The organism is Tychonema sp. LEGE 07196, assembly GCF_963890365.1.
GTDB lineage: Bacteria > Cyanobacteriota > Cyanobacteriia > Cyanobacteriales > Microcoleaceae > Microcoleus.
This window is the reverse complement of record NZ_CAWPRX010000122.1, coordinates 1-57,671: the sequence shown is the minus strand read 5'-3', so window position 1 is coordinate 57,671 and position 57,671 is coordinate 1. Positions and strand designations below refer to the sequence as shown.

The window sequence follows — 57,671 nt, the reverse complement described above, 5'->3', positions numbered from 1 at the left end:
AGAATTATAACACGAAGAACGTTAAATCTAGAATAAAATTTTTAACGCTATGGTGCGCGCCGATCGCCATACAATACTGTTCAATGTATGAAATGTCAAGAGTTGCTGCTAGAATTCATCAAAAACAAAGAATGTATAGCCGATAATTGCCTTATTTGCTGATATATGCCCTTGTCAATCCGTAACGATAATAAGCTGTTTCTAAATCAACTATTTCATCCTGAACTTGAGGTGCTAATTCAAACAAACTTAACTGAATTGGCAGATCGTGGTTTTTTGCTTGGTTAAACTTGCTCAAAAGTCTTGCTTCTAAATCCTGGTGCAATTCTAAAGTTCCATCTGACAGAATGTGCTTAATTTGCAAATTAAATGCTTTGAGTTTGTGGCAAACTAAAATAGTCCGATGACAAGTTATCGGGTCTTTTTCGGCACACATTAAACTGATTTTATAATTGGCTGCGCCTTTGAGCAAGCGCTGAATTCCGGCAGAAAATAGAGGAGTTGCTGCTATGCGATCGTACAAAGCTTTACCCTCAGTATCGTAACAGCTTAAATCTTCCGGTCTCGCGCCCAATTCTTTGCCTAAAAAAACATATTGAATGCCCGCTGCTGACAAAAAAGCGGTAATTTCTGATTTATTGAAATGAGGTAAATAGCGGCTGAAAGGATGCGACCGCACGTCCGCAACCGCTGTTATTCCGTGTTTTTTAAGCAGCAAAAGAAACGATTCAATACTCTGATTGGAGTGTCCGATCGTAAATAATTCCATTGCTTCTATAGCGGTTCGAGATCGTTGTGAGGTATGCCCAATGCCCGGTTTTGCCTATACCCTTCGACTTTGCTAAGGGGACGAGAGTTTGTTTTGCCCGATTTTCAACCTGTAGACTTCAAACTGTGGGTTTTTTCCCCAATTTTTGAATCCAAATTTGCAAACCCAGCAGCATCAAACCGACAGCCGCCAGCCCAAATACGCCCATACCCAAAGCCGTCATTCCCACTACCAAAGTTCGCACGGCGACACTAATTTTAAGCACAGCAATATTGGTGGACTGCACCGGCTTGCTAGCAAAACTTAGAGCGATCGACATAGTTAGCGAATACAAAGCAAAAGTTAACGCGCTGGCGATTAGGGAACCCGTTATGCACCGCAAAACTGTAGGCTGTCGCCCAGATGCGGGCGCTGCATCCCCAGCAGAATTTAGAGGTTCAGAAGTAGAATTTGGATTAGTTAAATCAGTCATGGCGATTTTAGATTTTAGATTTTTCGACTTTACTCAGAACAAGTATGAGATTTTAGATTTTTGATGAATTAACCAAACTAAAATCCGTGTTTGATGCCATTTTATCAGTTCTTCTATCTCAAGAGACTCTACGCAAAGTTAGATAGATCGGACTCGATCGCCCTAATTGGCCTTTAACGGGCGATCGCACCACCTGCGAGTTATACCCTCGCAATCGGCGGTTTTGTATCGTTTCCCTCCGAACAAATCCGAATCCCAGTATTGCTAAAATTTGCTACCCAAAAATCCAAATCGGGAGAAGCGATCGCACTTTTCACCCGTTCCACAATCTGCTGAGCCTGCTCTTGAGACTCGCAGAGTGCAAACACCGTCGGCCCGGAACCCGACATCATCGTTCCCAAAACCCCCGCCGACTCAAATGCTTCCCGCAACTGCAACACCTGCGGGTACACGGGTAAAGCCACTTTTTCTAAATCGTTGTGCAGCAATTGACCAATTTTCGATCGATCTTTTTGGGCGATCGCCCCCACCATCGGCCCCGAATGCAACCGTTCCCGGCGACAGTCCAAATCCTCCGATCCACAATAGGAACTACTGAACTGCTGGCGATAAGTTTGATACGACCATGCCGTAGAAATACTTAGATTGCGGTACTTCGCCAGCACCACAGAAAAACCTCCCAAATCCGGCAGTGGCGACAGTTTATCCCCGCGACCAGTTGCCAAAGCCGTACCTCCACCAATGCAAAAAGGCACATCCGAACCCAAAGTTCCCCCCAACTCTTGCAACTCCGACTGAGTGAGTCCCAATTGCCAAAGCAAATCCATCCCGACTAAAACAGCGGCCGCATTTGCAGAACCGCCGGCGAGCCCCGCCGCCACCGGAATCTGCTTGTGAATCGCAATTTCGACTCCACCGTACATCGCCAAAGCATCGGGGAATTGCTGCGCCAGCAAATCCGCCGCCCGGTAAGCCAAGTTATTTTTGTCAGGAGGAACTTGCGGGTGATCGCAACGCACGCGAATCGTGTCGGTACCGATCGCCCGCAAGTCAATTCGATCGGTCAAATCTATACTTTGAAGTACCATCGCCAGTTCGTGATATCCGTCGGGGCGATCGCCTATTATTTCCAAATACAGATTGATTTTTGCCGAAGCTAAGAGAGAATAGGAACGCATAGGTGATTAAGCCGCAGGTGAAAGAAACACCTGGTTGAAATTAATTGATACGAGTCATAGTCCATTTTCTCACAACTCAAAGGAAATATTATGCAGGATCGGCAGTCATTAGTCATTGGTCATTAGTCAGCAGTCATATCACGTCCAGTCGATCGATCTAAAATTAGTTCGTAGTGCCGAATGCGAGTTTTATCCAAGTTGCGGACTCGCATTCGGCACTACGAACGAAACGTTTTTATTATTAATCTACCAAATATGATATCATTAGTGATTGGTCATTGGTCATCCGAAAACAAATTATTGCTCAAATTTACCCATTGAGCCACGCTCAAATCTTCAGCACGAGATTGAGGATTTATCTGTAAATTTTCTAACAATTGAACGAGCTTATCTAAATCTACAGCCCCTTTCAAATTATTTCGCAGCATCTTGCGCTTGCTGCCAAATCCCAACTTGACTAAATTCTCCAAATAGCGCGGATCGACGGCTGGCGTTTCTATCTGTCTGGGAAGCAGCCGCACCACGGCGGAATCGACTTTTGGCGGCGGATAAAAGTCTTTAGACGGCACATCGCAAATTAACTCGCATTCTGCTAAATATTGTACCCGCACCGACAAAGCGCCAAAAGCTGTAGAACCCGGTTTAGCGTAAAGTCTTTGGGCGACTTCTTTCTGTACTAACAGCACGATCGCATCGAAGGGTTTAGCAGCAGGCGCAGATATCGTTCCCAGCAGTTTTTGCAAGATCGGGCCGGTGATATTATAGGGAATGTTGGCAACAACTTTATTGGGATTTTGGAATTTTGGAAAGGCTGTTAGTTCAGCATCTAAGTTTATTTCCAAAAAATCGCCCTGTAGCAGTAAAAAGTTGTCGGTTTTGCCTAGTTGCTTGGCTAGTTTTAGGCACAAATCTCGATCGATCTCCACAGCAACAACAGACTCAGCCTCCGGCAGCAAGCGCCGAGTCAGAATCCCAGTACCCGGCCCGATTTCCAGGACGCGAGAACCATCCAAATTCGCTGCTTTGACAATCTTATCTAAGGCTTTCTCGCTTTTGAGCCAATGTTGAGCAAACTGTTTCCGGGGTCTGGTCGATCGCATTTTTTGAATTGCTGGAAGAAATCTTAGCCTGCTATTCTATCACAACCTCATATTTTTTCCTCACCTACAGCCATGTTGATTTTTGTTAACATGGGTTGAATTCAGCAAAAAGCTTGGGCACTATAAAAGCAGCAACGATAAAAAATAAATTTATTTCTTCCCAATTACCAGCAGCACGACACGGAAGTCACGGATACACAGATAGCTATTTTTCCAAATAACCCATAACAACTAACCAATAACAAATAACCAAGAACCAATTAGCAATTCCCCAAAAATGAATTTCCAACGAGTATTTGGTACATTACCTAAAACCCAAGCCAGCGCGCCCGGAAGAGTAAACCTGTTGGGCGAACACACAGACTACAACGACGGATTTGTACTGCCGACGGCAATTCCCCAGCGCACAACAGTACAAATTGGCTTCAGCAGCGACGATCGCCACCATTTTTATTCAGCAGAATATGACGAACTCATAAATTTTTCAGACGACGATACTATACCGCAAAAATTCGTCACTTATATCTGTGGCTGCCTCAGACTTTTAGAAAAAGAAGGATACAAAATACCGCCCATAAATCTTTACATTACCTCCAACGTGCCGATCGGCACCGGTTTGTCCAGCAGCGCCGCCTTAGAAATAGCCACCCTCAGAGGAATGCGCGCTTTACTCAACCTCCCCCTAGACGACGTGCGGCTTGCTCAAATCGGACAGCTAGCCGAAATCCGGTACGCCGGTTTGAACTGCGGCATCATGGATCAAATGGCATCGAGTTTAGCAGACACCAACACCATGCTATTTCTCGACACCCGCAGCCTCAAATATCGCCCGATACCTTTTCCTCCAGACACCGAAATTTTAGTAATTGACAGCGGCGAAAGCCACCAACTAGCAGCAGGAAGCAGCTACAACAAGCGGCGTGCTGAGTGCGAGGAATCCGCCCGAATATTGGGAGTTAAAGCTCTCAGGGATATCGCCGATCCCAAAGCAGTCGAAGTATTGCCAGAACCTCTCAAAAGGCGAGCTCGCCATGTCATTACCGAAAACAACCGCGTGCTGCAAGCAGTAAAATCTTTGTCTGCAAAGCGTTTCGGCGAGTTAATGAATGCTTCCCACGCGAGTTTGCGCGACGACTACGAAGTTTCAGTGCCCGCTGCAGACACGCTGGCGGCCATCTTGCAGTCAATCCCCCGAGTCTTCGGTGCAAGGCTGACGGGCGGAGGTTTTGGCGGTGCTTGCGTTGCGCTCGTCCAGACAGGTAAAGCGGATGTTATCGCATCAGAGGCGATCGATCGCTACCAGCGCGCGGGTTATACCGGCCGCGTTTTGGTTCCCGAAGTCAAACTTAATTCTTAATAACCTCTGGCAAAAATAACTAGGGCGGGCTTTCGGGCCCATCCCACAAGAATCATTTTTTATTGTGGGGTGTCTCGCCTGCCCTATAAATTGATGAAAAAAACTTTTGCCAGAAATCTATTGTGGATGTTGTGAATCTTGGATTGTTGGTAAAACCCGCCCCGGAGCGGAATTACAATTAATTTATCCGATGCGATCGCAATTATTAATTGCGGCCCGAAGATTGACCGGCCGTCGTAGCTATTTCCCCAGTTTCCATAAACTGCTTGAACCGGCGCAAATCGTCAGCAATTTGCTGTTCTGGTGCTTCGCCAAATAGTTTAGCCGCTGCACCAGCAATCGCACCGCCCGGAGGATTGTATTCGATCGCAACTTTCACCTCAGTACCGCGTCCTGCAGGTGCCGGTTGAAAGCGCACAAAACCCGAATTCTCAACATCCGCGCCTTCCACAGACACCCACGCAATTAACCGATTTTCTTCTTCGCGGACAATCTCTGCATCCCATTCTACGCTATTGCCGGCCGGCGCGCTGGCAATCCAGTGAGAACGCTTGTCATCTATTACCGCAACGTGTTTGAGATGCTTCATAAACCGAGGCAAATTCTCAAAATCGCGCCAGAAACGGTACAATTCATCAGCCGGTTTGTCGATCGTCACCGTCTTTTCAACTTTAATGCTTTGATTCGCATCTGCAGCCGACTGCAAACCCTCCGCAACCCCCAGCCCGCGCGCAGCCAAACCGCCACCCGCAACGGCCAGCAAAGCACCTCTCAAAGAACGCTGCGACAAACCAAACAGCACCAGCGCCCCGCCACCAATTAACGAAGCCCAGCGTTCGGCCTCGCCAGTGTTAGTTTGGTTTTCTTTGTCAGAATTGGCGATCGAATTAGAATCCATTGTTTTAAACCTCATCTATTAATCGAAAAATAGCAGCTTTCACGCCGCTAGTCGGGCAGTTTTGCCACAAGGTACCCACCGTTGGGCTATCATTGAATAGTTTGAATTGCTTTCGCATTCAACAAATCTTCTTCCCCCAATTCTGGATCGGCGTGGATTGCTTCACTGCTGAAACTCCTACACTCAGGCATTTTGTTTTGACAAAACCCGATTCTTTAAAATCTATCTCTCTTTCCCGCGCTCCTGCGTCTGTCTAAAGTAGTTAAGTAGCTGGACAGAATTAATTCAATAAAATTTCACCTAAAAGTCTGTAAGCGTCCAAAGCCTTTTTGTAATTAATTTTTTCCGAACTTAGAGTATAGTATGGTCTGTCAGGCCCTTACATTTGCTCCGCTATTTCCAGCCAACAATCTGATGCACCATACTGTAGCTCTTGCACTCACGCACAAATTATCTAAAATTATCTGCGTCAATCGATGTTGCATCTGCATTTCATCTGCGGTTTATGTATTGAACGAAAACTTATGAAGAAGTCTACTACTGATTTGAGACAAAGTTTAGATACAAACCTAAAATTAGGGGTGAGTGCATTTCACTAACCCCTACAAACTTTCTGCGGATTTAACACTATCCATTAAAGGAAAAATTCCCCAAAACAGCAGCGCAATTCATCCTAAATATACTTATCGATGCCGATCGTCAAAATCATTAATACTCCCAGAATGTGACCGGCGCTCATTGATGCCAAAAATGCGGGAACACTAACATTGTTAAACAGAGACGGGAAGGGCAAAGGCATTTTAGGGCCGACGTGGGGATGCCAAATTACGCGGCTCAGAACTAGCAATGCTAAAATATTGCAAACAAACATCACTATCGGCTTTTGCCAGTTTCCTGATGCTGTGTCAGTCAGAGCTGATTCTACTACTGCCAGTAAATTTGAGTCGATCATCGTTGATGCTCCTATTTTTCCTATACAATCAGAGGTTATCGATGAAATTTCTTGCCAAAAATACAGCAGGGGCGATCGCATCTCAGGAATAAATATCTGTTTTGCTCTTAATATTCACTGCGCCAGCGATCGCGCCCCAACTGCAATCATCAAATCACAGCAAGAAATCTTTATAATGCCAGTCAAAAGTAACGCAAGCTACAAACGAACTAAATTATACTCGCTGCTATTTGTAACTTTTAGCCGATCTGGCAGTTGTGGCATTTACTCATACTGCCAGACCGGAAACAATGCTCGTTATTAGCGAGCGATATAGGTAGGTAGAAAGTGAAGGATGTCGCGTAGAACGCTATATCCAGCCATGTCCCAGAGCAAATAAGCTAAGAAGCCGATCATCGCTAAGCGGCCGTTCCAAAGTTCTGCTTGCGGGTTGAAGCCAAACAAAAAGGCATTGCGATCTTTGCCGTTGTAAGCATTAGTGGTTGTAGGTACGTTAGTAGGACGAGTTTCCATGTTTTTACATTCCTTAACAATGTTTCGCTTATCATAGTAGCGACCTAATTTTTAGTTGGCTATCTGTCTCTAGGCTCAAGATACACACAAGTCTAAAGGAGGATTCTGAAACACAAAAATATGTGTTAAGTTTTATTAAGCGATATTTTTTTAGCGATCGCCTGTATCAGCAGATACAAAAGACAAGTACAAGTTGAGACTGCTGTTGTCAAAGGAAGCGTCTCATTGTAGAAATGGTAAATTTAAACTTCAAACCACAACACGATCGCCCGGAGTTAAGTAAAATATAAGATTCACAGAGCGCGAGGGAGAAACAGTTATCGAAACCATCTACGGCAATCTTCAAGGTTTAAAGTCCAGCCAGCTCAAGCAACTCGAAAAGCTTTACCACCAGCGACTACCGGGCGATCGCATCACCACGGCAGAATTCGCCCAGCGCGTCGCAGCCATCAGCACCGAAATCGACAAACCAATCTGCACCTACATCAACCGCCGCGGACAAGTAATTCGCGTCGGCGTAGGTACACCCCGCCAAACCCAAATTTCGCCCCTAGAATTGCCCCGATACGGCGGAGGTCGCCTCAGCGGCATTCGCTGCATCGCCACCCACCTGAAGCCAGAAACCCCAAGCGAAGCAGCTCTCACAGCAATGGCAATTCAGCGCCTAGATGCCCTAGTGTGGCTGACGCTGACCGGCGGAGGATTTCAGCGCCGGGGCGGCGGTGCGACAGGTTACATCCAAGAAACTTATCTCGTTCACCTGATACCTCAAGGAGACCGACCAAATTTTGAGTTTTCCGTGTTAAGCGCTCAGTTACAAAAATCTGCAACTGATGAAACTGATGAAATAGAAGAGTCTTCAGTTCAAAACTCACCAATCAAAACTCAACACTTTCCCTGGACAATCTCAGAACCGCTGAATTTGGACGACCTCGCAGACCAAGATTTTCAGGAGTTGGTGGAAGGACTAGAAGCAGAGTTTCAAGCTGAGTTTGTCGCTAAGCAGGTGGATGCAGACCAAGACAAGGTTCTGCTGGTGGGTGTAATGACTCAGCAGATGACTCTGCTGGATTTTGAGGACGGACTCGCAGAAATCACGCGGCTGGTGGAAAGCGCCGGGGGTCAAGTTCTGCAAACAGTGCGCCAAAAACGATCGCGCCCCCATCCTCAGACAGTCGTTGGCGAAGGCAAAGTTCAAGAAATTGCTCTCACCGCTCAGACGGTTAGCGCTAACCTCGTGGTATTCGATCGCGATCTGGCACCCGCACAAATACGTAACCTAGAAACTCTCCTCGGCATTCGCGTAGTCGATCGCACGGAGGTAATTCTGGACATTTTCGCCCAAAGAGCGCGATCGAGCGAAGGTAAATTGCAAGTCGAACTAGCTCAGCTACAATACACCCTGCCCCGGCTCAGAGGGATCGGTCAGGCCATGTCAAAGCAGGGCGGCGGCATCGGTACCAGAGGCCCTGGGGAAACTAAACTAGAAACCGAACGGCGGACGATCGCCAAACGCATTACTCGATTGCAGCAAGAAGTAAATCAACTCCTCGCTCACCGCTTCCGGCTGCGGCAGAACCGGCACCACAATGACGTACCCTCAGTCGCCATCGTCGGCTACACAAACGCCGGTAAATCGACTCTGCTCAACCTGCTCACCAATTCCGAGGTCTACGCCGCCGACCAGTTATTTGCCACCCTCGACCCCACCACCCGCAAGCTGACAATTCCTAGCGCCGAGGGGGGGGGACCTTTGTCGCTCGTCCTCACAGACACAGTGGGCTTTATTCGCGAACTGCCCCCCTCACTGATCGACGCTTTTCGGGCTACCCTCGAAGAAGTCACAGACGCCGACGCTTTGCTGCACCTCGTCGATCTCTCCCATCCCGCATGGCAAAGCCAAATTCGATCGGTGATGAATATTTTGACAGATATGCCCGTAACTCCCGGGCCTGCTCTTGTAGTTTTCAACAAAATCGATGCCGTAGATGAAGATAGACTCGCTCTGGCACGAGAAGAGTTTCCTCAAGCCGTATTTATTTCGGCCGCCAAAGGTCTCGGATTGGAAACTCTGCGCGATCGATTAGCGCAACTCATTGAATACGCCCTCTATCCTCGGTAAATACTTAAATATTCCTTTTAAGTAGTTGACAGTCAGGAATACACGTACATATACTGAGGACAGTTCCTATCGCAGCATGAGACGATAAAAGAGTAGTCAGATTGTGCATTGCCAAGTACGATAAAGCAGAGCTAGTTTGCGAGGAGTTAAATAATTAATTTCAGGAGGTGGCGGTACTCGTAACAACACTCTTTGTTAATGACTGTAACTGCTGGTGGTGGAGATGTTGCCAGAAGATGTTGCTCGATCGCTCCCTGCAAAGCACTAAGTAACCTAGTGCCAACCACGAAGTTCTCGACCTCAAGGTGTAAGAAAATAAGATTATTAAAGTGTTTGGGCGACCTCCTCAAGCGCTATACTATACTATACGGGCGCGACAAAAGCATCCATCTATTGTAATAACTCTAAAATTCTTACCAACCCCGCAACGCTCATCTCTAGCACTATTTCTAATTTCCGATTTTACCACTTTTTAACTAAATAGTTATGTGTACGCCACTGGCAAAACTAGCAATCGGACTCTCTGCCACAATGGCAACAGGGTTCTTCTATTTGGCTGCCGCCCCTCCGGGTGTAGCAGTAGATGTGTGCGGGCCGGGAAACTTTTCAAGCGCCTGTAGCCCTGACAATTCCCCAAGCCCGGAACCACCATCAAGCCCATCCATAGAGTCTCTGCGCTCTGGGACACAAGCATCAGACGAGGTAGAGAAATCGCCAGACCCACCGCCGGCACAATCGCTGAACTTCACAAAAATATACACCAACAACACCACCCCGCAGAGAGCAGCAACATCTATCCCAGAACCGGGCACTGTGGTAGCACTCCTAGTGACAGGCGCAGGAATCATCTGTTCCGCCAGAAAACGAAACAAGCAGGTCGGTCAGTCACGATAGACCGATCGTGCTGCTAATTGTCAAAATCTCTCCGTTTCAAGAAGGGCGGATATTTTGGTATTTTTAGACAAATTTAAAAAAAGTTGTATAAATAATAACATTACAGGTCGCTGGCTACAACTATATAAAAATAAAAATAAGATTGGTTAAGATTACAATAAAAAAAATATTGTTATTGTTTGAGCGCCCGATGACCCCTAAAGTAGAAATTTACACTTGGAGAACCTGCCCGTTTTGCATTCGGGCCAAAGCACTGCTGAAGCGAAAAGGGGTAGATTTTACAGAGTACGCGATCGATGGAGATGCAGCAGCACGGGACAAAATGAGCGATCGAGCCAAGGGAGGCCGCACCCTGCCCCAAATCTTCATTAACGACCAACACATAGGCGGCTGCGACGAACTCCACGCACTCGATGCTCGCGGCCAACTCGACCCGCTGCTGGCAAAATAAACATTAGTCCATCGCTTACCAAATTTTCCTCAAACCAATTCATAAGTGCCAACTGAACAATGAAATTTGCATTCATCATCGATTCCCTCGCGCGACTAATTCCAGGACACGATACCAGCGTAGCGCTGATGGAAGCCGCTCAAGAGTTGGGTCACGAAGTTTGGGCGACTCAAGCCAACGAATTAAGCGTCATCGACGGCAAAACCTGGGCTACCCTCAACCGGGTAGCCCTAACCCCTGTAAAAATCGTAGAGGGACGCTGGGAAGCAGCTCAGGTGTGGTACGAAGTAGAACAGCCTACTTTCGGGCCTCTCGAAGCAATGGACGCAGTATTTATGCGGACAGACCCCCCTGTCAATATTCCTTACCTTTACGCTACTTACCTTCTAGACGGCATCGATCCCGCTAAAACTTTGGTAGTTAACAGCCCCAAAGGATTGCGCGCAGCCAATGAAAAAATGTATGCTTTGCAATTTGAGAACTCGATCCCCGAAACAATTGTTTCTCAAAATAAGAGGGTAATTAGGCAATTTGTTGAGAAAAAAGGAGCGGCAGTTCTTAAACCATTAGGTGGGAAAGCTGGCGAAGGGATTTTGTTATTGGAAGCGGGCGATCGCAATCTCAACTCCCTAGTCGAAATCAGCACTCAACAAGGGCAAATCCCAGTGATGATTCAGACATATCTGCCCGCAGCAAAAGACGGAGATAAACGAATCATCCTCTTAAACGGCAAGCCCATCGGCGCTGTCAACCGCATTCCCACCGGCAACGAATTTCGCGGCAACATGGCCGTCGGCGGCCGAGTCGCACAAACAGAAATTACCGATCGCGAACATCAAATTTGCGCTGAGTTAGCACCGGTACTGCAACGGGACGGACTGTACTTTGTTGGCATTGATATCATTGGCGGTTATCTCACCGAAGTTAATGTCACCAGCCCTACAGGGATCAGAGAAATTGACTTGCTTGACGGTGTTAGTTTGGGCAAACAAGTAATTGAATGGGTGGTTAGTCAGTAGTCAGTGGTCAGTGGTCAGTAGTTATTAGTTATTAGTTATTGGTTATTGGTTATTGGTTATTGGTTATTGGTTATTGGTTATTGGTTATTGGTTATTGATTATTGGTTATTGGTTATTGGTTGCAGCTAATAACAACTAACAACTAACAACTAACAACTAACAACTAACAACTAACAACTAACAACAGTTAACAGTTAACAGTCAACAGTCAACAGCCAACAGTCAACAGTCAACAGTCAACAGCCAACAGCCAACAGTTAACAGTCAACAGTCAACAGTCAACAGTCAACAATTATTAAATCATGTCAAAAATTGGCGTTGCAATAGTCGGTACAGGTTTCGGTCAAAAAGTACACCTTCCCGGATTCCAGGCACACCACCGGACAGAGGTTGTGGCTGTTTACCACCGGAATTTAGACAAAGCTCAGGCGATCGCCAGCACCCACAACATCCCCTATGCTTGTAACTCGATCGCAGATATAGCAGCCATCCCAGAAGTAGCGGGAGTCAGCATTTCCACCCCGCCATTTTTGCATTTTGAAATGGCAAAAACCGTCTTGCAAGCAGGCAAACATTTATTATTAGAAAAACCTACAGCCCTCACAGCTTATGAAGCCAGGGAACTTTACCGATTAACAAACAGCGAATCTCAAACTAATGTTAACAACAGTGGTTCGAGAGCAATTGCCACAATGGACTTTGAGTTTCGCTTCATCCCCGCATGGCAAATGCTAGCAGAATTATTAGCAGCAGGATATGTAGGAGAAAACCGTTTAATTAAGATTGATTGGTTGGTGTCTGGGCGCGCTGATGCTGCTCGCCCTTGGAATTGGTACGCGCAAAAAGAGCTAGGTGGCGGAGTTTTGGGGGCGACAGGTTCCCACGTTTTTGATTATCTTAGCTGGCTGTTCGGGCCCGTGCAGAGGCTTTCTGGGCAATTGATTACAGGAATTTCGGCGCGACCAGATCCGAAGGATTCGGGAAATTTAAAACCTGTTGATGCTGATGATTCTTGCACGTTGATGTTGGAATTGGCCGGGGGAATGCCTTGTCAAGTTTGTTTGAGTTCCGTTACTTATCAAGGGCGGGGACATTGGGTCGAAATTTACGGGAGTAAGGGTACTTTGGTATTGGGAAGCGACAATCAGCAGGATTACGTCCACGGATTTCGTTTGTGGGGTTCCCAAGCTGGAGAACCTTTAGCTGAAATTAAGATTCCTCAAAGATGGGAGTTTCCTCAAGTTTATCCAGACGGGAGAATTGCACCGTTTATTCGAGTAGTGGATAGGTGGGTAGAAGCAATAGATGCGGGGAAATCTTTGATACCGTCGCTCAAAGAAGGAGTTTACTCGCAGTTGTTGATGGATTTGACTCAGGAGTCAAATGCTACGGGAACTTGGGTGGATGTACCGAATTTAGATAAATTTTTGGGCAGTAAGTAAAATTAAAAACTCACAAAGTAATCTCTCCCACTCGATCGCGCCCCAAACCCGATAAACTACGATATAGATAAACTCGATCACCCTTATATCCAGAGTTGTAAGATGGCGCGCCCTGAAAGTCCTTGCCTCAGTATAGCGATCGCTCGCCTGAGAACCGCTGGGGCAAACCATTTTGCCACTTGGGTTCTACAAGCTCCCTATCCCAGCGGGTACGTTCACCACGACTGTATGTGGCCCCATACCCTATCCCAATCCTGGAAAGCTTGGCAGGAAATGTTTTCCCCCTCCGGGACAATTCACGAATTGCCCTTACATCCTGATGGCAGTTTCGTCTCGCCGGAAAACAACCAGAATATACTTGCAGAAACTGAAAAACGAACTCCTAAGTCGCTACAACTACCTCCACCGCTCCCCTCTGTGTCGCTTCAGCTCGGTCAAGGGGGGTGGGGCGACAGGGGCGAGCCGAACCTGCAGCAGCCACCTGCAAGCTACAGCAGCCGCCTGATGCAGCATTTGGGGATCGATCTTTGGCGGTGGCTGTTTGAAGGGCCGATTCAGGGCAGTCTGCAGGAAAGTAAAGGTATCGCGATCGGGCAAAATCTACCCCTGCGGGTTCGCATAGATTTGCGCGAACCCTATTTAATTGCTTTGCCTTGGGAAATTATGCAGCCTCAAGCCGGTCAACCGGCAATTTCTCTGTCGCAGCAATTGCTGTTCAGCCGCACTACCAGCAATGTCGAGCCTTTGCCGCCCCTGCGTCCTGCCGAGTCGCTGAACATTTTGCTAGTTTTGGGACAAGCAGAACCAGGCCGCGGTGCTAATTCTGAATTTTCTACGAGCAATAACCGTCATTTGCAGTTGGAAGCTGAAGCACTCGCCCTCGCTGGGGTTCTCGAAAGTGCTTTTCAAACCGACGACAGCGACAAATATTTCGATATCAGCGTTCCGACTCGCGTTGATACTTTGATCGAACCTACTCCGGCCGAACTAATTTCTCGGCTGGAAACGCAAGCTTATAACATTCTGTTCTACTCGGGCCACGGGATACCGGGGCCTGACGGCGGCTTGCTGTTTTTGGCGCCGGACACGACGATGAACGGTACTGAACTGGCTCAGGTTTTAGTTCGGTGTCGCGTGACTCTGGCGGTGTTTAATGCCTGTTGGGGAGCTCAGCCGGCGGTGGAGAGGCTGCACTCCAATAACGGCCAGCAACAGGCGATCGCCCGCAGCAGTTTGGCTGAGGTACTGATCCATCACGGGGTGCCGGCGGTGTTGGGGATGCGGGACTCGATCGCCGATCGCGAGGCCCTAAGTTTTATCCAAACTTTTGCTCGAGCTTTGGCCGGGCGGATGTCGGTCGATCGGGCCGTCGCCGTCGCCAGACAGCAGCTACTGACGCTTTACAAGTTCAATCAACCGGCTTGGACGCTTCCCGTGCTGTATATGCACCCAGAGTTTGACGGTGAACTGACTGAGCCGGTAGATGACCTGAAAACGGAATTGCCTTTAAATTCTTCTACTTGGCTGGGACGTTTGCCGTCTTGTGCTTACTTGCGGGGGCGCGATCGACCAAATGTCAAATCCACCGAATCAACCAATCAGGTTTGGCAGATTTGCGCCGGGATGGTTCGAGTCGGACGCTGGGAAGAAAACGACGTAGTGATTCGAGAACAGTGGGTTTCTCAGAAACACGCCGAGATTTTCTGCCGCAACAGCATCAGAGATAGCCGGGAAGAACCTAGCTACTTTTTGCGCGATTTTTCTCGTTACGGGACTTTAGTTTTAGGGGGCCAGGGATGGGTGAGAGTTCACCACCAAGAACTGCTGTTGCAATCGGGTACTCAGCTAAAATTTGGCAGTTCTCAAGGTCAGATTTTTGAGTTTACTATTGAGGTTCCAAAAAGTTCGGGCTACAGTGAGACTGATTGCGGAACCAATTAAGGTGCGGGTGTAGTTAATGAATGCGATCGAAACAGCAAACTTCTGAGCGTTAAGTCTCAAGTCTGAAGTTAAAAGAGTTACTCACCGCAGGCCGCTCGCAACTATCACTTAGTAGAATCCACTTTCTGTACTTTCCTTGAAGCACTTAGGTATTACATCATGGCTACCCAATCTCCCGATTCTCAATATTTTCGCGACTCGCTTTCTCAGGCCGAAATGGAACTGCTCGCCACAATTGTTCAGACTGATGTTGCTTATCCCTGGAATCCGGCACAGCTTGAATCAGAATCTTATTTGGCAGATTTAGAGCAGGAATTTTCACTGTCTGACTCTTTCAGCGACAGCGATATTGCCCTGAAGTCGGGAGTTTTATTCGCGCAATTAGAACAAGTTTGGCTTTCTAGCGCCCTGCAAAAGTCTTTGGGCGATAAATTTGCTGGCGTTCCTGAAGATTTTTTGACCCGCATCGCTCAAAGCGTCCAAAATGCAACTGTGAAGTATCAATCTTTAGCTGACCAAATGGTAGAGTGCGTGTTAAATATTTTGCCTCAGTGGGCTGAGGAAGATTTGCAGGTGTTGGCGCGTCCTTTGGCTTATGCCATGCGAGAGGGTGATTCGTCCGGGGTGGAAGCGGCTGTGGAGACTAAAAGACCTTGGGCGCAATTGTCGGAAATAGAACAGGCGAGAGTTGGTTTGACTGTCGCCCGCTATGCAATTTCGCAATTAGAAATTTCTGATTAGTTTTTTCACGGTTGGGTTTTTATGCTGCGATCGCGATAATTTTTCAAATTAATATAAAATTAATCTACCTTGAGTTAGATGTTAAATGTGTCTAGTTGTTAAAACATCTGGATTGCTATAGTTTGATATAGCAATCCTATTCGATTTTTAGACTTGATTAGAACTGACACACGGGCGGTCAGAAACTTGGTTTTTTTTTTACGAAAAATCTGCGTTTTTAGCTACAAATGGCGTAAAAACCGGTCTTCTGGATTGGCAGTGTAAACTGTATATAGCGGTTCTCACAAAAGTGAGAACCGCTATATCTCTGGCTGGGATTGTGAGGGCGACTGCGGTTTCGGAACGGTGGTTGCAATACTATATGTTTATAAAAAACTAGGAACTGTAAAAAGACAAGTAGAAGTGAAATCAAAAAAAAAGGGGGAGCTAACAATTCAATGTGATGAAATGTTGTCATTTGTAGATAATGAGGATAATCAACAGTAGATTGGGCCGGCCATTAATGCCTCAACATTCATAAATTGTAGGAGCATATATTGGCAAAAAAGATCGAGCGGGCGCTCAAGGATTATGGGATTCTTTGTCACCAGTTTATGGTCAATGTGCCGTAGCTTATACCATTTTTCTTTCATATGTGCTATAGATGAACTCTTAGCCCCCCCGAAATCGCGGGGGGGGTTGGGGGGGTAATATCTAACGCTACTTTATGAAATTGGTATTATACAGAATTTTGGAATGCCTAGGTCAGTTTTTTTCTCAGAAAAGATACAAGAAAGTAGGAAATGAGACTAATCTGACAAACCATATAGAAAGATTTAATAATACGATGAGACAAAAAATATCTCGATTGGTGAGAAAAAATATTTCATTCTCTAAAAAACTATCCAATCATATTGGCAGCTCTTTGGCATTTTATTCATGAGTATAACACCAGTTTATGTATCCATGAAAATCCTTAATTTTCCTTGCTATGCAAGATTACCTTTATGCGAATGGCAACGTTTTGAAACTGTACAAAAATGGGATATCACGATTATCCCATTTTAACTGGTATTTTATTTTTCCGCGAGTACCTTAGCATCCAAAGTAAGGAAGAACAATTATTTTTAGTCGATTCTATTGCAACTCATAACATCGGGAAGTGCTGTAATTCCCAATTACCGATTCCCAATTAGTCACGAACAATTAATTTTCGGTAGGAGGAGAAGGCGACACTTCGGCGGGAGCAGGCGCAGCTTCTGGCGACGGCGACGGAGCAGGTTTCGGCGACGCTTCGGCGGGAGAAGGCGCAGCCTCTGGCGACGGCGAGGCTTCGGCGGGAGAAGGCGCAGCTTCTGGCGACGGCGAGGCTTCGGCGGGAGCAGGCGCAGCTTCCGGTGAGGGAGCAGCTTCCGGTGAGGGAGTAGGAGCAGGAGACGGCGACACTTCGGCGGGAGAAGGCGCAGGTTGAGGCGACGGAGCAGGTTGTGGCGACGGCGACACTTCGCCGGATGGTTTCGGTTGAGGCGAGGGCGACGGTTTGGTGGCGGGCGCAGGTGCCGGCGGCGACTGTTTGGCACCCGGCTGCGGTTTGTTTTCGCCGGCGGGCGGCTTCTCAAACTGGGGTTTGACTTCCGCAGGTGCTGGGGATGGCTGGCTTGTCGGACTCGGTTGTGTCGGCGCTAGGGCTGGCGGCTGCTGGCCTGTTGGTCGGGGACTGGCTGGGGCGGTGGATGGCGTTAGAGGAATGCCGCGGCAAATTTTTTCGTCGTATTTAAACGCCACAGCTACCTGGTAAAGCTTGTGCGTGCTGGATGCTGGAAAGGTCAGAGCTGGGTTGATAATCGCAGTTTTAGCCGTGTTGTCTAGAATACTGTAACCCGTGGGGACGATCGCCTGTGGCTCGGCTTTAAGCAAACCTTGAGGGCTGACAACTGCTCCAAAAACTGCGACTCCTTCGAGTTTTTGCGAGCAAGCAGCAGCAGGATAAGCCACATCCACAGGAGTAGGCCCGGTCATTTCCAAGTCGGGATAAGCTTTTTTGAATTTCTCAAACAAAGCAACATAGGTATTTGCAGCAGCAAGCTGTGTCTCTCTGTCGGGGGGCAAGTTTGAACCGGGAACTCCCTGCTGTTCTAGCTGTTGCTGTCCCTGGTCAAATTGTTGCCTCCTGAGCCTTTCTTCGGGAGTTTCTGCAATCAGATTCCTTTTATTCGGATCTTTTTGAGTCAATTTTGGCCCTCCCTCAATTCCCGAATTCCTGCCGGCAATTGGAAATTCCGGCGTGAAGACTGGAGCTCCGTCTGGAAATAGCGGCAGTCCGCCTCTACTAGCTATGATTTTTTTGAGCGTTTCTGCTTCGTCTTCCGAAGGCCCGCCGGGAAGCTGGGGCGTTTCTGTCAGCGATGGTGGCGGTGGGATATTGCGATCGAAATTACCGGGCAATGGTGGAAAAATTACACTGCCCGGAGGCAGTGGCGGCAGGATGGTAGGTGTTGTGGGGGAGGGGATTTTGAGAGTTGGGGCTGGAGTTTTGGGAAGCGGCGGGTCTGTTGGGGCTGTTGGGGCTGTTAAGGGGCCGAGAGAGGGAGGGAGAGGGGAAAAGAACCCTGGAGGGGGCATTCCCGGAGGCATGGCGGGCAAGTTAATGCTTGGAGGTGCGGGGGGTAAAGGCGGGGCTAACTTGGGCGTGAGGGGAACAGGAACAGGGGCGACGAGCGAAAACGGTGTATTGGAGGGCTTTGGTGGTATAGTTTGTGGCAAGCGCCCCGCTTGGGCCGGAGTTAATTGTACGAAGCCGACGGAACCGGGGATATTTTTGTTTGAGGAATTTCCACCATTCATTAAGTTTGAAATCGTCGGGGCACCTACTCCGAGGATTCCGTGAAAGCCGACAGAGGCTAGGGCTGCCCACCAAAAAGGCTGGCGCACCGGTTCAGAAAGGGTGTTGGCTAGGGACGAAGAGTCTGTCATGACCATAGGGAATAAGTAATTGGTAACTGGTAATTTGGGAATTGATAATTTGGAATAGGAGGTTAATAGTTATTAGTTGATATTTTTTTATTTTTACCGATTTAAAAGCGGTTGTTCTGGAATTCAAAGGTATAATTTTAGCACGGTCGGCATTGAAATTGCCCGATCGACTTTGATGACGATTCCGCCGTTTTTAGGCAGGAGGCTGAATGCTGTACCGGGTTTCTCAGTTATTGCTGAGAATCGTATTCGGGGCATCAGGCCATCTGGCGGATTCATAGAACTATTGCTGCTGGAGGTGATGGCACAGACTGCGCTGTTGTCATACCCCTGCTGTGGGCTGAACCAATTAAATACGATCGCTCGCACAGATCGATCGGCGTAACCGAATTGGAAACGCCATCACAAAAACTCACAACTCAAAATTCGGGGCTGTAGCTGGAATCTCAAAACTACTCCCTCGATTCACCAGCGATAGCGGTAAGTTTTAAAAGGAGCTCCCTCAATGCTCAGCAAGTCGATCGGATAAATAGGAGCCCCGCTTGCCAGATACTGAAACATCTCCCGAACTTCCTCTCCCCGCAGCGACAACTGGTCTAATTCTTTGAGAGAATACCAACCAGCACACAAAGTATACTCGTCCGGCTTGCTCTTGGGCGGTGTTTTATCTTCAGGACGAGCCACAAAAATGACTCGGAGGCGCACGTTCCCCCTAGGCATCACCGTATGCTCTACCCTGAGAATTCCTTCCACGATCACAGAAATGCCCGCTTCTTGGACGGTATTGCGAACAGCAGCATCGAGCAAAGTCTCCCCTTTTTCCACCCGCCCTGCTGGGAGATACCACTGTCGATCGTACTTGCGCTCTTGTACCAGTAGAAAACGGTCTTCTAAGTGAACGACAACTAGGGTAAAATACAATGTTGGAATCGGCTCGCGAGCCATAGAAGTAGATATTCCCCAAGCAAAAAGTTTAACCAGCGACAGGTGTTAGCCATCCAAAGAGTGCTTTTTCAAGCGTTTGTGAACTTGAAAAACATATCGTAGCATCCCTGGCCACCAATCCAATCATCTTAAATATCAAATCCTACCACCCCCGCGCCACCAACCGCCAATCTCAAATCTAGAATCGATGAGCCACCAATCCTAAAATCTAAAATCTAAAACTTGTTCGATCGCGAAGTCGAAAAATCTAAAATCGATCGTGCCATTGCCAACTGTGATTTTGCCTGAATATTTTGCTGCTGCTTCGGACTAGCGGGAATTAGAAAAATTTCTAGTCGATCGAGGTTTTTCAACTGTAACAGTACCTCTGAGCAAGCGAGATTGGTTGCCGACTTTTGGCGGGCGGTAGATAGTGCCCATTTTGTGGCCTATCGATCGCGCGGGAACATCTGGTATTTGGAATTTATAGTGCGAGTTCGCGACAGCTCGCACTACAATCAAAAAAATGCTTTTTGCAAAACACCAGATGCTCCCGATCGCGCGGTTAAACAAATATTACAGCAATACGGCTGCCAACAGATATATCTCATCGATGAAACTTCGCGTACAAGTCACAAACCATCTTTAAAAGTATCTGCGTTAATCAGTGTTTATCTGCCTCACATTTGCGGTTGTTCTATCGATCGAAGTCTCAGGTTAATACCCCTAACGGGAAACTGGCGGCGGTGGCAAAATTTCAGCCTCTTTGACTATTTCTGCTTCTTTCAAAACAGGCTCTAAAACCGGATCGGGAATCGGCACTTCCTCGACTACCTGATGCTTTTCTAAAGTTAAGCGAGACTGCGACCCACCAGACAATCTTTTTAGCAATTTCGGTGTTGGATCGTGCAGTAAATAAATAATTCGATCGCCCGCTTCCCAAATTTGGGCGGCAGACACTACTTGCAAGTATCCCTGTCTTTCCACTAGCAGCGGCGCTAATTCCCCGCCTTGCACCAAAGCTTCCAAGTGAGCAATCTGAAACTTCAATCCCTCGCTTCTTAACTCGGTTTCTCCCAATTTTACTTCGCTGTTGTTCAAATATTCATTCCAATCCTTCAGCGGCAAATCGGAGACAAAAGCTTGATTGATTTTATTCTGATTTGCGGGCATATTTGCCTGCGGATCTTTGGGAAACATTGCCAAAACTCTCGGCGGTGCAAATTCCTCGGCTGCTCGTTGAGCTAACACTAAGTTTACTTCACCGTTGTTAGTCATGGCCAAAAAAGTTCCCATCGAATCAAGTCCAGCTTCTTCTAAAATGCTGTGATCCAGAGCACTGCTTAAAAACACTCGCAAACCTGCTTTTTCTGCTTGTTCGCAAGCTTCCGGGTCAGTGTCGATAATGGCGACAGATTCTCCGCGTTCTTGAAACAAGCGAGCAATTAATCTGCTCAAAGGATTTGATCCCACAATCACGGCACCGGTAGCTGATTTTAAGGTGATGTCCAAAATTTTAGCGATCGGGCCTGCAGTCAATCCCTGTAAAAAAACTGTGATAATGATTGTGAGGAAAACTAAGGCTTTAATTGAGTCGCCGCCGGTGACTCCTCGCTGGGTGAGCAAAATTGCAAATAAAGAGGCGATTGAAGCGGAAATAATTCCCCTCGGCGCTACCCAACAAGCAAATAATTTTTGCCTCCAGTTTAGCCCGCTGTTGATGGTGCAAAGCCAAATGTTAATCGGTCTCACTATCCACATTAAAGCTAAAACTGTAAACACACTCCCCCAACCGAGGGCGACCACACTTTCGAGGGATAAATCAGCCGCCAGCAGCACGAAAAGTACGGATATAGAGAGGACTGTGAGCTGACCTTTAAACCTCCTCAGCAGCCTTTCTTCCGGCACTGAAGCGGCTCTGATCACTATGCCCGATAGTACGGTCGCCATCAGTCCCGATTCACTGGTGATTTGTTCTGAAATCGCGAATAATCCCCACAAACCGGCTAAAACTACTAAATTTTTGAGGTCTTCTGACAGGAATTTCGCTCGTTTGAGAATGAGGCCTAGCAGCCAACCTCCGGTAACTCCGATAACTGTGCCAACACCAAGCCGCACCATTAAATCTCTGAACAAAATCAGCAAGTCGGTATTGCCGTTTAAAACCACGTTCAGTACCAATACTGCCAGAATTGCCCCAACGGGATCGACTAAAACACCTTCGCCTTCTAGCAAGGCGGCGACTTTTTTGTCAACGGATACTTGTTTGAGCAAAGGGCCGATGACTGTCGGGCCTGTGACGACTACTAGAGAAGCATACAGAAAGGCGATCGGCCAGGGAAATTCCCCCAGCCAGTGCGCGGCCATTCCGCCACCAATTAGCGTAATCAAAGTGCCGAAAGTAACTAAATTGCGGATGCTTCCAGAAACTTTGCCCAAGTCTCGCAATTCTAAATTCAAGCCGCCTTCAAACAGAATTAAGGCTACGCAAAGGGATACCATAACTTCCAAGCCGTTTCCCAACAGACTGGGATGCAGGATTCCCAAGCAATCCGGGCCTGCTAAAATGCCGAACAGCAGCAAAAATACGATCGCCGGAACTTTCAGATAAGCGGCCAGAACTTGAGCGCTGATGCCACAGGTGACGGTCATGACTATCAACAGGGTGATGTTAAAGGAGATTTCCATAGATCTAATTATGACAGGCTGCCCTATCCGTTTTCAAAGTGCGATCGGGGGTTATGTGATTACAGGCGCTAGATTTGGCGTTCCTACAAACTCGGCACGACCCTATATTTTTGCTAATAAGATTAAAAAACCTTAATATTGGCTATAACTTTATCAGATAATTCTCTTAGCGTCAAAGATGCCAGTAGCTCCTTCTGAAAGTAGATTCCCAAAGGCTGAAAGTTGAAGGCTTTTAGGCTCAATGGCTAAAATTAGGTTATAATTCGGCAAATATTTGATAATTCCTGAGAATTACTAATTACCAATCTGTACCTCGCACAAATAAGATTGATTGGTATAGCAGTTCTAGCAAAAAATGAGGCATCCAGCCAGCCATTCCTCAATCCCTCAATCCCTCAATCCCTCAATCCCCCAATCTAAAATCTAAAACTTGTACGATCGCGACTTGTGAGCCAGCGTCTTGTCCTTAGCGTAGTCGAAGGAAGCCGAAGCAAGCCGAAGTATCTAAAATCGACTGACTTCTCAACTGCTAAAAAAAAGGGTATAGTTAAGAATTGGGTGCTCTGAAAAAATGGTCGGCTCTCTACTTTTTTAACAAGTGAAAAATATATATCAGTTAAATCTGATAATGGGACAGCAGGCTTGAGTTGCCAACATTTGATTGATGGATGAACCGCAAATTTTAAGCCGATTAACAGTGATGGACGCAGATATTTTTGTGTCGCAGCTAATCTAAAGTTTTGTCTTTGTCGGCGAAACTGCGATCGAGTTTACTGAAATTTATATAATCACAAATTAGTGTTTTGAGGTAAAGCATTTGTCCGCAATTTTTGAGTAAAGCATCCTAAAACAGAGGTAAAAACTTGACTTTGGCGTCAAATTAAGGCACTATTTGGACTAGGACTAGCTTGATAACGCTCAGTCCCTAATTATTTTTTTTGCAGGGGAGATGGTGCAAGTGAACTTCGATCGCATAGAACCTGGCATTGGTCAAGAGTCTGTTTGGGATTACCCTCGTCCCCCTCGCCTTGAGGAATTGACCAAACACGTACAGATTATTTTTAATGAAGTGACGATCGCCGACACGCGACATCCTCAGCGGGTGTTGGAGACAAGTCACCCTCCAGTCTACTATATCTCCCCCGAGGACATCCAAATGCAATATTTGCACAAAACTTCACGGGGCTCGTGGTGCGAGTGGAAGGGACAAGCAGGTTATTACACTGTGACGGTGGGAGAAAAGGAAGTAGTAAATGCTGCTTGGTTTTATCCCGAACCCAATCAGATTTTTGCAGCTATTAAAGATTATGTGGCTTTTTATCCTAGCAAGATGGATGCCTGTTATGTGGACGGAGAATTAGTGCAAGCTCAACCAGGAGATTTTTACGGCGGTTGGATTACTAAAGATATTGTCGGCCCGTTTAAGGGAGGAATGGGAACTTGGGGTTGGTGAGGGAATTAGTTTTGAGTTTGGGCATTGGCCCGCGCAGGGCATTGGGCATATCTCACCACGCTTGAGAACCGCTATAGTGGTGCCAACAACCTAGTTTTTGCAAAAAAAATCGGTTGAAAGCCTTCTCATTGTCAGACGAAAGAAACAATTAATTGGGTGCATCTGGTGTTTTGTATTTGTAGTGCGAGGGGAGGCTCACACTGTAAAAAAAATCCTTTTTGCAAAAATTGAGATGCTCCCCAATTAATTTCCCTCGCAGGCAATTTTAAAAGCGATCGACTATCGGGTAGCTGTCCTTTCGTCAACCCGAAGACTTGGTTGGGCTGCGCTATTCTAAAAATTCGCTGGCTGAAGTCGCCCTCAACTGTCAACTCTTGAAAAGTATGGGGGTTAATATTCTCCAGTGAAAATTCACATTTAAATACGATCCATAATTTAACTGTTATACAATTACATGAATATCAATTAATGAATCAATAGACTCCTGAGATAAGCGACCTTTTTTTATTGTAATTCACAATACAACCAGTTATAGTATATTAAGTTAATCTCGAAAAAATGTTGAGAGTAGATTTGTTGCTGCTGTATAGTTGATTTTGGATATGCGCTGTGTTTGCTAAATTTATCACGCCACCTCTAGAACCCGAAAAACTACCTAAAAATTTATCTTTAGAGTCTACTCTTAAAGATCTGGCTGTATTTAATGTTCAGGTTCAACATTCATGTATTGCCAAAGATGTAGCTCGGTTGTTTCAGTCTCACCCGCTGCTTCCGGGAGTTATCTTGACCGTAAATGGCGAATTTTTAGGGATGATATCTCGCCGGCGATTTATGGAACGCATGAGTCGTCCTTACGGAGTAGATATATTTGCTTGCCGACCGATTGCGGCTTTGTATCAAATAGCTAAAACCGATATTTTGATTTTACCAGGAGTCGCCCTAATTGTCATGGCAGCTCAGCGAGCAGTGCAGCGACAGCCGGAACAACTTTACGAACCGATTGTCGTGCAGTTAGAACCTCAAGTTTACCGACTGTTAGACGTGCATCAAGTGTTAATAGCTTTATCTCAAATCCACCAACAAGCTACTTGGTATATTAGCGAACTTTATTATAATTTATCTGTCACGCAATCGGAGTTAGAAGCAGCAAATTCTCAATTAACAGCAGCTAATTTGGAATTATATCGCCTTGCAAATTCAGATGGTTTAACTCAGGTTGCTAACCGACGATGTTTTAATGAATACTTAGAGAAAAAATGGCAAGATTTAGGAGAAGAAGCAGCAGAAATATCTTTAATTTTATGCGATATTGACTTTTTTAAGAAATACAACGATACTTACGGACATCAGGCGGGAGATGCTTGTTTGCAACAGGTAGCCAAAACTATTGTTGAGGCGGTAAAATTCTCAGGGGGGGAAGTTTTGCGGGAGACGCTGGTGGCCCGTTACGGAGGTGAAGAATTTGCGATCATTTTGCCTCGAACTTCATCCGAAATGGCTGTCACGATTGCAGAGCAAATTCGAGTCAGGGTGAAAAAACTTGAAATTAAAAATATTAAATCGCCCAACTCTGCTTGTGTTACACTAAGTTTGGGAGTGGCGAGTACGGTGCCTCAACTGGAAATTTCTCAAAAAGATTTGATTGAGGCTGCAGATCGTTCGCTTTATGAAGCTAAAGACGGAGGGCGCGATCGAGTAATTTTAGGTAATATCAAATTAGATAAGTAGAAGAGGTTGAGTTCAGGAACTTTTGGCTTATGGAATTGCAGGAATGGCAAAACTTGAGCGACGAAAAAAAAAATCGCTACTCACAGGAATTAGCAGCACATCTGCCACAGTCAGTAATTTTTAAAGGTTTGCGATTTTACCCTGATGGTGGCAGCGAACTCTCTATTGCCATTTTCGAGTATGGAGGAGCTTTATTTTCTCTGATGCCAGGGGGTGAGGTTCAAATTGGATGCGAAGTCGGCAACTTTCGCCCGACAGACGAGCAAATTGAATCATTTCAAGATACTGCCGAGGTGTATGAGATCGATCGAGATATATACTCTTACGTCCAAAGCGTCACTACACCTCCTCGAAAGGTGACATTTTCGCCGATGCTTGTAGAAATTAAACCAACAAAAATCGGTCTTGAGGCAATTAGTTCGGAGTCACTTAAAATCCAGAATTTATTAAAAGAGTTTCCAGACAGGCAGAGGATGATATGTAACGATATATACGGATTCGATCGTGCTGAGGATGGCTCGATTGAGGCTTGGCAAATTACGAGCAAAACGCATGAAGAACTCGCGACTGAATTGGCGACTGAAGGACTGCGCTTGCTAACTTTCGACGAATGGGAGTATGCTTGCGGTGCCGGAAGTACCACTCTATTTCGCTGGGGAGACTTAAATCCTAGCGATTGCTACCCAACTGACAAGGCAGCCGACTGGAAACTCCACTTGCAGCCCAACCTTTTCGGACTCCACATCGCTCAAAATCCTTACGATGGCGAGGTAATTAGCGACAAACATACAGTCCGAGGCGGAGACGGCGGATGCTCCATTTGCGGTGGACTTGGCTCTTTTTTTGGTTGGTTGCCACTAGCAACTGCCTACTGGGAACCCGATGCACTTGAGTGGTTGGATGAAGACATTAGGGGAAACCTCATGCGCCGCATAATTCCATTACCCTAACGCTGATTCTGGCTTTTTCTTCCCTATTCTTCCTTCGTGTCCTTCGCGTCTTCGCGGTTCAATCATACTAATTCTTCCTGCCCAAAAGTAGATATTTGCAACCGATCGTCCCAGTCTACAAAGTCTCGCACCAAGCACGCTCAGCCGTCCAGTGCCTGTCCGAAGATTCATAAATCCTCGCACCCTCCAATCCCGCAGTTTCCATCATTGTCTGTATTTCAGCCAGAGTAAAAGCCGCGTGCAGCGAATCGCTGAATAACTGTTTTTGATGCGAGTTGCAATCTCCCGCATACATCTCAACTAAATTATCCCTGATTGCTTCATCTTCAGGCCTGAACAAATCCCGCAAAAATATTGCTCCATTCGGTTTTAAGACTCGCCTAACTTCGCGCAAAAACGGCAGCGGATCTGGCAAATGGTGGATAATGCTGTTAGAAATCACCATATCAAAATAATTGTCAGGGTAAGGCATTGCCTTAGCATCAATTAATTCGAGACTAATTTGCGATCGCACATTCGCCTCAGACACATTTTCCAGTCCTAATTTCAGCATATTTGGCGACATATCGATGCAAGTCAACTCCCAAGCAGGGCGGATTCGAGCAATGGCGATCGGGATTCTCGCCGTACCAGTCCCAGCATCTAAGATTTTCCCAGACATCGGCCCTAATTCGATCGCACTTTTAGCAAAAGCCGCATTCACCTCAGTAAAATCCATCGAGTCATACTCAACAGCTTCTTCCCAAGAATCCATAACCTCCGGCTCTAGAACGCGCTGCATAAAATTTGTCCTGCTGTCTGACATTTCCAGATACAGACTTAGTTTAGCCTGCAAAATCTCGACCAACTGCGGTTCCATATACTCGTAATTATCGGCGATTTGCAGACAAATAACTTTTTTGCCTTTAAGACTTGCGGGAAACTTGCTAGCAAGTCGCTCGCCGTGCTTCTTCTCCATCACAAATATCAAATCCGCCCAACCCAGCAAACCCTCAGTCACTCTAATTCTCGCACCTTTTTCCGTTCCAGCCGATCGCACACTCAAGCCGCCAACATTCTCGCATATCTTCTGTGCAGTCAAACTTCTCCACTTATTCCGGCTGCAAACAAACAATATCTTGGTATTATCCACAAATTTAAAAAGCAAAATTCCATCTTATAGCGGCTCGATCGCGTTGTGAGGTATGCCCTGCGCGGGCCAATGCCCGTAGCCCAATGCCCGTAGTCTAATGCCCAATAAGCGACACCTAACCTTTCTGATAAATGCTGCATCTGCGGTGAAAAATCCTCATCCAAATTCCCCCCACCGCACCTTCCATACCACAAAAACTGTAATTTGTCAAATTCGCCTAAATTTCCGTTACAATTCTTAAAATATAAAATGCGTATTTTGCATAGCAAAGTTGTATGAATTGCATTAGTTGAACTCGTTTATTCTACGACTTTAAAAGGTTTCAGCGTCCAAGTACAAAAAATAGTCATAGCACCCCTTGAGTATCGGAATTGTATGATAGCTCAAACGGCGCAAATTCGTCAAGTAAATGAGAATGGAATCAATAGTCGAGGGGGCCTATTTTTGGGGTTTTTCCAAGATTGATTGAACATTTAAAACAAGATTAGTTTTTTTATTATTTTTACTTATCAAACAGCCTTGAGTTGTGCCGATCGCCCTCATCGCCCTCAAAAATAGAAATACGCTCGCTCTCTGCTAAAATAGAGTTAAACGAAGTCGTTATGAGTTTGAATAAATAACTGTGACCAACGAAACTGTAGAAAACCTAGTAATTATCGGCTCAGGCCCAGCAGGCTACACCGCAGCCATCTACGCCGGGAGAGCCAACCTCAAACCCGTAGTCTTTGAAGGCTACCAAACCGGAGGCATTCCCGGCGGTCAACTGATGACCACCACAGAAGTCGAAAACTTCCCCGGCTTTCCCGAAGGCATCACCGGGCCGCAACTGATGGATCGGATGAAAGCTCAAGCAGTGCGCTGGGGTGCTCAATTATACACAGAAGATGTAATTTCTGTTGATTTAACGAATCGTCCGTTTACAGTGCGATCGGAAGACCGAGAAATCAAAACCCACACCATAGTAATCGCTACAGGCGCAACAGCAAAAAGGTTGGGTCTGCCTAGCGAAAACGTATTTTGGAGCCACGGCATTTCTGCCTGTGCGATTTGTGACGGCGCTACCCCAATTTTTAAAGGAGTGGATTTAGCAGTCATCGGCGCGGGCGATACCGCAGCGGAAGAATCTATTTATTTGACAAAATACGGCTCCCACGTACATATGCTGGTGCGGCGCGATCGGATGCGCGCCAGCAAAGCCATGCAAGACCGAGTGCTGAGCAATCCCAAAATCACCGTGCACTGGAACACCGAAGCTGTGGATGTTTTGGGAGTGCCGGGGAGCAAAATGGATGGGTTGAAAATTAGAAATATCGAGACTGGCGCTGAAACAGATTTGCAGGTGAAGGGATTGTTTTACGCGATCGGTCACACTCCCAACACTCAACTGTTCCAAGGTCAGCTAGAACTCGACGAAGTAGGTTACATCGCCACCAAACACGGCACGGTAGAAACCAGCGTCGAGGGAGTTTACGCCGTGGGCGACGTGCAAGACCACGAGTTTCGCCAAGCCATTACTGCAGCAGGCAGCGGCTGCATGGGGGCGATGCTGGCAGAGCGTTGGCTCTCGGTCAATGCTTTAACCCAGGAATTTCATCAAACCGAGGAATCCGAGCAGCCAGCCTCTGCGCCGGAAGCTCCAAAAGTCCGCAAAACCGATGAGAATTTTGATATCGAAGACACGCGCCACGAAGGAGGTTATGCTTTGCGGAAGTTGTTCCACGATAGCGATCGACTAATTGTGGTCAAATACTCCGCTCCGACTTGCGGCCCTTGTCACAGTCTCAAGCCGATTTTGAGCAAAGTAGTAGATGAGTTCGATGGCAAAATTCACTATGTGGAAATCGACATTGAAGAAGATCCAGAAATTGCTGAAAATGCTGGCGTGACTGGTACGCCGACGATTCAGTATTTCAAAGACAAAGAATTGGTAGTCGAACTCAAAGGAGTTAAGCCGAAAAGTCAGTACCGCGAGCTAATTGCCAGTAATTTGTAGGACTTATACCATTTTTGTAAAGATGTGCTATGGATGAAGTCTTAGCCCCCCCGAAATCGCGGGGGGGGGTTGGGGGGCGGTAATATCTAGCGCTACTTTATGAAATTGATATTACTCGCGGGTTGCCAGAAACCGGGTTTTTCACGAAAATACCTGTTGTAGCTCAATAACCCATAAAAAAACCCGGTTTCTTGAGTCGCAGCGGGTAGTTAGTATTCGGCGACTAAGGGAGAGAATTTTTGAGGCGTTGCGGGTTTTTTAGCCTAGGTGCTACTAAAATCGAAAAGTCTCATATTTGTCGATCGCAATTATGGCAACCGTGCCCGACACTTAGAAAATTCTTAATTGCTAAAACCCTTTCATCCCTCGAACTGATGACGTTGTACGGAAAGCTCGGAGGCGACAGCAAAACATGACTAATGACTGATGACTAATGACTTCTTCCCTCGGACTTCTTCCGACGGACTTACATCCGTTACATCCGTTACATCCCGTACATTGCTCGTTGCCGAACTTCCCTCGGACTTCTTCCCTCGGACTTCTTCCCTCGGACTTCTTCCCTCTTCCCTCTTCCCTCTTCCCTCATAAATATGACTCAAAGCCGCCTCCGACTGCCGCGATTGCTCAATGTTGCCTCACCGTCAAGCCTGTCAATGAAAATGATGTGGGCGGGTTTGACAATAACTGCCGTGTTTGTACTGGTAGCCACTTTGTCTCCGGCCATGCAAGCTTGGGGATGGCTGCAAAATCCTACCGATGCTTTGATTAATCCGATTCACGAACCGCCGTCAGCGAATTATTGGTTTGGTACCAGCCGCAGCGGCTACGATGTTTTTTCCCGCACGCTGTTTGCTTCTCGCGCTGCTTGGCAAGTGGTGATTTTAGCCACAAGTTTGAGCTTGTTTATCGGCGTACCGCTAGGTTTGCTTAGCGGTTACTTGGGCGGTAAGCTCGATCGAGCGCTGTTATTTTTAATGGATACAATTTATACTTTGCCGGGGCTGCTGCTGTCCTTGACACTGGCGTTTGTAGTAGGAAGAGGAGTATTCAACGCTGCGATCGCCCTGAGCATTTCCTACATCCCTCAATACTACCGCGTAGTCAGGAATCACACCGCCAGCATCAAAACCGAATTATTTGTCGAAGCCGCCCGAGCAATGGGTGCAGACACTCAGACAGTGCTTTCGCGCTACCTCTTCCTAAACGTGATTCAAAGCGTACCCGTGCTGTTTGCCCTTAACGCCGCCGACGCCATTTTAACATTAGGAGGTTTAGGATTTCTCGGCTTAGGACTTCCCGAACAAACCCCAGAATGGGGACACGACTTGCGTTTAGCCTTGGATGCGTTACCTACAGGCATTTGGTGGACAGCATTATTTCCCGGTTTGGCAATGACTTTAATGGTAATCGGACTATCTTTAGTAGGAGAAGGATTGAACGAATTTGTTAACCCTCGGCTGCGAAATCAACAATAATTTGTCTCGCGGTTAAATTAATTGACCGTCAGGAATTTAATTTTTTCTTCTTCTCTTTTCTTCCTTCGCGCTCTTTGCGTCTTCGCGGTTCGTTAAATAAGTATTATTTAACGTTCTGGCGAATCAGAATCAGGTGAATTACTAGCCAGTTAATTACTAATTATCCAATCACCCAATCTAAAACCGCCATACACAATCTATATTAGCCACAGCTTAGGAATGAAAATTTAATAACTTAAGCAATTGCTCGTTACCAGGAAGATTCTGGTAAGAAATATAGGCGAGGCTCTGCCTCCTTTGATATCGCAACTTACAGCATAGATGACTGTAGGAGGTGCTTAAGTTATTAAGTTTTCGAGCCTTACCTCACTCACTGGAAAATTGCTATATCGTCAAATTTCTGTCACTAATCCAAACTTTGGGAGTGGTGACGGAATAGTTTTTATGTCAATTCCGGTTGCACTTCTTATGATTGTTGACTGTTGACTCGATTTTATTATTCCGATGCAACTGGAAACGATATTACCTACAAAAGATACTAATCAGTTGGAAAGGATACTGACAAAATTAACTATATATAGTCATATAATACTATAACATTAACAATAAGTTTTTGACAAAAATCATAAATTATTTTGAAAAACATCGGCGTTCAAATACCGTCAATTTATCCATCAAAACATTATCAAATAAGTCAAAAATTTCGCTAAATAATAAAAAATATTTCATTATATCTATTCCATTTGCAACCTCGCCGATCGTGAAAAATATCGGCGTTTATCTGTGTTTATCTATATTACATCTGCGGTTTGTATATCGATCCCCTGACTTAAGCAAGACATCTCTACTTCCTACAAACGATCGACTCTAACTTGAGCAAAGTGAAGTAGGTAGTCGTGTCCCAAGTGAAAGGGGTAAAATTTGCCTGCAGTGACTTGCACCATTGAGAAGCTTATAGTGCTAAATCGGTAGTGTTCATTTTGAGGGCGATAGTTACTTATGTATGTATTAATTGGTGGAGCAGGAATGATGGGGCTGGATTTAGCCCAGCAGTTATTAAAACTCGGTCACACAGTTGCGATCGTCGATACCGACCCCCTTGCGTGTCGCTTTGCCCGTGAAAAAATTGGGGTGATGGCATTTGAGGGCAGCGCAGTCAGTACAACGGTTCTCATCGAAGCGGGAATCAAACAAGCAAACGCAGTCGTTACAGCCCTCAGAGATGATGCCTTGAATTTAGCCTTGATCACACTGTCTAGAAGCTATGGCATTTCCCATATTGTGGTGCGAATGCGCGATCGCGAATTTTTGGAAGCCTATCGCCTCGCTCAAGCCAGCCACATTATCAGCACCACTGATTTAGCAGTCGCAACAATGGCAAATGCGATCGAATACCCGGAAATTGAGTCGATGATGCACTTTGAGCAAGGACAACTGGAAGTGCTGAAGCTACCCGTTCCAGGCGATTGTTATGTGGCAGGTCGCACCCTGGCCCAAATTGCTCAAGACCCAGACTTTCCAACAGGTTCGCTGATCATTGGTTATCAATGCCATGCCTGCGCCAATTTAGAGATTCCAAACGGCAACACCGTTTTGGAAGCAGGTTCTACGATCTTGGTTGTTACCCGTCCTGAGCTAGTTCACCCCATGATTGATTATTTGGGCCTTCGCGCTAGTCATCTTCCAATTTTAGAAGTTTCTCATCCAAATCTTTGATGTAGGGATCAACCAGGTTTTCGGGAACGATGCGCTTCCGCAGCGCATCGCTAACAGCCCCCTTTTCCGCTAAAAGCAATCGCCGTCGAATAGTATCTAACCCAGCCCGATCGCCCTTTGTGTGACTTGCTCGATGTTGATTGTAGAATTCGCGCAGCACACGCTCGGACTGCGCCACCCGTGCCTGATAGGATGCCCATAGCTCTTCGTAGACTGCCTTGGGCAATACGCCTGATTTCAGCAAACTATCTAGCTCGTCTTGAGCGGCCTTGCAAGCAATCAACTGAATCTGTAACTGTCCAGCTTCCTGCATGACATCAGAAACACGGCTAATTTTCAGCCGTTTGACAAGCCAAGGTAAACTTAATCCCTGCCCAACCAGAGAGAACAGAACGGCACCGAAAACTAGCGCAATAATGTTATCCCGTCCTGGTACAGTCAGCGGAATACTTACAGCCAATGCCATTGAAAGAGAGCCTTTAATGTTTCCTAAAAACAAAATATGCTGCCAGCGTAGGGGAATCGGACGATCGAACCACCGCAGACCAGCTAACAACGGATAGACCGAAAGAATTCGTCCCAGTTGATAGGCTAGGATGACGAACATAATAGATGGCAAAATGCTCCACAAAGTGCCTGGGTTAATTTCGATGCCGATCAGGAGAAAAATAAAAGTGTTGACACTAAACCCCGCATATTCCCAGAAACTCAATAACGTGATTCGATCCGAGGCAGACGAACTGCGAGGAAGTCCAAGGTTGCCAAAAATCAGTCCGGCAATGACCACAGCCACCGCACCCGACACTCCCAAAAATTGCGCGACTTGGAAGGTTCCTAATGCTAGAGCGACGGTTAGTAAGAGACTACTCAATCGATCGTTTAAACGAACAAATATCGGTAAGCTCAAGTAACCGAAGATGAAACCCACGAGCCCCCCACCCAAAGCGACTAGGAGTAGTTCCTTCAGGCCTTGCACAGCGGTGAGAGATCCTGTAGAATAAATGACCAAAACCAAATTGAATGAAATCAGAGCAGCCGCATCGTTGAACAGGGTTTCTCCTTCGACAATGGTGGATAATCTCGAAGGCACACGGATCTCCTTAAAAACCGCGATCATTGAGACAGTATCAGTGTTTGCTAAAATGACTCCGATCAGCAATGCGGGAATCCAGTCTAGGCCCAGTCCAAATTTAACCAGAACAGCGATAATTGCCGAGGAAAAGATTGAGCCTGGACCCGCTAGAAGTGCGATCGCTTTAAAGGTGCTGCGGAGACGGCTGATATCCGTATTGATTGCCGCTTCAAAAATAAGAATGGGCAAAAAAAGATTCAACACCAAAGAAGGGTCTAAACCAATTCGACGCGACAAGAGTTCTGTAATTGGCAAACCTGCTAGCACTAAACCCGTAACATAGGGAATTCGCAGTCGCTGAGCGATCAGGGCAACCGCTGTTGCAATCATCAGCAGAATGATTAGAATAATGACTAATTCAGGAATGCTCCCTGCCGTTTGGCTATCTGTTGTAGCAGGATTGTTGCCCAAGGGGGTCTGTTGCGCTATAATCCACTCCATCATTGAGACTCCTCCAATAAACTCGCTTGCCTCACAGAAATTGAGAGCTTAGCTACTGTTTGAGTCTACAGGAGACAATTCACTTTGTTGTGTACCTGCAATGTATGTGGTGTATTTAGATGAATGCTCCTGAGACTCAAACAACTTCTATCAGTTGGTTGGACGATCTAGGCTATCGCCTCAGGGAAAACGCATCTTAATAGTTCAAAAACCTGAAAGAGAAACAGAAAAGCAACGAATAAATTAAAAATTTAAGGGATATACAGCATCAATGATCAGCAGGTATAATCAACTTTGCCGGCGTTGTCAAGACAGATGCGGAGCGGAAATTTCTCCTGCTAGCGAAATAGCCTAGCTATCGAGCCGCATGATTGAAAGCAGAGTGGGGTATCGACCCTGGATACCTGCTTTCGGAGGAAGGGCTGTAAATAAATGTAACAAAAATCTTCACATAGCACCAGAGTCCTATTTTTTAACAGCTTTGAAGGAAATCGGCAGCTTTTGGACGATCGCCAAACAGCAAGCACATCACTACACTCGGTAAATTTCTTTTTTTTTTAAGCTATCCTCCGCCCTCCCTTGTAGCAAAGTCTGCTGGGGTTTTGTTCTGTCTGCTGGAAATCTTCCACACAACACCAGTAATTTTACTTAAAATTGATGAATTTGCTTTGTCAAAGCTTCACACTGTTAGGATATATTTAAAGTAAATGTGAAGTTGTGCTTTCGGGAAATAGCGAATTGTCTTGCTTGTGAAAATGGGCGTTAGCGAAGCTTGCAGAAGAGGATCGCGCAAGTGCGAGCCGAAAGCCAGCAAATTTTAGAGACATTTGCTGCCGGGAGTTGCGCGACGGGTTAACTCTCAGTAGAATTTATCCGGGTGGTTTTTGCCACGCTCTGCCATAAACTCGTGTCCCACTGCTTAAATGAGAATGTGACGTTAATAACTTAATGTGATTTAATGTCGAAATTAAACCCAATTTCTGGGATTTGAGCTAACTTAACAAAGAAAGCCCCTGTTGCACTATTAAACCCGCAACGCTTCATTGGGGGAAATCGTCGGTTTCTACTTCAGAGCGACCGACTTACAACTCAAGTTCGCAAGCTTTATTAGATCGCAGATTGTGTATGATTCAATTCAGGGAAACAGGGTAATGATGGGTGCATCTACAAAGATTTTATTGGTTTCAATTCCAGCAAATCCAAAATTGTCTGCTAACTGTCTGGCAGACTGCGCCGCAGCCGTTCACCCACATCAGCACAAAAAAACAGCGCCGTTCGATCGTACCCAGGTTTTTAGGGGCCGTTCTCAGGATTGATCTGAATCGGCCATGAGTCACTATTGTCAAGCTAAGCTGACAAAGTTTTCCGAGTTCTTGACAAAAATTGAAAATAACTTCCATTTTTTGTGAGAACGGCTACAATCGGAAGGGTCTTTGCCAGATCCGATTCTCACCATTTGGTGCTACGACTCTCTGCTGTTGCGTTGGAAGCAGCAAACTTACATCCGAGATGGCGAAAATTAGCCGTGCAACTATCATGTCTGACAACATCGTCACTCGCACGCTGCCGGCTTTCTCAAAAGTTCGACACCTCAAACACAAAAGTTAGAGGGCTCAGTACCAGAAAACTGGTACGGGTAAAAGATCGAAGTACCGGGTAAAAAAAAAGCCAGTATTTTGACCTGCGTGCGATCGTCGCATCTCTGGCATTCGTTTTTCTGGGTAAGGTATCGCAGATGAGGCGATAACTCGCTGTGAAAGAAAAAGCTGCACCCTCAATATAGGTTGCAACGTTAAAAATATGCGATAGATTGAATGTACTCGCTGCTTCTTTCAACCAGAAGTCGAAATTTGACTCGTCAAACAAACGCAGTTTCGGTCACTGCTTCATTTAGCAAACTGAAAAGCCCACTATTTCTTACTGCGGAAATGCCAATACTGGCTAACTTGTCTAAACTACAAACAGACACTATTCCACTGTTATTTATTCTTTAATTCAGGAGCATGAGGAAGGCGGCATGATCCAGGCTAACACCGTACTCGAAACCACAATCACACCCGAAATGGAAACCATCGAGTTGCTTAGGAACGCCAAAAGCGTTCTACCCGACAGCGAGTTGGAACTTTTTATCGACGAAGACGACGATCGAGAAGATTTTCTAGACAGCCCATCTGAAGAAGACGATACTAAAGTTGGCAAAGGTGTCAAAGCCCGCCGTCGGGCCCAAGCCAAGAAAAAGCATTATACAGAAGACTCTATTCGTCTTTACCTCCAAGAAATTGGTAGAATTCGACTGCTGCGAGCCGACGAAGAGATTGAACTCGCCCGCAAGATTGCCGATTTGCTGGAATTAGAGCGAGTTCGAGAACAACTCCTCGAAGAGTTAGACCGCGAGCCCAAAGATAACGAATGGGCTAATGCTGTAGATATGGCACTGCCGGCATTCCGTCACAGACTCCACGTCGGTCGGCGGGCCAAGGAGAAGATGGTACAGTCAAACCTGCGTTTGGTGGTGTCGATCGCCAAAAAGTACATGAATCGCGGTTTGTCTTTCCAAGATTTGATTCAGGAAGGCTCTTTGGGTCTGATCCGGGCCGCTGAAAAATTCGATCACGAAAAAGGCTACAAATTTTCCACCTACGCAACTTGGTGGATACGTCAAGCCATCACCAGAGCAATCGCCGACCAATCCCGGACTATCCGCCTACCGGTTCATCTTTACGAAACCATCTCGCGGATTAAGAAAACTACCAAACTTCTTTCTCAGGAAATGGGCCGCAAGCCTACGGAAGAAGAAATCGCGACTAAAATGGAGATGACGATCGAGAAGTTGCGTTTCATTGCTAAATCCGCACAGTTGCCTATTTCTTTAGAAACTCCGATCGGCAAAGAAGAAGACTCGCGTCTGGGAGACTTTATTGAATCTGACGGAGAAACGCCAGAAGATCAAGTCTCGAAAAACTTGCTAAGAGAAGATTTAGAGAGCGTTTTGGATACTCTAAGCCCTAGAGAACGAGATGTATTGCGACTGCGTTACGGCTTAGATGACGGACGGATGAAGACCTTGGAGGAAATTGGTCAAATCTTTAACGTTACTCGCGAGCGGATCCGTCAAATCGAGGCTAAAGCGCTGCGGAAGCTGCGCCATCCCAACCGCAACAGCATCTTAAAAGAATATATCCGCTAGAGTATTTCTCTCGCATCACCCAAAAGAGTGATTGGCTCTTTTGGGGATCGAACCATAGCTTTTTTGGAAGCGATGGTTGTTAAACTTTTGTGTTCGCTGCACTGCGAGTCATATCAATTCCGGTTGCACTCATACATGATGTTAACTGTTAACTGTTAGCAGTGAATCTACTATTCCGATGAAGAGAGGATTTGATATCATATCATGTCGGGTCGATTACCATGACAAAAACGGTTCGTAGTGCGGTCAATCGAACGGATATGAGATAGCTATTTGCTGCTGGTAAATCCCCCTGCAAAAATTGCGCTGCTAAAAGCGCACGGGCTAAATTTTGGGAGTTCTTTTGGGGACTCCCAAGCTTTGTATTGTCTAAACAATCTCAAGTGAAAAATTAGATTGGTTTAAAGCATTTTGCTCGCGCACTGCAGTTCAAAAACCCGGTTTCTCGATCGGAGTCGCTCGAAGAGCAGCTACTCGCGTCAAAGAAACCGGGTTTTTTAATCTTAGTCAGATCGAGAAAAGAATGGCGTCCCAATCCTCCAATCTCCAATCTAAAATCGTACTACATCACGCCCCAGAAGTGAAGCAGGCCTTGACCGGAAACCAATTCGATAATGACAGCTGCAGAGAAACCAATCATTGCTAAACGACCGTTCCAATTTTCAGCTCCTTCGCTGAAGCCCCAGTTCCAAGCGTTGCGTTTTTGTTGTTGCATAGTGCGAACTCCTTTGGTTAACTTTTGTCAGGCTTGTGTAAATAAATATAACAGTAACTTGAAAAAAGTGCAACTTTATGGTGTGTGATATCGATCGCAAAGGCCGATCGACCTTGAGAATTTTGCCTAACGAGGAAAAATAGCCAACTCGGTATCCGGGTCAAACAAGTGAATTTTGTCATGGGCGACGGCCAGCCAAAGCTCCTCGCCAACACGGACCGATCGCTCAGGAGGAACCCGCACCTGCATCCGCACGGCCGGAGCATCCGTCAAACACACCCGCAAATAAGTTTCGTGTCCCAACGCCTCCACAATTTCCACTTGTACAGACAGATTTTTGGTAGCAGGAGGGTGAATGCTCAGATGTTCGGGCCGGATGCCCAAAATTAGCTTTCGCCCGTCATACTGCTGTAGATTTTTTGCCCAAACATCCGGTAAAGTAAAGCGAAATTGCGGGTGAGAAATCAACAGCGGGGCACTAAATTGCACAGATAAAAAATTCATCGGCGGAGAACCGATAAACTCAGCCACAAACAGATTAGCGGGCTTGTTGTAAAGCTCCAGAGGTTGGGCTATTTGCTGAAGCTGGCCTGCATTCATAATCGCAATGCGATCGCCCATAGTCATCGCCTCAGTCTGGTCGTGAGTCACATAAATAGTCGTAGTTCCCAACTGTCGCTGCAACTGCACAATTTGCGATCTCGTTTGGGCCCTCAATTTCGCATCAAGATTAGATAGCGGTTCGTCCATCAAAAAAACTTCAGGATTTCGAGCCATCGCCCTACCCAAAGCTACTCGCTGCTTTTGTCCTCCCGAAAGTTGTTTCGGCAAGCGATTTAAAAGCGGTTCTATTTGCAATAATTGAGCTACCGCCCTAACTCTTTTGCCTACAGCCTTTTCCCGTTCCGAAAAATAGCGCAAACCCGGAGGAAGCTTGCGAGTTGCTCCAACTAAAAAGTCCTCCGCTAAAGTATATATTTGCTCTTTGTTTAAAGTATTAGAAGCTAAATAATCAATCACCTCTTTTAACTTATTTTTTATTTTTTCTGCCTGCACCAAGCTGCTTTTTTCCGCCTCTGTCTCTGTCTTTGTCTCTTCTTCCTTTTTCCCTCTTCCTTCTTCCTTTTTCCCTCTTCCTTCTTCCCTCTTCCTTCTTCCCTCTTCCTTCTTCCCTCTTCCTTCTTCCTTCTTCCCTCTTCCTTCTTCTTTCTGAGAGCGACGCAATCCAAAGGCGAGATTATCGTAAACTGTTAAGTGAGGATAGAGAGCATAATTTTGAAACACCATAGCGATATTTCGGTCTTTGGGGGGCAAATCGTTGAGGAGGCGATCGCCAATCCAAATATTGCCGGCAGTCAAAACTTCCAAACCGGCGATCGATCGCAGCAGAGTGCTTTTTCCGCAGCCCGAAGGCCCCACCAGCACCATAAATTCCCCGTCTTCGACCGTCAGGTTAATCCGCCGCAAAACGCTGTTATAAGTTGAAATAGAGGCTTCGGGCGAGACACTTTCTGCGACGTTGTTTGCTTTTTTTTCCTGTTCTCCTTGGCGGAGTGGAAAACTTTTGTAGATATTTTCTAATACAACTTTCGCCATCAAACAATTTTAGATTTTAGATTTTAGATTTTAGATTTTTAGAATTGGGAATTGGGGGAATTGGAGGCAGAGCCTCCAGGTATGTATTCCCAGGCTCTGCCTGGGAACAAGTCTTATGACTATTGACCAATGACTGTTGACTAATGACTATTGACCAATGACTGTTGACTAATGACTATTGACTAATGACTATTGACTGCTAATAACCTTAATAATTTTTTCACCGGGATTGAGGTCAAAAACTCGATCGCCCGGAGCATCTTTCCCCCAAAAAGCTATAGCATCAGTAGTCGATCGCAGCAAGCGGCCAGAAGTAGTAAAAAGTTTAACATCCGTACCCGGAACCGATCGCAGCAAGCCAACCAAAGCATCTTTAGGTTCTGCGAAACGAAAAGCTTGAGTGCCTATTTCGCCGCGATTAGTAAGTCTGACAGAACCTGCGGGCATTCGTTTAGCCCAACCCAACTCCGAAAATAGCACCAGACTGTCTTCGGGATCGATCGTAATACAACCCACCAAAACTTCCTGCTTCCGCAACCTGGTTACTTGAGAACCTAGGGCGCTGCGGCCCATTGGCGGCAGTTGTTCGTCATCAACATCAAACCGGAGAACTCGGCCTCCCGAAGTTGCGACGGCCACTTGCTCGCCGACTTTGCTCAGACTAGCGCTGCGGAGCCGATCGTCCTCCTTGAGTTTAACAACAGTCATGCCGCGATTAGTCACATCAGCCAATTCCTGCATCGGCAAACGTTTAATTTTGCCTTGCTGAGTCATAGTTACTAAATCCACCCCCTCCGAATTTTCCGGCAAAATAAAGTGTGCGATAGTAATTTCCGACAAAGCGCGATCCGTACTGTCTTTAGTAGCACTAGGGGATAACAAACCGACAATCGGCTTTCCTCGGTCTTTTGGATTGCTGCTAGGAATATCAGCCACTTTCAGCGGGTAAGCTTTGCCGTTAGGAGTTAAGACTACCAAAGTGCGATCGGTTTTAGTCAGCTCTGCAGTCACAATAAAATCTTCATTTTTTTCTAAAGCTGAAACCGATTTTTCGATCCTTTTCGAGCGCGGGCGATCGTTAGCCGGCAAGCGCCGCACGTACTGCTTGTGCGAAAATTCAACAATTGTTTCTTCAGGCTCTAGAACAGGCAATAAGTTAGGCTGAATTGTTGCCGGCGATAACTGCTTGAGTCCAGAATTTTTCTTACCAGAAAATTGTGTGTCTGTCTTGGCCGCGCGTCCTGTTTCCCTAGCAAATTTAGTGCGGCGGGGGTCAGCGTACTTGCGTTTGAGCGATCGCAATTCCTTCTTCAAAGCCTTCAAAAGTTCGCGCCTGTCGCTCAACAACCGCTGCAATTCTTGAATATTTCCCGTCAAATCATCCAGTTCGGCTTGCAAATGTTGCCTTTCCAAACCAGTCAGCCGGCGCATCGGCATCGCCAAAATCGCATCAGATTGACTTTCGCTCAAATCGAGGCGAACTTGGAAAGTTTGCTTAGCAGTAGTACCGTCAGGAGAATTTCTGAGAATGTCGATCGTAGTATCGAGATTTGTCAAAGCCAACATTAAGCCTTGGACAATGTGACACCGACGTTCTGCCACGTGCAATTCGTAATTGTAGCGCCTGGTGAGAGTCACTTCTCGGAAATCCAGAAATTCCTGCAACAATTGTCTGAGGGTCAACTGTCGGGGTTGACCGTTGACAATTGCCAGCAAAATCGCCCCAAAATTTGTTTGCAGGTCAGTTTGTTGGTAAAGACGAGCTAACACCGCTTCGGGAGTAAATTCCCGCTTGAGTTCAATCACAACTCGAATGCCATCGCGATCGCTTTCATCGCGCAAATCAGAAATACCGTCGAGGCGGCCGGCATTCACCAAATCCGCCACCTTTTCAATCCAACTCGCCTTATTCACCTGAAACGGAAACTCCGTCACCACGATCGCCGTTTTAGTCCGCACCTTGCGATTACCAGGCACTTCTTCCACCCCAGCCACACCCCTGACCGCAATGCTGCCTCGACCCTTAGTGTAGGCATCAACAATGCCCTGTGTAGCAACGATTTCTCCTCCCGTCGGGAAATCCGGGCCCGGAATCAGTTCAATCAACTTCTCGTCCGAGACTTCGGGATTTTCAATCAAAGCAATTAAACCGTCTACCACCTCTCCCAAATTGTGCGGCGGAATATTAGTTGCCATCCCCACAGCAATGCCAGTACAGCCATTGAGCAGCAGAAACGGCAACTGAGCCGGTAGTGCTGTCGGTTCCTGTTCGGAACTGTCAAAGTTAGCTGCAAAATCAACAGTTGCATCGCCGACTTGGGTTAGCATGGCTTCGTGGGCGATCGGTGCGAGCCTAGTTTCCGTGTAGCGCATCGCAGCAGCCGGGTCATTGTCCACCGAACCAAAATTGCCGTGTCCCGCCAGCAAAGGATAGCGGCTCGAAAACTCCTGAACCATCCGCACCAGAGCGTCGTAAACCGATTGGTCGCCGTGGGGGTGATATTTTCCCAAAACATCTCCAACTACCCGGGCACACTTGCGGTAAGGTCTGTCTGGTGTCAAACCGAGTTCGTGCATCGCGTACAAAATTCGACGGTGCACGGGTTTTAAACCGTCGCGGACATCAGGCAAAGCTCGCCCGACGATCACACTCATGGCATATTCGAGGTACGATTGCTGCATCTCGGCGTGCAGAGGCGTAGAAATTACTTGCCCGGAAAGTAGGTTTAGTTGTTTGGCCATGAGTTCTTGTGTCCGTTAATTCCTGAGTGAAGACAGCCTCTGTCAATAATGCTCAGGTTGCCTGTCTCGAATGAAAAGCGTTTGCCTTCAAGCAAACCGATAGTTCGATAAAACCGCCCAGCAGGAGGATAAAAATAAATTTAACAGGTTAAAGCAAAATCAGAGTGCCGAAGACAGACAACACTTGCCTCTTACTCTCGACTCTTACCCTAACCTCTATATTGCCAACCGTTGCGATTACCTGTCTATTTACCGTCCGCCGCGAGAAGGTTGATTTACAGCCATGCTTTTATTTATAATCGCTCACAAATGCCGATCTTTGAGAATTCAGCAGTCAAAAGCTTTTCCCATGAGCTGTCCTAGTCTGACCTGCGATCGATCGAAGCGTCGATATTTTAAAGCAATGTCGATCAATCTAAACTAAGAATTGCCAATCCTTAACAATCCCCGCTATGTTCCCAACTCCCAATGCTTCAGCGGCAGTACCTCAAACAACATTGCTTGATTATAAGGGCAGCACATAAAACAATTGTCACACTACCCCGACTCTAAGTCGCAGGCTTGACGCAGAAAAAGAATCCTAAAAACCTGCTAATGAAGAACTTTGAGACTGTTGTCAGTGTCAGCGGGAGCACCTCAATCAATGCAGTAAGTGTTTTTTTGACAGCCCATTTATAGTGCTGTCTGGCGATCGAGTATTATATAGGTCGATCGCCACCGCCTTGCACTCGCAAAAAAAATGCTTGGCGACAGACATGAGATACTCCCTGGAAACTTTTAGGCATCTGTAGGCCATGTCGCCTACAAACCAGCGGGCCCCAGACAACCGAGTTGAAGGGAAACGCAATTCGCCGATCGGAGCCACCTAGTGCCATCTATGATATAACTAGCTTGATGAAACAAGTTTTGACATAGATGAAATCCCCGTCCATTTTACGGCGGGGCGGATGTCAAAAGTATTGCAAACACACTCACAAAAAAAATGGCTATTTGTATGCAGCCGTATTGTTGCCCATCCTTTCCTCTCGCCTTCCCCGTGCTGAGTAAAGCGCCTTGGAAGCTGGTATCTAGGAGATCGCAAAGATGAAAACCGTTCTGATTGTAGAGGACGATTTGGTTAACGCTAGAGTTTTTTCTAAAATTCTGACTAAGCGGGGTGGCTTAGCCGTGAAGCACACAGAAAATGTTGAAGAGGTGATGCAGATTGCTGCGTCTGGAGAAGCTGATTTGATTTTAATGGATGTGTCTCTTTCACGCAGCGTCTATCAAGGAAAAGCTGTTGACGGTATTAAAATTACTCAACTGCTGAAAGCAGACCCGCAAACGGCCTCGCTACCAATTATTTTGGTAACAGCTCACGCGATGGCCGGTGATAGAGAAACTTTTCTAAATCAAAGTGGTGCGGACGGTTACATCTCTAAACCCGTGGTAGATCATCAAGAGTTTGTCGCTCAAATCAAGGCTTTGCTCCCTGATTGAGTGAAATATATAGTCTTTCTCCGTAAAATGAGGTTCTCTCGTGGGCATAGGGGATAGGCCAAACCGGGCATAGGCAGGAGTGGAAAGATCCCGCATACCTCACCAAGTTTGAGAACCGCTATACATGAAGGAGGAAGTTAGATAACGGATTGTGTAGCTGATCTAACGGATGTAAGGAAGAAGCAAGAAGCAAGAAGCAAGAAGCAAGAAGCAAGAAGCAAGAAGCAAGAAGCAAGAAGCAAGAAGCAAGAAGCAAGAAGCAAGAAGCAAGAAGCAAGAAGCAAGAAGCAAGAAGCAAGAAGCAAGAAAGAATTTTAATTGCATTGGATCTCAATGTTACATTTGTAGCAACAGCTCGCTATCGAGTTTGCACGGGCTTGATGTAACCAGCGGTGCGATCGATAGCGATCGAATATTAGATCGGTGAATCTACCGGACACGATATTTAAAAAAAGCTTTTTGTTGAAAAGCCACAGATGCTCCCTTTAACTATTTGTTAAGTCAAACACTTAAAACCTCGGGATTATAAATTTTTATTGAATTCTGACTTATATTTTTTGACGAATACAGCTATTTCTTTCTTTCTTGTTTAAAGTCCGATCGCGCTTTTGGTAGCGAATTGGCCTGTGGAGAACACCAAGCTTTAAAGAAACAAACTTAATATTTTTACACCAGTACCGAAACCGAAAAAAAATGCCGCGCCGCCCGGTATTACGGGCGGGCGCGACAATTTCATAACTAATACCATTTTTCTAAAATCGTGCAACACTCTTCGACCCCCCCTAGCCCCCCCTTGTAAAGGGGGGGGACAAGAACACTGTTGCATTCTTTTTTAAAATTGGTATAAGATTACAGCCCTAAATTGGTTAAGGCTAAAGAAACCGGGTTTTTTACCGAATCAGTGAACGAGTGGGAAAAATTGTCTAAAAAACCCGGTTTCTGACCACCCGCGAGTAAGTCCTGTATTAGTCTTCGTCTTCGTCGAAATCGAAACCGATATCATCGTCCTCGTCGTCAGCCAAAACTTCTAACGAACCGTCATCACTTGAGCCGACAAAATCGTCTTCATCAACTTCAATTTCCTCAAACTCTTCATCAGGCTCAAGGTCAGAAACTGCTGCGGTATCGAAACTGCTTTCGATCGTATATTTGCGGCGGGCAGTACGGTCATCAAGTACCACATCCTCCTGCAAATCTTGGAAATCGTCATCAAACACGGCACCTTCAAAACCCGCATCCTGAACGCTGGCATCTTCGTAAGCATTGAAACCAGTACCGGCGGGAATCAAGCGGCCGATGATGACGTTTTCTTTGAGTCCGCGCAGCCAGTCGGACTTGCCTTCGATCGCCGCTTCTGTCAGCACCCTGGTGGTTTCTTGGAAAGAAGCCGCAGAAATGAAACTGTCAGTATTGAGCGAAGCCTTAGTAATTCCCAGTAGCACCGGAGTGTAATCTGCCGGAGCCCCGCCGGTAATCGACATTGCCTCGTTCACCTGCTCTACCTGCCGCAGCTCTACCAGCTCGCCCGGTAGCATCGTAGTGTCGCCGCCGTCTTCTACGCGGACTTTGTTGGTCATCTGCCGCACAATTACCTCAATGTGCTTGTCAGAAATATCTACCCCTTGGGATTGATAGACAGATTGCACTTCGTTTACCAAGAGGGTTTGCACCTGCTGGAAACTTTCCAAAGCTGCTTCAAATGTGGACTGGCGCTCTTTGAGGGCTTGGAAGAAAACTTCGAGAATTTCATGGGGGTTGGCGGGCCCGTCAGTCAGGGCTTCGGCTACACCTACTCGCTGTCCGTCGGAGACGATCGGATTCTGCCCCGGTAGCAAAGGATATGCTTCGATGCGGCCGTCATCTTCTACTACAGCCAGTTCGACCATATCTTCCTCGGTGGATACGCGGGCAGTCCCCGGGCGGTGGGCCAAAATGCAGGCTTCCTTCGGCTTGCGCCCTTCTAGGAGTTCTTCAATCCGGGGCAAACCCTGGATGATGTCGCCTGTTTTCGCCCGCTCGAACACCAGGATGACTAAGTTGTCGCCCCGCTGCACCAAGTCGCCGTCATCGACGTGGAGGACTGCACCGGCGGAAACCCGGTAAGGACGAGCTATTCTGAGCACGATTTTTGCAGGTTCCGAGCCGTTCGAGGGTACGACCTTGACTACTTGGCCGGATTCTTCCAAAAACGTGCCGGGGGCGATTTCCGTACCGGCTACTAGCAGTTGACCGGGACTGAAATCTGGGGCGACGGGGAGGTCGATCGAAATCGAGTCGGCTTCCCGCATGACCAAGAGGCGGCGCACCGGCTCGTTTTGTCCTTCGCGGATGCCCCGAACCGTCCCTGCTTCTTTGCAGAGAATTTCGGTGCGGGCTACTACTGCGCCCGGAGCGATCGACTGTCCGTCTTCTACCAAAAGCCGCGTCTGAGTGCTGCCCTGGGTGGGGTCTGCCGACACGTCGCGCCGAACTACAAGGGATTCTAAAATCACTAGCTGCAGGCGGAAGGTTTTGGAAACCGTCGGTGCTTCGTCGCTTTCTCCTGCCAATTCTTGGGAGAGGGCGGTGGAGTCGGAGGCCGAGGAGTTGGAGTCATAATCGTTGTCCGACAAGCCGGTATCATCTTCTGGGTCTGGCAAAAGTTCGATATCTGCCGCCAGTTGCGGAGCTCCTGAACCGATTTCTAGGATGAGCTGAGTCCGCAGGAGTTCGAGTCCTTCTACTGATTTGACGCGCTCTCCGTCCTTGTAGGGGAGGCGCTGGACTGCTTTGAGGGCGATCGACTCGTTGAGCGCAGTCTGGGAAGGTACCGGTGGCTTGTCGGGAACAGGAAACTCTACGACGGGCCGCAGCAGCAATGCTGGGCCTTCGGGTGTTTCGATGTATTCGGCATAGGCAAGTTCTTCAGCAACCAAGCCGGGGAAGATTTCTTGACCCGCGTTGACAATTTGACCTTCGGTTGCCGAAAGTGGGGGGCGGTCAACGACGTGCAGGGTTCCAGGTTTGATGACAATTTCCCGCAAAATGTCATTTTTTTGCGTCACTTCTACAGCACCGCTGGTTTGGCAGAAGATATCTTTGACTACTTCAGTGCCGGCTTCGACGTACTGGCCGTCTTCGACTAGCAACAGAGAGATGTCTTTGTTGACTTCGTGGCATTCTTCCGGTATCCACAGCAGGGTGCCGCCCTTGATGACTTCGAGTCCTTGTTTGGCTTTGCCGCGTTTTTGAACTTCGACTCCCGCGTATTTGACAATGCCTCCGGTGGCGGTGCGGTAGGTGTCGTCGAGCAGTTCGGCTACGACTTCGCCGTTGATGACTTTGCTTCCGGGAGTTGTTTTGAGCGAGAACCGCTGGTTGGAAGTTGTTTCGATCGTGTAATATTCTCGGCCGCCGGTGCTTTCGGCTCGGACGACGGCTTGGTCGAGCAATACTTGGGCGGTGATGATTTCAATTTCTCGCTCGTCGGCGATGCGGACTACGCCCCCGTGTTCGGAGACGAGTTTGGTTTCGGCGATGACGCTGTTTTCGGGAATTCGGGAGCCGTTTTTGACTGCCGGTTCCGCGCCGGGAGGGAGGTTGTAGACTTCTCCAGAAAGTATCCAAATCAGTCCGCCCCGGCTGGCGGTGCGGGTGGTGTTACCTTGGCGGTCGGTTTTTTCTTCGGGTACGATGTCGGCAAATTTGGCTTCGCCGGCTAAGTCTGAGGCTACGTCTGTGGTTACTTTTTCGGTGGTTTTGCGGGCTGCGCGTCCGACGATCGGCACTTGAGCCAATATTTGACCTTGGATGGCGCGTTGTCCGTCTTTGACCATGAGCGTGGAACCTTGGGCGATCGCCAGTTCAATCTTTAGTTTCTGATTTTTGGCTCCCGATTTGCCTTCCTCGAAGCCGTCGCCCTCGAATACGAGCTTGCCGCCGTTTTCGGCGATCAGGGCTTCTTCGCCGTGAGAAGTGCGGAAGGAACGGGTTCGCAAGTTCTTAAACTTGGCCACGCCCGGGAATGGGGCGCGTTCTTGTTTGGCGACTTCTCCGGTGAATACGCCGCCGGTGTGGAAAGTACGCATGGTGAGCTGGGTTCCGGGTTCGCCGATCGACTGGGCGGCAATAATCCCGATCGCTTCTCCCATGTCTACCATTTTCAGGTGGGCGAGGCTCCAGCCGTAGCAGCACTGACAGACGGAACGGGTGGCTTCGCAAGTTAGGGGCGATCGCAAATACACCTCGCCAACTCCTGAAGCGCCGATCGCGTCTGCGAGCTCTTCACTAATTGGCTGGTTGCGGACTGCCATGATGTTGCCGAACCTTACAATTTCTTTGGTTTTGGGGTGCACCACGTCTTTTGCAAACACGCGGCCCAGCAGCCTGTCTTTGAGGGGTATGAGCACGGTAGCTCCGTCGGTCATCGGCCGGACTCGAATCCCGCGTTGGGTGCCGCAATCTACTTCGCGGACGATTACGTCTTGGGACACGTCTACCAGACGGCGGGTCAGGTAGCCGGAGTCGGCGGTGCGGAGGGCCGTATCAACCAGTCCTTTGCGCGCTCCGTAGGAAGAAATAATGTATTCCGTAACGGTGAGGCCTTCTCGGAAGTTGGTTTTAATTGGCAAGTCGATGATTTCTCCCTGGGGGTCTGCCATCAATCCGCGCATTCCGACAAGCTGCCGCACTTGGGAGATATTTCCCCGGGCACCGGAGAAGGCCATCATGTAGACCGAGTTGAGGGGGTCTGTGGCTCGGAAGTTTTTGACTACTTCGTCTTTGAGGTCTTCTGAGGTGCTGTTCCAAGTGTCGATTACTTTTTGGAAGCGTTCGACTTCGGTGATTTCGCCTCTGGTGTACCGCTGTTCGGTGATGCGGATTTCTTCTTCGGCTGCATCTAGGAGTTGTCGTTTGATTGGTGGTACTTGCAGGTCGTCTACGCTGATGGAAACTCCGGCGCGCGTAGCAAAGCGAAAACCCAAGTCTTTGAGTTTATCTGCCATTTGCGCGGTGCGGGCAGTTCCGTATTCCATGAACGACCAAGAGATTAATTTTTTGAGCTGACCTTTGTCAACAACTCGGTTGCGAAAAACAATTTCTTTATTTTCTTTGTATTCAGTCATTTGTTTGCTGTTAGTAATTTACTCGTCAGTCATCAGTTTAGAAACCGGGTTTCTGAGAATATTTCTCCTCACCAAGCCCAACCTGTAGAAACCCGGTTTCTCGCTCCGCATCACTCATCGGTCATCAGTTCAGAAACCGGGTTTCTGAGAATATTTTTGGTCACATAACCCAACCCTTAGAAACCTCGTTTCTCGCTTCTGGGACATGGGTCATCGGTCGTGGGAGTTAAACCGGGTTTCTGAGAATATTTTTGGTCACATAACCCAACCCTTAGAAACCTAGTTTCTCGCTCCTAGACTGACCGATCGCCTATTACCCGCTGTTATTTCCCAATTTTCCTATTCCTAGTTATTAATGACCGATTCGATCGTTTGGTGATAGATAATCCGACCGGGAGTAGTGCGAATAAACTGATTGAGCAAGTTGCCTTCTTTGTCTTCTCGAATCCGGCGGAACTTGAATTCTTTCGTCACCGTACCGTCGGTCGATCGTTCTAGTTTCAGCGGTTCTCCTTCTGGTTCTATATTTTCTATCGGGCCTTGAAATCTCACCCACACGTAGGAATGCAAGTCAATAACTCCTTGTTCGTAGGCTACAACCGCATCGGTGAGGTTAGAGAAATAGTGACCTGCTCCTTTTTGAGCGTCGCGATTTTCCGCTGTCAAGTAATAGCAACCGAGCACCATATCTTGCGAAGGAGTAACAATCGGTCTTCCGGTTGCGGGCGACATAATGTTATTAGAAGCCAGCATCAGCAAGCGGGCTTCCGCCTGAGATTCCAGAGACAAGGGCACGTGCACGGCCATTTGGTCGCCGTCAAAGTCAGCGTTAAAAGCCGGACAAACTAGCGGGTGAAGCTGAATCGCCCTCCCGTCTACCAAAATGGGCTCGAAGGCTTGAATTCCCAAACGGTGCAGGGTGGGGGCCCGGTTCAGCATGACTGGGTGTCCTTCAATCACTTCTTGAAGCACCTCCCAGATGCTTGGGTCGCTGCGCTGGATCAATTTTTTGGCAGCTTTGATGTTATTGACCAATCCTTGGCGGATGAGGCGGTGGATGACAAAGGGCTGGAAAAGTTCGATCGCCATTTCCCTCGGTAAACCGCACTGATGAATTTTCAGTTTCGGCCCCACCACAATCACCGAACGTCCAGAATAGTCAACCCGTTTCCCGAGCAAGTTTTGCCGGAAGCGGCCTTGTTTCCCTTCAATAATGTCCGACAGAGATTTCAGCGGGCGGTTGTTTGCGCCCACGACAGTCCGGCCGCGGCGGCCGTTGTCAATCAGCGCATCCACAGCTTCTTGCAGCATCCGTTTTTCGTTGCGGATGATAATTTCCGGCGCTAGGATTTCTTGCAATCTCGCCAAGCGGTTGTTGCGGTTAATCACTCTCCGATAAAGGTCGTTGAGGTCGCTTGTAGCAAAACGCCCGCCGTCTAGCTGTACCATCGGCCGCAAGTCTGGGGGAATTACCGGAATCACATTGAGTACCATCCAATCGGGATGAGAACCCGTAGCGATAAAGTTGTCAATTACCCGCAAACGTTTGATTAACTTCGCTCGTTTTTGACCTTTAGCATTAGCAATATCTTCGCGCAGCTTTTCCGCTTCGCTTTCTAGCGGAATATTTTGCAGCAAAACTTGCAAAGCTTCAGCACCGATTCCTACTTCTACGCCGGTCAGCGTGGAATCTTCGCTGTAAAGTTCATCTTCTATTTCCAGCCAAGCATCTTCTGTGAGCAATTGCTTGTATTGCAGCTTTTCAGCATTACCAGCATTCAACACAACATAGGCATTGAAATAGACAATTTGTTCGACATCTCGCAGCGGCATATCTAACAGAATCGCCATGTAACTGGGGATACCTTTGAGATACCAAACGTGAGCGACTGGAGCTGCTAATTTGATAAATCCCATGCGGTGGCGACGAACGCGAGATTCTGTTACTTCAACACCACATCTCTCGCAAACAATGCCTCTATGACGAACTCTCTTGTACTTGCCACAATGACATTCCCAATCTTTTGCAGGCCCAAAAATTCGCTCACAAAACAACCCGTCCATTTCCGGCTTTAATGTTCTGTAATTTATGGTTTCTGGTTTTATGACTTCGCCAGTTAGCTGACCATTGGGTAAAGTTCTCTCTCCCCATTGTCGAATTCTTTCAGGTGAAGCTAACCCAATCTTTACATAATCAAATCGTTGTTCTATCTTAGCCATTCTTGACTCCAATCGATGATTTACTTGAAATTATTTGCTGTAATTTATCTGTTTTGATTGATTGTTTGGCGATTAAATCAATGTCAGACTCCTTTATGTGTGGCATTAGTTTTAATGTCATAAATGACATTTTTGGATGATCCCAATTCGCGAGAAATCTTAGCAAGAGATTCTCCAGCTTTAATGCGTTTCGCACATCCTGCGATCGAGCCAAAGTCAGTTTGCGATCGAGATATCCACCCCTGCGAGGACTCGGAATCTCTTCGCCTTCTTTTTTCCATGTCAGGTGATACTTAATATTGTGTATAGTTATCGGATTTACGCTGTATCCTTCAGCTAGATCCTTCATTCTCTCTCCTGCTGCTAGTTTTTGCCGGATTTCTCGCACCTTTTCCCAGTCTAATTTGGCATTGGAAAGGGGATGACTTTTTCCTTGGGTGCGTCCTTTTTTTGAAGCATCTAAGGCATTTTGGGAACGAGTACCAGCCCAGAGGTGTTCTGGATTTATACAACTGGGAGTATTGCAGGTATGACAAGCATCCATATATGTGGGAACTTCATATCCTAATTTCTCTGCTAAAACAGCACGAGTAACTAATTTCAACTTCCCATTTTTCCAGTATCTGCCATAGCCTGAACAATCTTTTCCGCCTTGAAAAATTATGCAGCCGTTGTCTTGAATTTCTCCTAAAAAATGTGGAGAAACTGTGGTGAAGTTATCAGGAATATTTGTCTGAACGATCTTAGTAATAGTTTCATGTTGTACCCCATACTCTTTTGCTAGGTGGTTCTTGACTTTTTCCGATAAATATTTAGTCTGAATTTCTCGCAGTTGTACGATCGACAATTTATCAATTCCCGGAATACTTTTGCGTCTGGGAGTTTTGCGTTAGCGCAGCCCTCGAAGAGGATCGCGCCTCATCATCTGTCCCGTCTTCTCAGCGGCAGACCCCGCTACAAGATGTTCCGGGTTGATGCAGCTTGGATTGTCGCAGGTGTGGTAAGCAAAATAACCGGAATCTAGGAATCCTGCTATTTTTGATTCGAGGACTAATCGGTGGACTAATACCGTTTTTCCCGACATCCACTTACGCCCGTAACCATTGCCAAACTTACTACTTTGCCAGTTAATACAGCCTGTCTCCCGATCGAATTCTCCTTCAATTCCGGGGATAACTGTTAAAATAATCATGTCAGCGCATCTCCTTGTTAGAGCGTTGATTCGCCTCAGTAGTGGTACGAACACTGCTGAGGCATTTTGATTCGAGATTGTCGATTTTAAATTTTAGATTAAATATTACTAAAAAATCTAAAATTTAAAATCGAAAAATCTCAAATTCCTAATCTTCGTCTTCGTCGCGAGAAAGCGATTCGTAAGTAGGCCTGGAGGGCGAGCGCCGCCCGCCCGCATCCGCCATCAAATCCACCTCAACGTGCTCGCTGCCTTCGTCGTTCGTATTCACTTTGTGCACGGCAATGTCCAAACACAAAGACTGCAACTCCCGCATCAACACTTTGAACGATTCCGGCGTACCGGGGCGCGGGATGGATTTGCCCTTGACGATCGCGTTTAAAGCCTCGTTTCTGCCCTGCATATCGTCCGACTTGACTGTCAGCAACTCCTGCAAGGTGTAAGCGCAGCCGAAGGCCTCCAAGGCCCAGACTTCCATTTCCCCGAACCGCTGTCCGCCCTGCTGCGCTTTGCCGCCCAAAGGCTGCTGCGTCACCAAGGAGTAAGGCCCAGTGCTGCGGGCGTGGATTTTGTCGTCTACCAAGTGGACGAGTTTGAGCATATAGGCGATGCCGACTGTGATTGGGCGATCGAACGCTTCCCCAGTTCTGCCGTCATAAACTATAGTCTTGCCTGGGTGTTTTTCGTTAAACACCCAAGGCTTGCCAGTTTTTTCCCGCGCTTCCTCCAACTTGCCGTGAACGGTTTCCCGCGACTTTTCAGCGCCGTGCATTTCGTCAAACGGCACCATCTTGAACCGCATCGACAGATTTTCGCCCGCCCAGCCTAGCAAGCACTCAAAAATTTGACCGACGTTCATCCGCGACGGTACGCCCAAGGGGTTGAGCACGATGTCAATCGGAGTGCCATCGGGCAAGTAGGGCATATCTTCCTTCGGCAGAATCCGGGAGACGATGCCTTTGTTACCGTGGCGGCCGGCCATTTTGTCGCCGACTTGAATTTTTCGCTTTTGGGCGACGTAGACGCGGACGACCATGTTAGCGCCGGGGGGCAGTTCGTCGCCTTGTTCGCGGGTAAAAACGCGCACATCTACGACGCGGCCTTTTTCTCCGTTGGGAACGCGCAGCGAGTTGTCGCGCACGTCGCGAGCTTTTTCACCGAAGATTGCTCTGAGCAGTTTTTCTTCGGGGGGTTGGTCGGATTCACCTTTGGGGGTGACTTTGCCGACTAGGATGTCGCCAGATTCTACCCAAGCGCCTTTGCGAATGATGCCTCCTTCGTCTAGCTGGCGCAGGGCGTCTTCGCCGACGTTGGGAATTTCGCGGGTGATTTCTTCGGGGCCTAGTTTGGTTTGGCGGGCTTCGATTTCGTATTTCTCGATGTGGATGCTGGTGTATACGTCTTCGTACACCAATCGCTCGCTGATAAGCATTGCGTCTTCGTAGTTGTATCCTTCCCAAGGCATATAGGCTACGAGGATGTTGTGGCCGAGGGCGAGTTCTGCGCCTTCGGTGGAGGAACCGTCGGCGAGGACTTGACCTGCTACGACACGATCGCCCTCATAGATTAGGGGGCGCTGGTTCAAGCAGGTATCTTGGTTCGATCGCTGGTATTTTTGCAGTTCGTGTTCGATGCAGCCGGCGTATTTTTGCTTCCAAACCGAAGGCTGTCTGACTTTGAGTTCGTCGTACTCACGAATCAGGAAATGTTCTTCGCTGGAATTAGACTCGGCATCTGCAGCCAAAGGCTTGACAATAATCCGGGTCGCATCGATGTAAATGACTTCGCCGTCAATCCGGGAAACTACCACCATCCCGGAATCTCGGGCTGCCTGAGCTTCGAGACCAGTACCGACGAGGGGGCGTTCGGGTTTGAGCAGCGGCACGGCTTGCCGCTGCATATTCGACCCCATCAGAGCGCGGTTGGCGTCGTCGTGTTCCAAGAACGGGATCAGGGAGGTGGCAACCGAGACGATTTGTACGGGTGAAATCGCCATGTAGTCCACCTGCATCGGGGTGGTGGTGGTGAATTCTTGGCGGTAGCGGACGGCTACGGTTTCGCCCAAGAGGTTGTTGTTTTCGTCGAGGCTGATGTCTCCGGGGGCGACGCGCAAGTCGTCTTCTTCATCGGCTGTCATGTAGATGGGGGCTTTGTCCCGCAGCACCTGTCCTTTTTCTACTGGGTAGAATGGTGTTTCGATGAAGCCGTAGGGGTTGACGCGGGCGTGGGTTGCTAGGGAACCGATCAGTCCGGCGTTGGGGCCTTCTGGTGTTTCGATCGGGCAAATCCGGCCGTAGTGGGACGGGTGAATGTCCCGCACTGCGAAACCTGCGCGTTCGCGGGTCAGACCTCCAGGGCCGAGGGCGGAAAGCCGGCGTTTGTGGGTCAGTTCTGCGAGGGGATTGGTTTGATCCATGAACTGGGATAGCTGCGAGGAACCGAAAAATTCCTTGATTGCTGCTACCAGGGGTTTGGGGTTAACTAGGGAGGCGGGGGTGAGGGAGTCTGCGTCGGAGACTGTCATGCGTTCGCGGATGATCCGTTCTAGGCGGTTGAGTCCGACTCTGACTTGGTTTTGCAGCAGTTCGCCGACGCTGCGGACGCGACGGTTTCCTAAGTGGTCGATGTCATCCGTCGAGCCGATGTCGAATTCGAGGTTGATCAAATAGTCGATCGCCGTCAAGATATCTTGGGATGTCAGCACCCGCACGGTGTCGGGGACTGTCAACCGCAGTTTTTTGTTGAGCTTGTAGCGGCCGACTTTGCCTAAATCGTAGCGTTTGGGGTCGAAAAAGCGGGAATTGAGGAGCTGTTCTCCGCCGGCTACGGTGGGGGGTTCGCCCGGTCGCAGTTTGCGGTAGAGCTCCATTAGAGCTTCCTCTTCGCCGAACTGTCCTTCTTTTTCGATGGTTTTTTGGAAGTATTCGGGGTGGCGCAAACTGTCGTAGATTTCGCCGTCTGTGAGTCCTAGGGCTTTGAGGAGGACTTGGGCCGATAGTTTGCGGGTTTTGTCGATTCTGACCCAGACTAAATCGTTTTTGTCGGTCTCGAATTTGAGCCACGCACCGCGGTTGGGGATGAGACTGGCGTTGTAGGTGCGGCGGCCGTTTTTGTCGGTTTCCGATTTGTAGTACACGCCGGGGGAACGCACGATTTGGTTGACGATTACTCGTTCCGCGCCGTTGATGATGAAGGTTCCCCGTTCTGTCATCAATGGCAAGTCGCCGATGAAGACTTCTTGTTCTTTGATTTCGCCTGTTTCTTTGTTGATCAGGCGGGTTGGTACGTACATTTGTACCGAGTAGGTGCTGTCCCGGCGCTTGGCTTCGTCCACGTCGTATTTTGGGCGCTTGAGTTTGAAGTCTTTGCCCATGAAGTGGAGTTCTAGTTTGCCGGTGTAGTCTGAGATCGGGGAGAAGCTATCGAGTTCTTCGATCAGTCCGGCTTCTAGGAACCAGCGAAAACTTGCCCGCTGGATTTCGATCAGGTCGGGCAAGGTGAACGCGAATTCTGTGTAATCTTTAGTGATCATGGGTGTCCTTTTTCCGCTGTGGCTCTAGCTTTTTACATTGCGCCAAGGCTTGGCGTTTTTACTTTGTTGTGTTTTTTTGATGGATTGTGTGAGAGAATGTATATGATATTTTCGATCGCGCTCCGACTTTTGCAACGGTTATTTTTGCGGGTTGCTCGCATTCGTTTTGTGCGGATTTACGCTTGATTGAGATGTTTTTAGAACCGATATTTTGCTGTTTCAGGGTAAACTCCCCATACATTTGACTCCTCAAATTGACTCGAAAGCTATTGCCAAATTACTGAGGTTCCAAGTGTCTCCCTGTCTGTAAATTTGACTGTGTAAGGAAAGAGTTTTTGCTGGAAGTTTTGGCGAGCGTTGGGACGGCGTGCTGGCCCGATTGCTGGCAGTTCGCTGGCTGCTGCGATCGCGGGGATAGTCAGCCAAAGCTCGATCGGCTGGTTCTATTATTATAGGGCGCAAATTCGATCGCGTGCCGTCAACGTCAAAGGAATCTCAGGGTGAGGATGAATCCGGTTTTTAGGGCAAACAAAATATAGATGAGATTACCCCTTACCCCGAAGGCTTGCCTCTAAATCGATTAGTTTTCCTCGTTTCCTTGCTCTATAGCGAGTGAAAGGCCGAATAGCTGACAGGCATTTTCGGTTGTCTGCCGCGACAAAGTTAAAAGAGAAACTCCTCTCAATTTCGCAACTTGCTCGGCTACGTAGTATACGTAAGCTGGTTCGTTGCGTTTTCCCCGCTGGGGTGCGGGGGCGAGAAAAGGGCAATCCGTCTCAACTAAGATGCGATCGCTATTTACCATACAAGCTGATTCTTGTATTTGCAAGGCTTTTTTAAAGGTGACTGTTCCGCTAAAACTGATGTAGAAACCCAAGTCTAAAAACCACTGGGTTTCTTCGGGCGTACCTCCCCAGCAGTGCATCACTCCCCGCACCGGGCCGCGTTTTTCCCAAAAGTTCCGCAGCATTTGGGCCATTGGGGCGGCAGCGTCGCGACAGTGGATAATGACTGGTTTGTCAAGTTCCCTGGCGATTTCAAGCTGTGCCTCAAACACTTTAAACTGGTGTTCGCGATCGTCAGCTTTAAAAAAGTCGAGTCCGGTTTCGCCGATCGCCACTACCCTAGAGTCAGAACTTGCCTTGAAGCGAATCAGATTCGCAGTTTCGTCTTTCCACTTGGCGGCATCTAGGGGGTGAAGCCCCACCGCAAACGAGACTTCTGGAAATCGATCGGCGATTGCTTGAATTGAGGCAAACTCTGCCGGCTCCACACAAGAATGAACTAGCCGAACCACACCAGCTTCGCGCCAGCGTTGTCGAATAGTTTCTAATTCAGACTTGTAAGTCTCAAAGTTGATATGAACGTGAGTGTCAATGAGCTGCATGGGGGAAGCAGATTAGATTTGATACCAGAGCATCCGAGTTGTTGACGGGAGAGTGGGGGACGGGGAGAAGGCTGTCTCTTATA

44 protein-coding genes and 1 pseudogene are annotated in these 57,671 nt (G+C 47.5%); 18 read left to right on the top strand and 27 right to left on the bottom strand.

The genetic code is table 11. The features are described from left to right. Positions 1–151: 151 nt before the first annotated feature. From AACV78_RS14965 to rsmA, 4 genes are all read right to left on the bottom strand, one after another. A complete protein-coding gene (locus AACV78_RS14965; RefSeq protein WP_194011365.1) occupies positions 152–769 on the bottom strand; it encodes a DUF488 domain-containing protein in 618 nt (205 codons plus the stop codon). A gap of 118 nt (positions 770–887) precedes the next feature. Continuing rightward, positions 888–1,241 (bottom strand): DUF3082 domain-containing protein, encoded by a 354-nt coding sequence (locus AACV78_RS14960; protein ID WP_194011366.1) that lies wholly within the window; start codon positions 1,239–1,241, stop codon positions 888–890. A 200-nt stretch (positions 1,242–1,441) separates the two neighbouring features. Continuing rightward, positions 1,442–2,419, bottom strand: coding sequence for a 4-(cytidine 5'-diphospho)-2-C-methyl-D-erythritol kinase (gene ispE, locus AACV78_RS14955; RefSeq protein ID WP_194011367.1), 978 nt, complete (start codon positions 2,417–2,419; stop codon positions 1,442–1,444). 275 nt (positions 2,420–2,694) lie between these two features. Continuing rightward, positions 2,695–3,519, bottom strand: a complete 825-nt coding sequence (gene rsmA, locus AACV78_RS14950; protein ID WP_194011368.1) for a 16S rRNA (adenine(1518)-N(6)/adenine(1519)-N(6))-dimethyltransferase RsmA — start codon at positions 3,517–3,519, stop codon at positions 2,695–2,697. A gap of 277 nt (positions 3,520–3,796) precedes the next feature. Between rsmA and galK the strand changes: the two genes are divergently transcribed. Beyond that, the gene (gene galK, locus AACV78_RS14945; RefSeq protein WP_194011369.1) at positions 3,797–4,876 is read left to right on the top strand and encodes a galactokinase; all 1,080 of its coding nucleotides are present in this window, start codon (positions 3,797–3,799) and stop codon (positions 4,874–4,876) included. Between the two features lie 205 nt (positions 4,877–5,081). Here galK and AACV78_RS14940 read toward each other — a convergent pair whose 3' ends face one another. From AACV78_RS14940 to AACV78_RS14925, 4 genes are all read right to left on the bottom strand, one after another. Then, positions 5,082–5,774 carry an SRPBCC family protein gene (locus AACV78_RS14940; protein WP_194011370.1) on the bottom strand — a complete coding sequence of 231 codons (693 nt, stop codon included), beginning with the start codon at positions 5,772–5,774 and terminating at the stop codon, positions 5,082–5,084. Positions 5,775–6,447: 673 nt separating this feature from the next. Next, positions 6,448–6,726, bottom strand: coding sequence for a photosystem I reaction center subunit PsaK (locus AACV78_RS14935; RefSeq protein ID WP_194011371.1), 279 nt, complete (start codon positions 6,724–6,726; stop codon positions 6,448–6,450). Between the two features lie 300 nt (positions 6,727–7,026). Continuing rightward, entirely contained in the window at positions 7,027–7,239 is a 213-nt protein-coding gene (locus AACV78_RS14930; RefSeq protein WP_194011372.1) for a chlorophyll a/b-binding protein, read from the bottom strand. Positions 7,240–7,636: 397 nt separating this feature from the next. After that, positions 7,637–7,774, bottom strand: a complete 138-nt coding sequence (locus tag AACV78_RS14925; protein WP_228042271.1) for a hypothetical protein — start codon at positions 7,772–7,774, stop codon at positions 7,637–7,639. Between AACV78_RS14925 and hflX the strand changes: the two genes are divergently transcribed. Then, on the top strand, positions 7,712–9,361 hold the full coding sequence (gene hflX, locus AACV78_RS14920; RefSeq protein ID WP_339383657.1) for a GTPase HflX: 1,650 nt from the start codon (positions 7,712–7,714) through the stop codon (positions 9,359–9,361). The genes AACV78_RS14925 and hflX overlap by 63 nt on opposite strands. Positions 9,362–9,507: 146 nt before the next feature. On the opposite strand, the gene AACV78_RS14915 is transcribed toward hflX, so the two are convergent. Together AACV78_RS14915 and AACV78_RS14910 are read right to left on the bottom strand one after the other, a co-directional pair. Next, complete coding sequence (locus AACV78_RS14915) at positions 9,508–9,648, bottom strand: hypothetical protein (protein WP_194011373.1); 141 nt, start codon at positions 9,646–9,648, stop codon at positions 9,508–9,510. A gap of 261 nt (positions 9,649–9,909) precedes the next feature. Beyond that, positions 9,910–10,209, bottom strand: coding sequence for a hypothetical protein (locus AACV78_RS14910; protein ID WP_194011374.1), 300 nt, complete (start codon positions 10,207–10,209; stop codon positions 9,910–9,912). 236 nt (positions 10,210–10,445) lie between these two features. On the opposite strand from AACV78_RS14910, the gene grxC reads away from it, so the two are divergent. The 6 genes and pseudogenes from grxC to AACV78_RS14880 all read left to right on the top strand — a co-directional run. After that, positions 10,446–10,706 carry a glutaredoxin 3 gene (grxC, locus tag AACV78_RS14905; protein WP_194011375.1) on the top strand — a complete coding sequence of 87 codons (261 nt, stop codon included), beginning with the start codon at positions 10,446–10,448 and terminating at the stop codon, positions 10,704–10,706. A 59-nt stretch (positions 10,707–10,765) separates the two neighbouring features. Then, complete coding sequence (gshB, locus tag AACV78_RS14900; RefSeq protein ID WP_194011376.1) at positions 10,766–11,725, top strand: glutathione synthase; 960 nt, start codon at positions 10,766–10,768, stop codon at positions 11,723–11,725. A gap of 302 nt (positions 11,726–12,027) precedes the next feature. Continuing rightward, positions 12,028–13,167: a Gfo/Idh/MocA family protein gene (locus AACV78_RS14895; RefSeq protein WP_194011377.1), complete on the top strand. Its 1,140-nt coding sequence runs from the start codon at positions 12,028–12,030 to the stop codon at positions 13,165–13,167. A 102-nt stretch (positions 13,168–13,269) separates the two neighbouring features. Further along, a complete protein-coding gene (locus tag AACV78_RS14890; RefSeq protein ID WP_194011378.1) occupies positions 13,270–15,108 on the top strand; it encodes a CHAT domain-containing protein in 1,839 nt (612 codons plus the stop codon). Between the two features lie 159 nt (positions 15,109–15,267). Beyond that, complete coding sequence (locus tag AACV78_RS14885) at positions 15,268–15,849, top strand: hypothetical protein (RefSeq protein ID WP_194011379.1); 582 nt, start codon at positions 15,268–15,270, stop codon at positions 15,847–15,849. Positions 15,850–16,568: 719 nt separating this feature from the next. After that, a pseudogene (locus AACV78_RS14880) lies at positions 16,569–16,808 on the top strand (IS1 family transposase); the annotation flags it as partial. Between the two features lie 226 nt (positions 16,809–17,034). Here AACV78_RS14880 and AACV78_RS14875 read toward each other — a convergent pair. Continuing rightward, positions 17,035–18,801: a hypothetical protein gene (locus tag AACV78_RS14875; RefSeq protein ID WP_194074306.1), complete on the bottom strand. Its 1,767-nt coding sequence runs from the start codon at positions 18,799–18,801 to the stop codon at positions 17,035–17,037. Positions 18,802–18,877: 76 nt separating this feature from the next. Between AACV78_RS14875 and AACV78_RS14870 the strand changes: the two genes are divergently transcribed. After that, positions 18,878–19,186, top strand: a complete 309-nt coding sequence (locus tag AACV78_RS14870) for a hypothetical protein (RefSeq protein WP_194009868.1) — start codon at positions 18,878–18,880, stop codon at positions 19,184–19,186. Between the two features lie 80 nt (positions 19,187–19,266). On the opposite strand, the gene AACV78_RS14865 is transcribed toward AACV78_RS14870, so the two are convergent. Both AACV78_RS14865 and AACV78_RS14860 read right to left on the bottom strand, forming a co-directional pair. Beyond that, the gene (locus AACV78_RS14865; protein ID WP_194009867.1) at positions 19,267–19,746 is read right to left on the bottom strand and encodes an NUDIX domain-containing protein; all 480 of its coding nucleotides are present in this window, start codon (positions 19,744–19,746) and stop codon (positions 19,267–19,269) included. 705 nt (positions 19,747–20,451) lie between these two features. Next, positions 20,452–22,413: a cation:proton antiporter gene (locus AACV78_RS14860; RefSeq protein ID WP_194009866.1), complete on the bottom strand. Its 1,962-nt coding sequence runs from the start codon at positions 22,411–22,413 to the stop codon at positions 20,452–20,454. A gap of 958 nt (positions 22,414–23,371) precedes the next feature. Here AACV78_RS14860 and AACV78_RS14855 point away from each other — a divergent pair. The 3 genes from AACV78_RS14855 (at position 23,372) to AACV78_RS14845 (ending at position 26,544) form a co-directional block, all read left to right on the top strand. Then, positions 23,372–23,866 (top strand): DUF427 domain-containing protein, encoded by a 495-nt coding sequence (locus tag AACV78_RS14855; RefSeq protein ID WP_194009873.1) that lies wholly within the window; start codon positions 23,372–23,374, stop codon positions 23,864–23,866. A gap of 609 nt (positions 23,867–24,475) precedes the next feature. Continuing rightward, positions 24,476–25,594, top strand: coding sequence for a GGDEF domain-containing protein (locus AACV78_RS14850; protein ID WP_339383651.1), 1,119 nt, complete (start codon positions 24,476–24,478; stop codon positions 25,592–25,594). A 29-nt stretch (positions 25,595–25,623) separates the two neighbouring features. Next, entirely contained in the window at positions 25,624–26,544 is a 921-nt protein-coding gene (locus AACV78_RS14845; RefSeq protein WP_194009865.1) for a hypothetical protein, read from the top strand. Between the two features lie 115 nt (positions 26,545–26,659). Here the strand turns inward: AACV78_RS14845 and AACV78_RS14840 are convergent, their stop codons facing one another. Both AACV78_RS14840 and AACV78_RS14835 read right to left on the bottom strand, forming a co-directional pair. Next, positions 26,660–27,625: a methyltransferase domain-containing protein gene (locus AACV78_RS14840; protein ID WP_228042268.1), complete on the bottom strand. Its 966-nt coding sequence runs from the start codon at positions 27,623–27,625 to the stop codon at positions 26,660–26,662. After that, positions 27,622–27,945: a hypothetical protein gene (locus tag AACV78_RS14835; protein WP_194009874.1), complete on the bottom strand. Its 324-nt coding sequence runs from the start codon at positions 27,943–27,945 to the stop codon at positions 27,622–27,624. The genes AACV78_RS14840 and AACV78_RS14835 overlap by 4 nt, the downstream gene beginning before the upstream one ends. Positions 27,946–28,298: 353 nt before the next feature. Between AACV78_RS14835 and trxB the strand changes: the two genes are divergently transcribed. Next, positions 28,299–29,669, top strand: coding sequence for a thioredoxin-disulfide reductase (trxB, locus tag AACV78_RS14830; RefSeq protein WP_194009864.1), 1,371 nt, complete (start codon positions 28,299–28,301; stop codon positions 29,667–29,669). Between the two features lie 416 nt (positions 29,670–30,085). Here the strand turns inward: trxB and AACV78_RS14825 are convergent, their stop codons facing one another. Beyond that, a complete protein-coding gene (locus AACV78_RS14825) occupies positions 30,086–30,268 on the bottom strand; it encodes a hypothetical protein (protein ID WP_194009863.1) in 183 nt (60 codons plus the stop codon). On the opposite strand from AACV78_RS14825, the gene AACV78_RS14820 reads away from it, so the two are divergent. After that, a complete protein-coding gene (locus AACV78_RS14820) occupies positions 30,260–31,144 on the top strand; it encodes an ABC transporter permease (protein WP_194009862.1) in 885 nt (294 codons plus the stop codon). The two genes, AACV78_RS14825 and AACV78_RS14820, sit on opposite strands and share 9 nt — an antisense overlap. 999 nt (positions 31,145–32,143) lie before the next feature. Then, a complete protein-coding gene (locus AACV78_RS14815; protein ID WP_194009861.1) occupies positions 32,144–32,860 on the top strand; it encodes a potassium channel family protein in 717 nt (238 codons plus the stop codon). Here AACV78_RS14815 and AACV78_RS14810 read toward each other — a convergent pair. After that, the gene (locus AACV78_RS14810) at positions 32,817–34,436 is read right to left on the bottom strand and encodes a cation:proton antiporter (protein WP_339383650.1); all 1,620 of its coding nucleotides are present in this window, start codon (positions 34,434–34,436) and stop codon (positions 32,817–32,819) included. The two genes, AACV78_RS14815 and AACV78_RS14810, sit on opposite strands and share 44 nt — an antisense overlap. Before the next feature lie 364 nt (positions 34,437–34,800). On the opposite strand from AACV78_RS14810, the gene AACV78_RS14805 reads away from it, so the two are divergent. Both AACV78_RS14805 and rpoD read left to right on the top strand, forming a co-directional pair. Next, the gene (locus AACV78_RS14805) at positions 34,801–34,977 is read left to right on the top strand and encodes a hypothetical protein (protein ID WP_194009860.1); all 177 of its coding nucleotides are present in this window, start codon (positions 34,801–34,803) and stop codon (positions 34,975–34,977) included. A 1,473-nt stretch (positions 34,978–36,450) separates the two neighbouring features. Then, positions 36,451–37,620 (top strand): RNA polymerase sigma factor RpoD, encoded by a 1,170-nt coding sequence (rpoD, locus tag AACV78_RS14800; RefSeq protein ID WP_194009859.1) that lies wholly within the window; start codon positions 36,451–36,453, stop codon positions 37,618–37,620. A gap of 562 nt (positions 37,621–38,182) precedes the next feature. Here rpoD and AACV78_RS14795 read toward each other — a convergent pair. From AACV78_RS14795 to AACV78_RS14785, 3 genes are all read right to left on the bottom strand, one after another. Then, complete coding sequence (locus AACV78_RS14795; RefSeq protein WP_194009858.1) at positions 38,183–38,335, bottom strand: chlorophyll A-B binding protein; 153 nt, start codon at positions 38,333–38,335, stop codon at positions 38,183–38,185. 126 nt (positions 38,336–38,461) lie between these two features. Beyond that, positions 38,462–39,763 (bottom strand): ABC transporter ATP-binding protein, encoded by a 1,302-nt coding sequence (locus AACV78_RS14790; RefSeq protein WP_445329585.1) that lies wholly within the window; start codon positions 39,761–39,763, stop codon positions 38,462–38,464. A gap of 357 nt (positions 39,764–40,120) precedes the next feature. Beyond that, positions 40,121–42,673 carry a DNA gyrase/topoisomerase IV subunit A gene (locus AACV78_RS14785; RefSeq protein WP_194009856.1) on the bottom strand — a complete coding sequence of 851 codons (2,553 nt, stop codon included), beginning with the start codon at positions 42,671–42,673 and terminating at the stop codon, positions 40,121–40,123. 1,083 nt (positions 42,674–43,756) lie between these two features. Here AACV78_RS14785 and AACV78_RS14780 point away from each other — a divergent pair. Continuing rightward, a complete protein-coding gene (locus tag AACV78_RS14780) occupies positions 43,757–44,152 on the top strand; it encodes a response regulator (protein WP_194009855.1) in 396 nt (131 codons plus the stop codon). A 965-nt stretch (positions 44,153–45,117) separates the two neighbouring features. Here the strand turns inward: AACV78_RS14780 and AACV78_RS14775 are convergent. The 7 genes from AACV78_RS14775 to AACV78_RS14745 all read right to left on the bottom strand — a co-directional run bounded on the left by AACV78_RS14775 (position 45,118) and on the right by AACV78_RS14745 (position 57,588). Then, the gene (locus tag AACV78_RS14775) at positions 45,118–49,257 is read right to left on the bottom strand and encodes a DNA-directed RNA polymerase subunit beta'' (RefSeq protein WP_194009854.1); all 4,140 of its coding nucleotides are present in this window, start codon (positions 49,255–49,257) and stop codon (positions 45,118–45,120) included. Positions 49,258–49,602: 345 nt separating this feature from the next. Beyond that, positions 49,603–51,477, bottom strand: a complete 1,875-nt coding sequence (locus AACV78_RS14770) for a DNA-directed RNA polymerase subunit gamma (RefSeq protein ID WP_194009853.1) — start codon at positions 51,475–51,477, stop codon at positions 49,603–49,605. After that, positions 51,470–52,324 carry an HNH endonuclease gene (locus tag AACV78_RS14765; protein WP_228042267.1) on the bottom strand — a complete coding sequence of 285 codons (855 nt, stop codon included), beginning with the start codon at positions 52,322–52,324 and terminating at the stop codon, positions 51,470–51,472. The genes AACV78_RS14770 and AACV78_RS14765 overlap by 8 nt, the downstream gene beginning before the upstream one ends. Before the next feature lie 42 nt (positions 52,325–52,366). Further along, entirely contained in the window at positions 52,367–52,669 is a 303-nt protein-coding gene (locus tag AACV78_RS14760) for an HNH endonuclease (protein WP_228042266.1), read from the bottom strand. A gap of 148 nt (positions 52,670–52,817) precedes the next feature. Beyond that, positions 52,818–56,201 (bottom strand): DNA-directed RNA polymerase subunit beta, encoded by a 3,384-nt coding sequence (gene rpoB / locus AACV78_RS14755; protein ID WP_194009852.1) that lies wholly within the window; start codon positions 56,199–56,201, stop codon positions 52,818–52,820. A 249-nt stretch (positions 56,202–56,450) separates the two neighbouring features. Then, entirely contained in the window at positions 56,451–56,663 is a 213-nt protein-coding gene (locus AACV78_RS14750; protein WP_194009851.1) for a hypothetical protein, read from the bottom strand. Between the two features lie 118 nt (positions 56,664–56,781). Then, a complete protein-coding gene (locus AACV78_RS14745; RefSeq protein ID WP_194009850.1) occupies positions 56,782–57,588 on the bottom strand; it encodes a TatD family hydrolase in 807 nt (268 codons plus the stop codon). Positions 57,589–57,671 lie beyond the last annotated feature (83 nt).

What these genes read in the sequence shown, in the direction of transcription:
- AACV78_RS14895 (WP_194011377.1), top strand. Translation starts at nt 12,028, where the DNA reads ATGTCAAAAATTGGCGTTGCAATAGTCGGTACAGGTTTCGGTCAAAAA.
- AACV78_RS14935 (WP_194011371.1), bottom strand. Translation starts at nt 6,726, where the DNA reads ATGATCGACTCAAATTTACTGGCAGTAGTAGAATCAGCTCTGACTGAC.
- AACV78_RS14865 (WP_194009867.1), bottom strand. Translation starts at nt 19,746, where the DNA reads ATGGCTCGCGAGCCGATTCCAACATTGTATTTTACCCTAGTTGTCGTT.
- AACV78_RS14745 (WP_194009850.1), bottom strand. Translation starts at nt 57,588, where the DNA reads ATGCAGCTCATTGACACTCACGTTCATATCAACTTTGAGACTTACAAG.
- rpoB (WP_194009852.1), bottom strand. Translation starts at nt 56,201, where the DNA reads ATGATCACTAAAGATTACACAGAATTCGCGTTCACCTTGCCCGACCTG.
- AACV78_RS14930 (WP_194011372.1), bottom strand. Translation starts at nt 7,239, where the DNA reads ATGGAAACTCGTCCTACTAACGTACCTACAACCACTAATGCTTACAAC.
- AACV78_RS14810 (WP_339383650.1), bottom strand. Translation starts at nt 34,436, where the DNA reads ATGATGGAGTGGATTATAGCGCAACAGACCCCCTTGGGCAACAATCCT.
- rsmA (WP_194011368.1), bottom strand. Translation starts at nt 3,519, where the DNA reads ATGCGATCGACCAGACCCCGGAAACAGTTTGCTCAACATTGGCTCAAA.
- ispE (WP_194011367.1), bottom strand. Translation starts at nt 2,419, where the DNA reads ATGCGTTCCTATTCTCTCTTAGCTTCGGCAAAAATCAATCTGTATTTG.
- AACV78_RS14815 (WP_194009861.1), top strand. Translation starts at nt 32,144, where the DNA reads ATGTATGTATTAATTGGTGGAGCAGGAATGATGGGGCTGGATTTAGCC.
- AACV78_RS14940 (WP_194011370.1), bottom strand. Translation starts at nt 5,774, where the DNA reads ATGGATTCTAATTCGATCGCCAATTCTGACAAAGAAAACCAAACTAAC.
- AACV78_RS14795 (WP_194009858.1), bottom strand. Translation starts at nt 38,335, where the DNA reads ATGCAACAACAAAAACGCAACGCTTGGAACTGGGGCTTCAGCGAAGGA.
- AACV78_RS14785 (WP_194009856.1), bottom strand. Translation starts at nt 42,673, where the DNA reads ATGGCCAAACAACTAAACCTACTTTCCGGGCAAGTAATTTCTACGCCT.
- AACV78_RS14890 (WP_194011378.1), top strand. Translation starts at nt 13,270, where the DNA reads ATGGCGCGCCCTGAAAGTCCTTGCCTCAGTATAGCGATCGCTCGCCTG.
- grxC (WP_194011375.1), top strand. Translation starts at nt 10,446, where the DNA reads ATGACCCCTAAAGTAGAAATTTACACTTGGAGAACCTGCCCGTTTTGC.
- AACV78_RS14910 (WP_194011374.1), bottom strand. Translation starts at nt 10,209, where the DNA reads ATGATTCCTGCGCCTGTCACTAGGAGTGCTACCACAGTGCCCGGTTCT.
- AACV78_RS14760 (WP_228042266.1), bottom strand. Translation starts at nt 52,669, where the DNA reads ATGATTATTTTAACAGTTATCCCCGGAATTGAAGGAGAATTCGATCGG.
- gshB (WP_194011376.1), top strand. Translation starts at nt 10,766, where the DNA reads ATGAAATTTGCATTCATCATCGATTCCCTCGCGCGACTAATTCCAGGA.
- AACV78_RS14960 (WP_194011366.1), bottom strand. Translation starts at nt 1,241, where the DNA reads ATGACTGATTTAACTAATCCAAATTCTACTTCTGAACCTCTAAATTCT.
- AACV78_RS14770 (WP_194009853.1), bottom strand. Translation starts at nt 51,477, where the DNA reads ATGGCTAAGATAGAACAACGATTTGATTATGTAAAGATTGGGTTAGCT.
- galK (WP_194011369.1), top strand. Translation starts at nt 3,797, where the DNA reads ATGAATTTCCAACGAGTATTTGGTACATTACCTAAAACCCAAGCCAGC.
- AACV78_RS14965 (WP_194011365.1), bottom strand. Translation starts at nt 769, where the DNA reads ATGGAATTATTTACGATCGGACACTCCAATCAGAGTATTGAATCGTTT.
- AACV78_RS14845 (WP_194009865.1), top strand. Translation starts at nt 25,624, where the DNA reads ATGGAATTGCAGGAATGGCAAAACTTGAGCGACGAAAAAAAAAATCGC.
- AACV78_RS14885 (WP_194011379.1), top strand. Translation starts at nt 15,268, where the DNA reads ATGGCTACCCAATCTCCCGATTCTCAATATTTTCGCGACTCGCTTTCT.
- AACV78_RS14875 (WP_194074306.1), bottom strand. Translation starts at nt 18,801, where the DNA reads ATGACAGACTCTTCGTCCCTAGCCAACACCCTTTCTGAACCGGTGCGC.
- AACV78_RS14790 (WP_445329585.1), bottom strand. Translation starts at nt 39,763, where the DNA reads ATGGTGCTGGTGGGGCCTTCGGGCTGCGGAAAAAGCACTCTGCTGCGA.
- rpoD (WP_194009859.1), top strand. Translation starts at nt 36,451, where the DNA reads ATGATCCAGGCTAACACCGTACTCGAAACCACAATCACACCCGAAATG.
- AACV78_RS14860 (WP_194009866.1), bottom strand. Translation starts at nt 22,413, where the DNA reads ATGGAAATCTCCTTTAACATCACCCTGTTGATAGTCATGACCGTCACC.
- AACV78_RS14780 (WP_194009855.1), top strand. Translation starts at nt 43,757, where the DNA reads ATGAAAACCGTTCTGATTGTAGAGGACGATTTGGTTAACGCTAGAGTT.
- AACV78_RS14775 (WP_194009854.1), bottom strand. Translation starts at nt 49,257, where the DNA reads ATGACTGAATACAAAGAAAATAAAGAAATTGTTTTTCGCAACCGAGTT.
- AACV78_RS14820 (WP_194009862.1), top strand. Translation starts at nt 30,260, where the DNA reads ATGACTCAAAGCCGCCTCCGACTGCCGCGATTGCTCAATGTTGCCTCA.
- AACV78_RS14805 (WP_194009860.1), top strand. Translation starts at nt 34,801, where the DNA reads ATGATTGAAAGCAGAGTGGGGTATCGACCCTGGATACCTGCTTTCGGA.